This is a genomic window from Planctomonas psychrotolerans, assembly GCF_008642235.1.
GTDB classification, from domain to species: Bacteria; Actinomycetota; Actinomycetes; order Actinomycetales; family Microbacteriaceae; genus Planctomonas; species Planctomonas psychrotolerans.
The window spans coordinates 2,833,380-2,875,940 of the sequence record NZ_SJEV01000001.1 but is presented as its reverse complement, the minus strand read 5'-3'; the positions used below and the strand labels follow the sequence as shown (position 1 = coordinate 2,875,940).

At 69.0% G+C, this 42,561-nt stretch carries 39 protein-coding genes and 1 riboswitch (1 of these 40 cut by a window edge); of the genes, 14 read left to right on the top strand and 25 right to left on the bottom strand.

From position 1 onward, the window contains the following. Positions 1–201: 201 nt before the first annotated feature. The gene (locus EY822_RS13290) at positions 202–1,692 is read right to left on the bottom strand and encodes an anthranilate synthase component I family protein (protein WP_227497291.1); all 1,491 of its coding nucleotides are present in this window, start codon (positions 1,690–1,692) and stop codon (positions 202–204) included. Between the two features lie 55 nt (positions 1,693–1,747). Here EY822_RS13290 and EY822_RS13285 point away from each other — a divergent pair, with 55 nt between their 5' ends. Continuing rightward, positions 1,748–2,554 carry an aminotransferase class IV gene (locus EY822_RS13285; RefSeq protein WP_227497290.1) on the top strand — a complete coding sequence of 269 codons (807 nt, stop codon included), beginning with the start codon at positions 1,748–1,750 and terminating at the stop codon, positions 2,552–2,554. 40 nt (positions 2,555–2,594) lie between these two features. Next, positions 2,595–3,260 carry a DedA family protein gene (locus tag EY822_RS13280; RefSeq protein WP_150308681.1) on the top strand — a complete coding sequence of 222 codons (666 nt, stop codon included), beginning with the start codon at positions 2,595–2,597 and terminating at the stop codon, positions 3,258–3,260. A 127-nt stretch (positions 3,261–3,387) separates the two neighbouring features. On the opposite strand, the gene EY822_RS13275 is transcribed toward EY822_RS13280, so the two are convergent. The 5 genes from EY822_RS13275 to EY822_RS13255 form a co-directional block, all read right to left on the bottom strand. Further along, entirely contained in the window at positions 3,388–4,308 is a 921-nt protein-coding gene (locus EY822_RS13275; RefSeq protein WP_150308680.1) for an ABC transporter substrate-binding protein, read from the bottom strand. Positions 4,309–4,328: 20 nt separating this feature from the next. Beyond that, positions 4,329–5,066 (bottom strand): ABC transporter permease, encoded by a 738-nt coding sequence (locus EY822_RS13270; RefSeq protein WP_150308679.1) that lies wholly within the window; start codon positions 5,064–5,066, stop codon positions 4,329–4,331. Continuing rightward, a complete protein-coding gene (locus tag EY822_RS13265) occupies positions 5,063–5,746 on the bottom strand; it encodes an ABC transporter permease (protein WP_150308678.1) in 684 nt (227 codons plus the stop codon). The genes EY822_RS13270 and EY822_RS13265 overlap by 4 nt, the downstream gene beginning before the upstream one ends. Further along, complete coding sequence (locus EY822_RS13260) at positions 5,743–6,567, bottom strand: ABC transporter ATP-binding protein (protein ID WP_150308677.1); 825 nt, start codon at positions 6,565–6,567, stop codon at positions 5,743–5,745. Before EY822_RS13260 ends, EY822_RS13265 begins: the two co-directional genes overlap by 4 nt. Positions 6,568–6,693: 126 nt before the next feature. Further along, a complete protein-coding gene (locus EY822_RS13255) occupies positions 6,694–7,359 on the bottom strand; it encodes a TetR/AcrR family transcriptional regulator (RefSeq protein WP_227497289.1) in 666 nt (221 codons plus the stop codon). A 151-nt stretch (positions 7,360–7,510) separates the two neighbouring features. Here EY822_RS13255 and EY822_RS13250 point away from each other — a divergent pair, with 151 nt between their 5' ends. Further along, positions 7,511–8,599, top strand: a complete 1,089-nt coding sequence (locus tag EY822_RS13250) for an App1 family protein (protein ID WP_227497288.1) — start codon at positions 7,511–7,513, stop codon at positions 8,597–8,599. A gap of 86 nt (positions 8,600–8,685) precedes the next feature. Further along, positions 8,686–8,814, top strand: a riboswitch (FMN riboswitch). A gap of 77 nt (positions 8,815–8,891) precedes the next feature. Then, entirely contained in the window at positions 8,892–9,578 is a 687-nt protein-coding gene (gene pnuC, locus EY822_RS13245) for a nicotinamide riboside transporter PnuC (protein ID WP_150308674.1), read from the top strand. On the opposite strand, the gene EY822_RS13240 is transcribed toward pnuC, so the two are convergent. Continuing rightward, on the bottom strand, positions 9,575–10,948 hold the full coding sequence (locus EY822_RS13240) for a glucose-6-phosphate dehydrogenase (RefSeq protein ID WP_150308673.1): 1,374 nt from the start codon (positions 10,946–10,948) through the stop codon (positions 9,575–9,577). The two genes, pnuC and EY822_RS13240, sit on opposite strands and share 4 nt — an antisense overlap. A gap of 213 nt (positions 10,949–11,161) precedes the next feature. Between EY822_RS13240 and EY822_RS13235 the strand changes: the two genes are divergently transcribed. Next, a complete protein-coding gene (locus tag EY822_RS13235) occupies positions 11,162–12,292 on the top strand; it encodes a winged helix DNA-binding domain-containing protein (protein ID WP_150308672.1) in 1,131 nt (376 codons plus the stop codon). Then, positions 12,283–13,320, top strand: a complete 1,038-nt coding sequence (locus tag EY822_RS13230; protein ID WP_150308671.1) for an FUSC family protein — start codon at positions 12,283–12,285, stop codon at positions 13,318–13,320. Before EY822_RS13235 ends, EY822_RS13230 begins: the two co-directional genes overlap by 10 nt. A 67-nt stretch (positions 13,321–13,387) precedes the next feature. Here EY822_RS13230 and EY822_RS13225 read toward each other — a convergent pair whose 3' ends face one another. Together EY822_RS13225 and EY822_RS13220 are read right to left on the bottom strand one after the other, a co-directional pair. After that, complete coding sequence (locus EY822_RS13225; RefSeq protein ID WP_150308670.1) at positions 13,388–13,945, bottom strand: YceI family protein; 558 nt, start codon at positions 13,943–13,945, stop codon at positions 13,388–13,390. Positions 13,946–14,095: 150 nt separating this feature from the next. Continuing rightward, positions 14,096–14,572, bottom strand: coding sequence for a hypothetical protein (locus EY822_RS13220; protein ID WP_150308669.1), 477 nt, complete (start codon positions 14,570–14,572; stop codon positions 14,096–14,098). A gap of 29 nt (positions 14,573–14,601) precedes the next feature. On the opposite strand from EY822_RS13220, the gene EY822_RS13215 reads away from it, so the two are divergent. Both EY822_RS13215 and EY822_RS13210 read left to right on the top strand, forming a co-directional pair. Next, positions 14,602–15,579: an NAD(P)H-quinone oxidoreductase gene (locus EY822_RS13215; protein ID WP_150308668.1), complete on the top strand. Its 978-nt coding sequence runs from the start codon at positions 14,602–14,604 to the stop codon at positions 15,577–15,579. Positions 15,580–15,592: 13 nt separating this feature from the next. Next, on the top strand, positions 15,593–16,447 hold the full coding sequence (locus EY822_RS13210; RefSeq protein WP_150308667.1) for a UbiA family prenyltransferase: 855 nt from the start codon (positions 15,593–15,595) through the stop codon (positions 16,445–16,447). Between the two features lie 7 nt (positions 16,448–16,454). On the opposite strand, the gene EY822_RS13205 is transcribed toward EY822_RS13210, so the two are convergent. Continuing rightward, positions 16,455–17,138, bottom strand: a complete 684-nt coding sequence (locus EY822_RS13205; protein WP_150308666.1) for an esterase/lipase family protein — start codon at positions 17,136–17,138, stop codon at positions 16,455–16,457. Next, entirely contained in the window at positions 17,135–17,911 is a 777-nt protein-coding gene (locus EY822_RS13200) for an alpha/beta fold hydrolase (RefSeq protein WP_150308665.1), read from the bottom strand. Before EY822_RS13200 ends, EY822_RS13205 begins: the two co-directional genes overlap by 4 nt. Positions 17,912–18,222: 311 nt before the next feature. On the opposite strand from EY822_RS13200, the gene EY822_RS13195 reads away from it, so the two are divergent. The 3 genes from EY822_RS13195 to EY822_RS13185 are packed head-to-tail and all read left to right on the top strand — an operon-like array spanning position 18,223 to position 20,628. After that, entirely contained in the window at positions 18,223–19,065 is an 843-nt protein-coding gene (locus EY822_RS13195; protein ID WP_227497287.1) for a hypothetical protein, read from the top strand. A 13-nt stretch (positions 19,066–19,078) separates the two neighbouring features. After that, entirely contained in the window at positions 19,079–19,933 is an 855-nt protein-coding gene (locus tag EY822_RS13190; protein WP_227497286.1) for a DUF4397 domain-containing protein, read from the top strand. Beyond that, a complete protein-coding gene (locus EY822_RS13185) occupies positions 19,930–20,628 on the top strand; it encodes a class F sortase (protein WP_150308662.1) in 699 nt (232 codons plus the stop codon). Before EY822_RS13190 ends, EY822_RS13185 begins: the two co-directional genes overlap by 4 nt. A 47-nt stretch (positions 20,629–20,675) precedes the next feature. Here the strand turns inward: EY822_RS13185 and EY822_RS13180 are convergent, their stop codons facing one another. The 3 genes from EY822_RS13180 to EY822_RS13170 form a co-directional block, all read right to left on the bottom strand. Beyond that, on the bottom strand, positions 20,676–23,198 hold the full coding sequence (locus tag EY822_RS13180) for a DEAD/DEAH box helicase (RefSeq protein ID WP_150308954.1): 2,523 nt from the start codon (positions 23,196–23,198) through the stop codon (positions 20,676–20,678). A 488-nt stretch (positions 23,199–23,686) separates the two neighbouring features. Beyond that, on the bottom strand, positions 23,687–24,784 hold the full coding sequence (locus tag EY822_RS13175; protein ID WP_150308661.1) for a Gfo/Idh/MocA family protein: 1,098 nt from the start codon (positions 24,782–24,784) through the stop codon (positions 23,687–23,689). Continuing rightward, complete coding sequence (locus tag EY822_RS13170) at positions 24,769–25,488, bottom strand: ThuA domain-containing protein (RefSeq protein ID WP_150308660.1); 720 nt, start codon at positions 25,486–25,488, stop codon at positions 24,769–24,771. Before EY822_RS13170 ends, EY822_RS13175 begins: the two co-directional genes overlap by 16 nt. A gap of 495 nt (positions 25,489–25,983) precedes the next feature. Between EY822_RS13170 and EY822_RS13165 the strand changes: the two genes are divergently transcribed. Both EY822_RS13165 and EY822_RS13160 read left to right on the top strand, forming a co-directional pair. Further along, positions 25,984–27,081 carry a zinc-binding dehydrogenase gene (locus EY822_RS13165; RefSeq protein WP_150308659.1) on the top strand — a complete coding sequence of 366 codons (1,098 nt, stop codon included), beginning with the start codon at positions 25,984–25,986 and terminating at the stop codon, positions 27,079–27,081. A gap of 26 nt (positions 27,082–27,107) precedes the next feature. Next, positions 27,108–28,868, top strand: a complete 1,761-nt coding sequence (locus EY822_RS13160; protein ID WP_227497340.1) for an IlvD/Edd family dehydratase — start codon at positions 27,108–27,110, stop codon at positions 28,866–28,868. Between the two features lie 543 nt (positions 28,869–29,411). Here EY822_RS13160 and EY822_RS13155 read toward each other — a convergent pair. The 10 genes from EY822_RS13155 to EY822_RS13110 all read right to left on the bottom strand — a co-directional run bounded on the left by EY822_RS13155 (position 29,412) and on the right by EY822_RS13110 (position 39,252). Beyond that, positions 29,412–30,323 (bottom strand): SMP-30/gluconolactonase/LRE family protein, encoded by a 912-nt coding sequence (locus EY822_RS13155; protein WP_150308658.1) that lies wholly within the window; start codon positions 30,321–30,323, stop codon positions 29,412–29,414. After that, positions 30,323–31,162 (bottom strand): SDR family NAD(P)-dependent oxidoreductase, encoded by an 840-nt coding sequence (locus tag EY822_RS13150; RefSeq protein WP_227497285.1) that lies wholly within the window; start codon positions 31,160–31,162, stop codon positions 30,323–30,325. Before EY822_RS13150 ends, EY822_RS13155 begins: the two co-directional genes overlap by 1 nt. After that, positions 31,159–32,133, bottom strand: a complete 975-nt coding sequence (locus tag EY822_RS13145; protein WP_150308657.1) for an aldo/keto reductase — start codon at positions 32,131–32,133, stop codon at positions 31,159–31,161. The genes EY822_RS13150 and EY822_RS13145 overlap by 4 nt, the downstream gene beginning before the upstream one ends. 116 nt (positions 32,134–32,249) lie before the next feature. Further along, positions 32,250–33,296, bottom strand: a complete 1,047-nt coding sequence (locus EY822_RS13140) for an NAD-dependent epimerase/dehydratase family protein (protein ID WP_150308656.1) — start codon at positions 33,294–33,296, stop codon at positions 32,250–32,252. Next, positions 33,293–33,649, bottom strand: coding sequence for a tautomerase family protein (locus EY822_RS13135; protein ID WP_150308655.1), 357 nt, complete (start codon positions 33,647–33,649; stop codon positions 33,293–33,295). The genes EY822_RS13140 and EY822_RS13135 overlap by 4 nt, the downstream gene beginning before the upstream one ends. 103 nt (positions 33,650–33,752) lie before the next feature. Next, positions 33,753–34,427 carry a ThuA domain-containing protein gene (locus tag EY822_RS13130; RefSeq protein ID WP_150308654.1) on the bottom strand — a complete coding sequence of 225 codons (675 nt, stop codon included), beginning with the start codon at positions 34,425–34,427 and terminating at the stop codon, positions 33,753–33,755. A gap of 12 nt (positions 34,428–34,439) precedes the next feature. Next, positions 34,440–35,228, bottom strand: coding sequence for a carbohydrate ABC transporter permease (locus tag EY822_RS13125; protein ID WP_150308653.1), 789 nt, complete (start codon positions 35,226–35,228; stop codon positions 34,440–34,442). After that, positions 35,228–36,166, bottom strand: coding sequence for a carbohydrate ABC transporter permease (locus EY822_RS13120; RefSeq protein ID WP_227497284.1), 939 nt, complete (start codon positions 36,164–36,166; stop codon positions 35,228–35,230). The genes EY822_RS13125 and EY822_RS13120 overlap by 1 nt, the downstream gene beginning before the upstream one ends. 99 nt (positions 36,167–36,265) lie before the next feature. After that, entirely contained in the window at positions 36,266–37,645 is a 1,380-nt protein-coding gene (locus EY822_RS13115) for an ABC transporter substrate-binding protein (RefSeq protein ID WP_227497283.1), read from the bottom strand. Between the two features lie 572 nt (positions 37,646–38,217). Next, positions 38,218–39,252 (bottom strand): LacI family DNA-binding transcriptional regulator, encoded by a 1,035-nt coding sequence (locus EY822_RS13110; protein WP_150308651.1) that lies wholly within the window; start codon positions 39,250–39,252, stop codon positions 38,218–38,220. Between the two features lie 142 nt (positions 39,253–39,394). Here EY822_RS13110 and EY822_RS13105 point away from each other — a divergent pair, with 142 nt between their 5' ends. Continuing rightward, the gene (locus tag EY822_RS13105; protein ID WP_150308650.1) at positions 39,395–41,803 is read left to right on the top strand and encodes a beta-xylosidase/alpha-l-arabinosidase; all 2,409 of its coding nucleotides are present in this window, start codon (positions 39,395–39,397) and stop codon (positions 41,801–41,803) included. Here EY822_RS13105 and EY822_RS13100 read toward each other — a convergent pair. Then, positions 41,800–42,561, bottom strand: partial view of a Gfo/Idh/MocA family protein gene (locus EY822_RS13100; protein WP_150308649.1) — the 3' portion only. Its footprint extends 372 nt past the window's final position; only the last 762 of its 1,134 coding nucleotides appear in the window; the start codon falls outside the window, past its right edge; the stop codon is at positions 41,800–41,802. The genes EY822_RS13105 and EY822_RS13100 overlap by 4 nt on opposite strands.

Genomic DNA, 42,561 nt, shown 5'->3' with positions numbered 1-42,561 from the left:
CGTCCCATCGACAGGCTCAGGGACCGTGGGGTGCGTCCCATCGACAGGCTCAGGGACCATGTGGGGTGCGTCCCTTCGACGGGCTCAGGGACCGCGGGGTGGCGTCCCTTCGACAGGCTCAGGGACCGTGGGGTGCGGCCCTTCGACAGGCTCGGGGACCGTGGGGGGTCCTTCCACGGGTAGGGACCGTGGGGGTGCGGGTCAGCGCAGGGCGGCGAGGAGGGGCGCGGCCTTCAGGTGCATCTCGGCGAGTTCTTCCGCCGGGTCCGACAGGGTGGTGATCCCCCCACCCGCCCCGATCGTGGCGCCGTCGGGCGTGACGACGATGCTGCGGATCACCATGGCGAGCTCCACCGCACCGTCAAGACCGAGATAGCCGAACGCACCGGAGTAGATGCCTCTCGGGCCGCGCTCCAGTTCGGCGAGCAACTCGATCGCCCGGATCTTCGGCGCGCCGGTCATGGACCCCGCGGGGAACAACGCCCGCACGGCGTCCACGCCGGTGATCCCCTCGGCCAACTCGGCTTCCACCGTGCTGACCAACTGGTGAACCTGCGCGTAGCTCTCCACGGTCAGGAGACTCGACACCCGCACCGTGCCGAGACGCGCCACACGGGACAGATCGTTCCGCATCAGGTCTACGATCATCAGGTTCTCGGCGCGCTCCTTCTCACTGGCGGAGAGCTCGGCGCGCAGCGCGGCGTCCTCGGCGGCGTCTCCACCCCTCCGGCGGGTTCCCTTGATCGGACGCGTCGACACGGTGCGGTCCGCATCCACGCGAAGGAACACCTCCGGGGACGCGCTCAGCAGCGCGGTGTCCCCGATACGCAAGAACCCGCCGTGATGCGTCGGGCTCAGGGCACGCAACCGCTCGTAGGCGACCCGCGGGTCGATGCGGCAGGACACGGTGGCGGTATTGGTGAGGCAGAGCTGGTAGGCGTCGCCCCGAGCTATGGCGTCGAGGCAGTGGGCGACCAGCCGAAGGTACGCGTCGTCGTCGTGCCGCCAGACCACCCGAGCCGCGCCAGGCTCACCGGCGTCGACATCGGTGCCGTCCACGCTCAATCTGGCAGCGACGACCATATCCGCATACGCATTCGCAGCGTCGGCAGCTCCTCCAGCGATGCCCGCGCCGGCCGCATTCGCAGCGTCGGCAGCACCGCCGGCGACGGCGGCGCCAACGCCGGCAGCGCCACCGCCAGCATCGCCAGCGTCGGCGCCATCGCCGGCCCCCGCGTGCGCAGACGCCAGGACGGCACCGGCAGCGGCCAGCCATTCCTCTCCCGCCGGCGTGTCGAGGGCGACGAGCCAGGCTGATCCCGCCGCGTCGATGGCCAGCATCCGGTCCACGAATACGAAGGCGCTGTCATGCGTACTGGAACGCGGTCGGCGCGCGGCCGTGCTGTGCCAGAGTTCGTAGCCGAACCAGCCGACCCAGCCCAACCGGAAGGCCATGCCGGGCGGCGCTTCCGACGCGTCGATCGGATGCGCGGCGCACCCGTCGGCGAGCTCGGCGAAGATGTCGCCGTCCTGCCAGTCGGTGCGGGCCTCGGCTGCCGAGGCGAGGTAGCTCCACCCGGATCCGTCCGAGGAGTCGAGCCAGACCGCGTGCGGTGCATCGCCGAACAGCGCCCGGAAGGCCGACGCCGCATCGACGGGCGCGGGAAGGCGGTGCGCGAGGAGTCGGTACACCGTGGCTCCTCCCCCGGGATCGGTCCACCCGCCCGGTGCGAGTTAGCCTATGGCCATGCATTCCACGGCGCCGATTCCGGAGACCCGGTTTCGCTGGGACGTCGCGGCCCGCCGTCTGGTGCCGGAGGCCTCCGCGCCGAGCGAGAGCGGTGATGTCGTCGTCGCGGACTCCTGGCTCGTGATCGACGGGACGGTACGCGCGCTGGCCGTGCACCGCGAGCGGTTCCTGTCCACCGCCGTCCCCGCAGCGGCTTCCCTCGATCCCGCCGGATTCTTCGACGCCGCCGTCCGCGCCCTCCCGCGCACCGGTGACCTGTTCCCCCGCGTGGACCTCCGTTTGCGCGGTACCGAGGCCACCCTGTCGCTCACGCTGCGGCCTGCCCCGGCGTGCACGACGTCGGTCGTGCTCGGAACGCACGACGGCGCGGACCCCCGACGAGTCCCCGCCATCAAAGGCCCCGACCTCGAGGCGCTCGGTCGGCTGCGCTCCGATGCCGCGAGCCGGGGCATCGACGAGGTTGTGCTCGTGGCTGCCGATGGCAGCATCATCGACGGCGCGTACAGTGCCGTCGTATGGTGGCGGGGCGACGCTCTCTGCGTGCCGGATGCCGAACTCGCGCGCGTCGACAGCGTCACCGCACGCACCCTGGTCACCCTCGCAACGGCCCTCGGCATCGATGTGCTGCATGAACGCGCCCGACCGGACAGTCTCGACGGGCACGAGGTGTGGGTGTTGAATGCCCTGCAGGGGATCCGGATCGCCCGCGAGTGGCGGGGCGGGCCGGCTCTCGCCGCCGACCCCGGACGTCTCGCGCTCTGGCGGGAACGACTGACCGCACTTCGCCGCTCTTTGCCAGCCTGAGGCGGCCCGAACTCCCCGCAACCCGCCTACAGTCGAGCATGTGAACGATGCTTTGACGTGGATCCTCGAACTGATCGAGAGCGTCAATCCGATCCTGCGCACCGTCCTCACCGGCGTGGCCATCCTGCTGGAGACCTCGGTGCTCGTCGGGCTCATCTTCCCCGGAGATACCGTCGTGCTTGTCTCGAGCACCGCGGTGAACAGCCCCGTCGAGTACTTCTCGCTCGTCCTGGCCGTGATCGTGGGCGCCCTCTGCGGTGAGAGCATCGGGTTCGCGCTCGGCCGGTTCTTCGGACCGAAGATCCGGGCGTCTCGGCTGGGCGCACGAATCGGGGAACGCAACTGGGTGCGAGCGGAGAACTACCTCGATCGTCGCGGAGGAATCGCGGTCTTCATCTCGCGTTTCCTTCCGGTTCTGCACTCGCTGATCCCGCTCACGGTGGGGATGAGCACCATGAGCTACCGCAAGTTCATGGCGTGGACCGCCCCGGCCTGCCTCATCTGGGCCTTCGCCTACGTCTCGGTGGGATCGGCAGCGGCAGGGAGCTATCGGGAGATGGCCGACCGGCTGCACGGCGCCGGCTACATTTTCGTGGCGATCATCACCGCGTTCGTGCTGGTCGTCCTGCTCGTCAAGAAGCTGCTGCAACGGAGCGAGGAGCGGCACATGACCGCGCTCGAGCGCTCCGACTCCGGCAACCCCTGAGGCGGCGCCGCAACGCGGACGGCGAGCGGAAACCCGGAAGGCCGGCGGCACCGCGGAAGGCGGGCCCGCCTACGCAGACGAGGCTCGGATGCCGCAGCATTCGAGCCCCGTTCGCCGGAGGCGCTGCTTAGTCGATCAGCCCGTTCTCGGTGAGCCAGTCGGTGGCGATCGTGTCGGCTGACTGCTGCTCGTCGACACTTCGGGCGTTGAGCGCCGCGAGGCCCTCCGCCGTCAGGGCCGCGTTCACCTCGTTCAGGATGTCCTCGACCTCACCGGCGACGTCCTCGCTCACGAGCGGAACGACGTTGGACGCCAGGAACAGACCCTCGGGGTCCTCGAGAGTCACAAGATTCTCGGACGCGATGGAGGGGTCCGCGCTGTACACGTTGGCGACGTTCACCGTTCCCTGCACCAGGGCATCAACCGTGGTGTCCCCGGTGGCGGAGAAACCGACGTCCACCCCGTACACCTCGGACAGTCCGGTCGGTCCGTAGGGGCGCTCCTCCAGCTCGGCGTTGCCGCCGAGCGTGAGCTCCACTGGCACGTCGGCGAGATCGCCGATCGACACCAGACCGTGCTCCTCCGCGAATTCACTGGTCACGTTGTACGAGTCCTGGTCGGTCGCCGCGGACTGGTCGAGTACGACCAGGCCGTCCGGCACCGCCTCCACCAGCTCGTCGTACACCTCGTCGGACAGGGTCGCGGTCGTGTCCGGCGAATAGAACTGCAGGAGGTTGCCGGTGTACTCCGGGATCACATCGACTTCGCCGTTGTCGAGGGCGGGCAGGTACGCATCCCGCTGGCCGATCTGGAACTTGCGTTCCACCTCGAGTCCGCCGTTCTCGAGAGCCTGGGCGTAGATCTCGGCGATGATCTCGTTGGAGTAGTACGCCTGGGACGCGACCACGATGGTGCCGCTGTCGGTGCTGGACGCGTTCTCCTCGGCCGGCTCCAAGGGATCACCTGATGCACACCCTGCCAGAGCTATTACGGCTCCGACCGCGACTGCGCTTGTGGCGAGCCGGCCTTTCTTCCGAGCTGTGAACATTTTCTTCCTTTTCCGTTCGGTCAATCTGCGGTGAGCTTTCTCACCACCGCACGTCGCCCGGATGGCGATGCGCGGAGATCAGTGGCGAAGCCCTGGATGACTCCGCGCGGTACCACCGTGCGCTGGGCGAGAGCGAACAGGGCATCGAGAGCGAGCGCCAGGGCGACGATGAGGATGGCGCTGCCGAGCATCTCGTCGTATCGGCGCAGGGGGATGCCCCGGAAGATGTACAGGCCGAGACCACCCAGACCGACGTACGCCGCCAGGGTCACGGTCGCCACCACCTGCAACACAGCGTTGCGGATGCCTCCGATGAGGAGGGGGAGACCGAGCGGCACCTCCACCCGCCACAGGATCTGCCATTCCGTCATCCCGATCGCCCGGGCGGCGTCCACCGTCTTGCGGTCGACAGCCTCGATGCCGGCGTAGGCCCCGGCCAGGATCGAGGGCACCGCGAGCAGAACGAAGGCGACGATCGCAGCGAGCGACGCTCGCGCCGTACCGGCGAGGAGCACGAGCAGCAGGATGAGCCCGAACGACGGCAGGGCACGGGCCGCCCCGGAGATCGAGACGGCGAGACCGCGGCCCCTCCCCGTGTGGCCGATGAGGTACCCGATGGGTATCGCGATCGCCGCGGCGATGCTCACCGACACCACCGTGAACCACACATGTTCGAGCAACCGGACCGGGATGGCATTGTTCCCGGTCAGCCGCTCGGCGGAGAAGAGCCAGGCGATCGCCTCGGCGAACACGTTCATGCGGCAGCCCCGCGAGTCGGATCGGCAACCTTCGGAGTCGCGCGGGAATCAGCGCGGGTCCACGGCATCAGAGCCCGGCCGAGCAGAACGAGGAGGGCGTCGATGAGGAGCGCGACGATCACCGTCATGGCGACACCGGCGAACACCTCGGCGATGATCCTCCGTTGCAGCCCATTGGTGAACAGGTAGCCGAGGCTCTCGACACCGACCAGGATTCCCACGGTCACCAGGCTCACCGTGCTGACAGCGGCGACCCGCAACCCCGCCAGGATGATCGGTCCGGCGAGCGGTAACTCGACCCCCCAGAAACGGCGCCACCCCGAATAACCGATCGCGATCGCGGACTGACGGACGTCGGGATCGACCGCGCCGAGCGCATCCGTCACCGAGCGCGCGAGAATCGCGACGGCGTAGATCGTCAGAGCGATGGTGATGTTCAACTCGCTGAGAAAGCCGATGCCGAGAAGTGGCGGAAGGATCACGAACAACGCCAGCGAGGGAATCGTGTAAAGGAGCCCGATCGCGGTGAGGAGTACGGACCGGGTGAGTCGGAACCGGTACGCGAACCATCCGAGCGGAATGGCGAAGATCAACCCGAGAACGATCGGCGGGACGCTGAGGCGTACGTGCTCGAGGGTGAGACGCCCGATGAGATCGAGATTGTCGAAGATCCAGCTCACGACTCGTCTGCTTCGACCAGGACACCCGCCGCCCGCCCGGAGCTGTCGACGAGGATGTCGTGACCACCACGGTTCTCCAGCCGGAATCGTCGCTTGCCCGAGTCGGCGCCGACGAAGCTCGCGACGAAGTCATCGGCGGGCGAGGCCAGGATGTCCGCGGGACTGCCCGCCTGGGCGATCACGCCGCCCTTGCGGAAGATGACGACCTGGTCGGCGAGGGCGAATGCCTCGTCGATGTCATGGGTCACGAACACGATGGTCTTCCCGAGCTCCCGCTGCAGGCGGCGCAACTCGGCCTGCAGGTCGGCGCGCACGATGGGGTCGACCGCCCCGAAGGGCTCGTCCATGAGCAGGATGTTGGGGTCGGACGCGAGAGCGCGCGCCACCCCCACGCGCTGCTGCTGCCCGCCGGAGAGCTGCCGGGGATAGCGCTCGGCGAGGGCACGATCGAGGCCCACCTTGTCAAGCAGGTCGAGGGCGTCGGCTCGGGCCTTCGCCTTCGGCACTCCGTTCAGCACCGGCACCGTCGCGACGTTGTCGATCACCTTGCGGTGCGGCAGCAACCCGGCGGCCTGGAGCACGTAGCCGATGCTGCGCCGCAGTTTCACCTTGTCGAGGTTCGCCACGTCGACGCCGTCGATAAGGATCTGCCCCTCGGTCGCGTCGATCATCCGGTTGATCATGCGGAGGACCGTGGTCTTGCCGCTACCGGACGACCCGACGAGAACTGTCGTCGTGCGCGCCGGAATCGTGTAGGTGAAGTCGTCGACCGCTGTGGTGCCGTCGGGGTATCGCTTGGTCACAGAGCGGAACTCGATCACAGATGGGCTCATTCCTCGTACCACTGTACGAATCGACACGTGCCGGACGCCTAAAGTAACCGACGAGAACCGGTTTACGCGACACGACGCGGAGAGATCCGGTTATTCCTCAGGCCGCGTGATCGGTCAGGCGGGAACGTTGATCGCCCGAATCAGGTATTCGCGGGTCACCGTCCGGGCTTCGTCGATGAAACGGGGATCGCCCTCGGCACTGGCGACGAACGCCCGGTGCAGCAGCGCCTCGATCATCCCCACCACCACCTCGAGGGCGAACACCACGCTCGCCCGGTCCGCATCCGGCACCGCGTCGGCGAGGTCCGTCGCGAGGATCTCGGCGAGTCGTCCACCGCTCGATTCCTCATCCTCGCCCTGGGTGATGTCGAGGGTGTCGCCGAACCGGATCGCTCGGAAACCGGCCTCGGTGCGGTACATGTCGGCGAAGACGTCGATGATGTCGTCCAGCGTGTCCTGCCAGTGGGAACGGGATCTGAGCTCGTGGCGCTCGGCCAGGGTGCGCACGTATCGCGCGAACAAGCGGGTGCTGAGGGCGTGCAGGAGAGCGATCCGGTCGGGGAAGTACCGGTACACCGTTCCGATGGATGCTCCGGCTCGCTCGGCCACCATGGCCGTGGTGAGACGCTCGAAACCCACCTCGTCGACGACCGCCGCCGCCGCGTCGAGCAGCGTCTCGACCCGCGCGGCGCTCCGCGCCTGCACGGGGGATGTGCGGGCCGGGAGCACAGGCACGGCCGGCGTGTCGGGCTCCGTGGCCTCTCGTTCCTCGACGATCACGTGCGAATCCTCCCTCGCGGTCACCCCGTCGGCATGACCGATCTTGGCTGCCGTCAGCGTACGTGACGCAACTGAACAACACTCGGGTTTCCACGGAGGTGTGAACAGGTCCGCGCCGACCGCGATTGGGGACGTCTGACAGACTGGGTGCGTGGCTGCATCCCGAAACCGTCGTCCGAGTCCCCCGAAGGCGGCGGAGCCGCTGTTGCACCGTGCGGCGCGCATCGAGAACCGCTACCACGACTTTCGCGAGCGGCGAGCGCGGCGGCGCGGCCACCGCGCCACCATCGTCCCGTACACGGGATACGGCTCGACGGCCTGGGTGCGCGTGCTCGGACGGGTGCTGCTCACGGCACCGTCGAAGTCTCAGCGGACCGAGGACCAGAGCGTGCGCGGCTGGCGCAGCTTCACCAGTGTCCCGTCCGCCCACGCCGAGGTCACCGTCGATATCGCCGGAACCCGCACCACGGTCATCGCCGACCGCGGCGGGGTCATCGACACGACCGTGCAGGCGACGCTGACGGCCGGCTGGCAGACCATCTCCCTCAGCACGCATGGCGGTCGCACCGTCGAGGCGCCCATCTTCATCGTCAGCGATGACAGCACGGTGGGCATGGTGTCCGACATCGACGACACGGTGATGGTCACGGCCCTCCCCCGGCCGTTCCTCGCCGCGTGGAACACCTTCGTGCTCGACGAGCACGCGCGCACACCGACGCCCGGCATGGCGGTTCTGTACGAGCGACTGCGGCACGCGAACCCGGATTCGCCGATGGTGTACCTGTCGACGGGGGCCTGGAATGTTGCGCCCACTCTCACGCGGTTCCTCTCCCGCAATCTGTATCCCGCCGGTGCGCTGCTGCTCACCGACTGGGGTCCGACCCACGACCGGTGGTTCCGCAGCGGAAGCGAGCACAAGCGCACCAACCTGCTGCGGCTCGTGGACGACTTCCCGTCGATGAAGTGGCTGCTCGTGGGCGACGACGGTCAGCACGACGAGCAGTTGTACGGCGAGCTGGTCGAGAGCCATCCCGACAACGTGGTGGCCGTGCTCATCCGTCAGCTCTCCATCGGAGAGGCGGTCCTCGCCGGTGGCCGGGCGAAGGCCGAGGCGCATTCGTCGTCGCCCGTGCCCTGGCTGTACGCGCCCGACGGGGCGGGCCTGTCGGAGCAGCTCGACGCGCTCGGCCTCCTGTCGCAGGAGCAGCAGGTCATCCAGCCGGAGGTTCCGCCGGAGTAAGCACGGTCCCGCGGTGACGGCGCCGTCGGCGCTCTCCAGCGGCCGGTGTGCGTTATCCGCGTCCAGCGTGCAGAATGGGCGGGTAACACGTGCTCCGGGGACGGTAAAAATCCGTACCGGCGGTGATAGTCCGCGAACCCGACGGGGAAACCTCTCGGGTTGAACCGGTGGAATTCCGGTACCGACAGTCAAAGTCTGGATGGGAGAAGCACGCGCGATCGCGCGCACCGTTCCGGATGCGCGCTGCACGTCCCCGGTGCCGCCACGCTTCTGGTCGCAAGGGACGAACCGCATGGACTTTCTGCACTGGCTATTCGACGCACAACTGCGCATCGGCGACCAGGTGATCCTCTGGCGCGAGATCGTCGGCAACGTGTTCGGTCTGCTGAGCGCGCTCGGCGGCATGCGTCGCAAGGTGTGGGCGTGGCCGGTCGGGATCGTCGGCAACCTCCTGCTGTTGACCGTGTTCCTCGGGGCGATCTTCGGAACCCCCAACCCGGTCAACCTGCTGGGCCAGGCGGGCCGTCAGATCATGTTCATCGCCGTGTCGGTGTACGGCTGGCGTCGCTGGCGGGAGAGCCGGGCGGACGGCGGCAACGCCGTCGTGCCGCACTGGGCCACCGGTCGGCAGCGCGTGTTCCTCGTGGTGGCCCTCGTCGGCGGAACGGCCGTGCTCACCCCGATCTTCTCCGCGCTGGGATCCTACGAGCCGGTGTGGGCGGATGCGTGGATCTTCATGGGGTCCCTCCTCGCCACCTACGGCATGGCGCGCGGCTGGGTCGAGTTCTGGCTCATCTGGGTGGCGGTCGACGTGGTCGGCGTGCCGCTCCTCTTCAGCGCGGGGTACTACGCCTCGGCCCTGATGTACGTCTTCTACGGCGGATTCACCCTCGTCGGTTTCTTCATCTGGGCCAGGGCCCGCGACCGGGAGAAGCCGCGGATCGAGACGCGCTTCCCCGACCCGACCGTCCGGCCCTAGTCCTCCTGCCAGGATGCCGGGCCGGAGGATCCGGCCGGGTACTCGTCGAGCGCCACCCGGTCATCCCGCCACGCCGCCAGCACGGGTTCGACAATTCGCCAGCACCGCTCGGCGACATCCGCCCGGACGGAGATGGTCGGATCGTTGTCGAAGATCCCGCGCAGCACCTCGCCGTACGCCGTCAGGCGCTCCTCGCGCAGAGTCGCCTGCAGGGGAACCTGCTCGAGGGCGAAGGGGTCGTCGCCGCCGTTCATGGTGAGGTCGAGGGAGACCCCGTTTTGCTTCAGGTCGATCACCAGGCGGTCGGGGCGGGCGTGACCGCTGAGTCCTCGCGGCAGTCCTCGGACGGGCTTGAACGTCACGACGATGTTCTTGCGGTTCTCCGACAAGGCCTTACCCGACCGAAGTACGAAGGGCACGCCCTCCCACCGACGATTGTTCACCGCGAACGTCACTTCGGCGAGCGTCTCGGTGTTCTGCGACGCATCGACACCTTCCTCGTCCGCGTAGGAAGGCACGTCCTCGCCGTCCACCGACGCCGCCGTGTACCGAGCCCGCCGGCTCGACGCGACCGGGTCGCCTCCCGCCACCTCGGTGGCCCGGAGCACCTGCGCCAGCACGGAGCGCAGGTCCTGCTCATCGAGGCTGGCGGGCGCCTCCATCGCGAACAGCGCGAGCACCTGCAACAGGTGACTCTGGATCATGTCCACGAGGGCACCCGCCGAGTCGTAGTAGGCGGCCCTGCCCTCGAGAGCGAGATCCTCGTCGTAGACGATCTCGACGCGTTCGATGTTTTCCGCGTTCCACACCGGCTCGAAGAGTCGATTGGCGAACCGCAGGCCGATCAGATTGAGCACCGTCGACGTGCCGAGGAAGTGATCGATGCGGTGCACGCGTTCCTCGGGAACGAGCTTCTGCAACTGCCGGTTGAGTGCGGCGGCGCTCTCGCTGTCCGACCCGAAGGGTTTCTCCATCGCGAGCACGGTGCCCTCGGGCAGGTCAACCTTCTCGAGCGCCTCGCAGACGGTGATCGTGATCGTCGGCGGCAGGGCGAAATAGAGGATCGGGGTGTGTTCGCACGCCTCGAGGATGCGCACGAGATCGTCGACCTCGGTGGGGTCCGCCTGGATGTACTGGGCCGAGTCGACGATGGCCGTGGCGTCCTCGCCGCGCGCTTCCGCCTCCTCGAAGGCGTCGCTCACGGTCTGTCGCCATTCGTCCGCGCTTCGCTCGCTGCGTCCGGTGCCGATCAGCTGGCGTGGTCCGCCCGCCGATTCGGCGAGGAGGCTGCCGAGGCCGGGGAGGAGAAGCCGTTCGGTCAGGTCACCGCTGGCTCCGAGGACGACGAGGGTGGTGGGTTCGGAAGTCATGTGTCGAGGCTATTCCGGCGTCACGGAGCATGTCGCTCAGGGACCGAGGAGCCGTGCGTCCCTTCGACGGGCTCAGGGACCGAGGGAGCCGAGCGTCCCCTTCGACGGGCTCAGGGACCGCAGAACCCTGCGTCCCTTCGACAGGCTCAGGGACCGGGACCGTCGGGAGCAGGGGCCGGGGTCGATGAGCGCGGGGTCGGGGATACTGGGCTCATGGCGGTACGGGCGTCGCTCCGCGACATCGCGCGATTGCGGGTGCTGAACTCGGGACTCGTTCCTGCCGGAACGGACGCATCGAACGCATCGGCCGGCCCGGTCGAGGTGGCGCAGCGGATGCTGGCCATGCAGGCGCAGGACTACCCGGGCGCCCTGTGGTCGATCGGTGTCCGCAGCCCGCACAGCACCGTGCACGATGTCTCGGCGGCGCTCTCGTCCGGGTCGCTCGTGCGCTCGTGGCCGATGCGGGGCACCCTGCACATCACGCCCGCCGAGGATCTCGCCTGGCTCCTCGGGCTCTGCGCCACGCGTGCCATCTCATCCGCCGCGTCCCGGCGCCGCGACCTCGGCATCACCGACGACATCGTCTCGCGCACGGCCGACGTGCTCGGGGCCGCCCTCTCGGGTGGTGCCCGCCTCCCCCGACCCGACGCCTTCGCGCTGCTCGACGGCGCGGGCATCCCGACCACCGGACAGCGCGGCATCCACCTGCTCGCGCTGCTCTGTCAGCAGCGCGTGCTCTGCCAGGGACCGATGCAGGGCACGCAGCCCACCTTCGTGCTGTTCGACGAGTGGATCCCTCCCCGCCCGGCGCTGAATCGCGACCAGGCCCTGCGCGACCTCGCCGTGCGCTACTTCCGTGGTCACGGGCCCGCGACCCTGCACGACCTCGCCCGCTGGAGCAATCTCGGGCTGACGGATGCGCGACGTGGGGCCGCCGCCGCGGAGCAGCAGCTCGAACGGGTCGATTGCGACGGAGGAGAATATTGGCAGGCCGCCGACTCGCCCGGCCCCTCCTCCGCCGAGGCTCGCGCCGTCGCCCGAGTCACGCACGCTCTTCCCGGATTCGACGAGCACATCATCGGATTCCGTGACCGCAGCGCGGTTCTCGATCCTCGCGAGAATGATCGCATCGTGCCAGGCGGCAACGGCGTTTTCCAGCCGACCATCGTCGACGGCGGTGTGGTCGTCGGGACCTGGCGTCGCACGAGCACCTCCACGGGAACCCGGGTGACTCCCACCGCCTTCGCCCCGGTGACCGCCGCACTCACCCGTCGACTCGGCCGGGCTTTCGCCTCCTACGCGCGCTTCCTCGGGCAACCGGTCAAGATGGAGCCGTGGGCATAGCATCGGCCATTCGGGCGACGACCCGCGTTCCGCTTCTCCAGGCGGTGAAGATGTTCCTCGCGCCCGCGGTCGCCTGGCTGCTGTGCATGGCACTCTTCCCCGGCCAGCCGCCCATCTTCGCCGCCATCGCCGCGTTGCTCGTGGTGCAGCCGAGCGTCAATCAGTCCCTCGGCAAAGCCGTGGAGCGCTGCGCCGGCGTTCTGCTCGGCGTGGTGCTCGCGTTCGTCCTCGGCGTCCTGTTCGGCCACGGCGAGGAGGTCGTGCTCGGTGCGATCGTCGTGTCGGTACTGCTCGGGTGGGCGCTCCGCCTCACGCCGGGCTCGGCGGTGCAGATCCCGATCAGTGCGATGCTCGTGCTCGCGCTGGGCGGCGAGACGGAGGGGTACGCGCTGTACCGCATCCTCGAGACGCTCATCGGTGCGGGTATGGGTCTTCTGGTGAACGCGGTGATCGTTCCCCCGGTGGTTCTGCAGCCCGCCCGGACCACGGTCACCCGACTCGGCACGGACACGGCGGCGATCTTCGACGCCCTCGCCGACGCCATCACCGAGCCGCGCAGCCGCGGAGAACTGGCGGCGCTGCTGAACCGTGCGCGGTCCTTGCACCGCGCACGCGCGGCCGCGGAAGAGGCGGTCGAGCGCGGACGGGACAGTCTCGCCTTCAACCTGCGCCGCAGCCAGCACCGTCGCGTCCTCGAGGACGACGCCGCGATGCTCGATCGTCTGACCGTGCTGGTGACTCGCGCCATCGGCATGACCCGCACCGTGCACGACCACTACGAGCCGGGCCTCAGCAGCGAACCCACGGTACGGGCGATCGCTACCGAGTTGCGACGAGCGGGCCACGATCTGCGGCTCCTTCTCGACGAGTCACCCACGTCAGCGGAGCCGGTCACGGCGGAACTGCCCGCTCTCACCTCGCCCATAACGGTGGCGAAGCCGAACGAGGAGCACTGGATCCTACTCGGCTCACTGCTCGAAGACCTGCGGCGGGTCCGCGAGACGATCATCGGCGCCGACGGCTCCTGACGCGAACGGCCCGGCACCCGGCGCAACGGGTGCGCGAGGGGCCGGGCCGTGACGAAGCCGGTCGGCGTTACGCCGAGAGCACGGCCTGCAGCTCGAGCGTGATGGTCACCTTGTCGCCGAGGAGGAACCCACCGGTCTCGAGGGCGGCGTTGTAGAGCAGCCCGAAGTCTTCACGGTTGATCACGGTGGTCGCGGTGGCGCCGGCCTTGGCGTTGCCGAAGGGGTCGGTCGCGAACCCGCCGAACTCGAAGTCGAAGGTGACGGGCTTGGTGACGCCGCGGACGGTGAGGACGCCGTCCACCTTGAGATCGCCCTTCTCCTCGCGCACGCCGGTGGAGACGAAGTCGATGGTGGGGTACGTCTCCGCGTCGAAGAAGTCGTTGGTGCGGAGGTGCTGGTCGCGGTTCGGCTCGTTGGTGTCGATCGAGGCGACCACGGCCGAGGCGGTGACGGACGACTCCAACGGGTTCCCGGCGGTGATGATGGTCGCGTCGAAGTCCTTAAAGGTGCCCCGCACCTTGCTGATCATGATGTGCCGGATGCTGAAGCCGACTTCGGAGTGGGTCTTGTCGATGGTCCAGGTGCCGGCGACGTAACCGGGAATGTCGAGGGTGGATGCTGCCATGGGGTTCTCCTTCGTGCTGACATGGATGAGGCCGACGGCCTCGGGTCTATGCAAGCGCATAGGAATCCGCTTTATTCCGGCGTCGCGATCTATTTCCGCGAACGCCGGCCCGGTCACCCCGCCGGACGCAGTCGGGTGGTCGCGGGGCGGTCAGCCCGCTGGACGCAGCCAGGTGAGCGAACGCACCTCGGCGGTGGACAGCCGGTACTGGTCGGCGTCCCGGAGTAACCGCTCGTCCAGGTCGCGCGAATCTCCCGCGAGACGCGCGAGGACGTCGATCCCTGCGGGCGTTACGAGCGTGCGGGAGAAGCGAAGGACGAGCACGGTGCCGTCGCCGTTGCTGCCCGACACCCGCCAGGCCGCGGATAGCGGAGCGAGCACGCCGCTCCCCCGCCAGACGAAGTCTCCGGTCGCCTCGCGGAAGGTGTCGGTGCCGAGGATCCGGCGGGACTCGCCCGTCCGCGTGCGGTAGCTGACGCTGTCGTGCAGGCGGAGCGTGCGCCCGGGCAACAGGCGATAGGAGAACGTGGGCGACAACCGCCGACCGCTCCGCCAGAGAGGGAACGTGGTGGCACGAAGGGTCCAGATGCCCGGGAGCAGGGTGGAGAGCTGTGAGGGCCCGAGCATGAGGTCACGATACAGGTAGCGTTGCCGACATGAGGGCATGCGAGTACGCCGGAGCGGGGGACGCATCCGTGCTGCGGCTCGTCGAGGTGGCCGATCCCGAGCCGGGCCCGGGTGACATCGTCATCGACGTGGCGTCCGCGGGACTCAACCGGGCGGACATCGCCCAGCGCGCGGGCTCGTACCCGCCGCCACCCGGCGCCTCGCCTCTCCCCGGCCTCGAGGTCAGCGGCACGGTGGCGATCGTCGGCGCGGACGTGTCGACCTGGGCCGTCGGCGACAGGGTGTGCGCGCTGCTGGCGGGAGGCGGCTACGCCGAACGGGTGGCCGTCGATGCCCGCCACGTGCTGCGGGTTCCCGACGGGATGGCGGTGGCCGATGCGGCGGCGCTGCCGGAGGCGACAGCCACCGTGCACTACAACGTCTTCTCGCGCGGCCGACTCCGGGAGGGCGAGACACTGCTCGTCCACGGCGGATCGAGCGGCATCGGCACGATGGCGATCCAGCTCGCAAAGGCTCGCGGTGCTCGTGTTGCGGTGACCGCGGGCAGTGCGGCGAAACTCGACGCGTGCGCTCGCCTCGGTGCGGACGTGCTCATCGACTACCGGGAGCAGGACTTCGTGGCGGCGCTGCTCGATCAGACGGACGGGCGCGGGGCGGACGTGGTGCTCGACCCCGTCGGCGGTACCTATCTCGCGCGGGACATCCGGGCGCTCGCGCCCGAGGGCCGGATCGTGCTCATCGGCACTCAGGGCGGTGCGGACTCGACCATCCCGCTGGGTGCCCTCATGACGCGTCGCGGCGAAGTGCACGCCACGACGCTGCGATCGCAGTCGGCGCAGGCGAAAGCCGAGATCGTACGTGCGGTACGGGACGAGGTGTGGCCGCTCGTGGTGGACGGCCGGGTGCGACCGGTCATCGACAGCCGGTTCCCCCTCGACCGGGCCGGGGATGCGCAGCGACGGATGGAGTCCTCGGAGCACGTCGGCAAGATCCTGTTGTCGATCTAGTGCGGACGCCACGATGACGGGCTCAGCGGCGCGCGTGCGGGCACTCGCCGCGTCCAGCCATCCCGGGCCGGTGGCCGTGGTCACGGCGCTGGGCATCGTGCTGTCGCTCGCGCTGGACTTCGATGCCGCGCGGGTGACCGCCGTCGCGCTCGCCACGGTGCTCGGCCAACTCTCGGTGGGATTCTCGAACGACTGGCTCGACGCCGGCCGGGACGCCGTCGTGGGCCGCACGGACAAGCCCGTGGCGCGCGGGGAAGTCGCGTCCAGCACCGTGCGGAACGCCGCATTCGTCGCCCTCGCCGCCGCGGCCGTGGTGTCGTTCCTGCTCGGCCCGGCGGCCGGGGTCACCCATCTGGTCGCTCTGGCGGGCGCCTGGGGGTACAACGCGTGGCTCAAGAACACGGCGATATCGGTGCTGCCGTTCATGGTCAGCTTCGGAATCTATCCCCTCTTCGTCACCTTCTCGGCCGCGGATCCGACGTGGGCAGCGCCGTGGGTGATCGCCGTGGGGGCACTCCTCGGTGTGGCCATCCACTTCACCAATGTGCTACCGGATCTCGACGATGACCTGCGTACGGGCATCCGCGGCACCGCTCACCGGCTGGGCACGGTGCCCGCGGGCCTCTCGGCGTTCGGAACTCTGCTCGCGGCTTCGGTGCTGGTGACCTACGGTCCCATGCTCGCCGACGCGCGACCGCCGACGGGCCTGCATATCGCCGGTCTGCTCCTGAACGCCGCGATCGCCGGTGTCGGGATCGTGCTCGTGCTGACCCGGCCGCCCCGCCGGCTGTTGTTCCAGTTGATCGCGGCAAGCGGCCTGCTCACCGTCGTCATGCTCGCGATGTCCGGCACTCGCCTCATCGCCTGAGGAGGGGTCAGCGGCGTGGGGCAGCCTCGACCGCTCGCTCCACGGCCGTCAAGAGTTCCGGTTCGGCCAGGACGCGGAAGTGCCCACCCGTCGGCAGCTTCACGTTGTGCGCGTCCACGAGAGCGCTGCTCTCGGGGATGTGCGGGTCGAACTCGCTGAAGACCGACGTGATCCTCGGGTTGATCTCCTTGCGCTTCGCGAGGGCGAGGAGCGTCTCGTGAGTGGGTACGAAGGCGCGGATGGGACGCGTGAAGAAGAAGCGCGCATAGCGTGAGCCACCGAACGGCGTGTTGATGGCCACCATCGCGGTCACCCGCTCCTCGGGGTCTCCGAAGGCCATGAGGTACTTGCCGATGAGCCCGCCCTTGCTATGGGCCACGATGATCACCCCGCGAAGGTCGGCCTCCTCCACGTAGTGGCGGCAGAGTTTCGCCATGCTCACCACGTCGCCGGTGTTGTACCCGAGCGTCGTCACGACGTGGATCGGATGACCGGCACGGTGCAGACGTTCGATGACCGGGAGCAGGAACTGCCAGCGCTCGTAGATGCCGGGGAGGATGAGCACCGGAGCCTCGACGCCGTTCCGGTAGCGTTCCGGGTCGCGCCGGAAGAGGAAGCCGACCACCTGCCAGTAGCCCACGTAGGCGTAATCGAGGAACCAGCTGACGCCGTTGCGGATGAGACGCCTCATCGTTCGGAGTGCGCAAGGATGAGGCGCGCGAGCTCGTCGGGTGCCGTGTACATGATCACGTGCGCGCCGGGCACCTCCTCCACCCGTCCGTAGGGAGCGAGATCGGCCAGCGTGCGCGCCCACTCGGTGTTCACCACCGGGTCCTTGTCGCCCCGGACGACGAGCACGCGCCCGGTCAGGGATTCCATGCGATCTTCCATCCTGTCGCGCAACAGATGCGGCAGCTGCGCGAGATACCAGGGTGGCCGACAGCGGAGGAGGTAGTCGGAGACAACGATGGCGTTCGCCCGCACTGGTTCGCGGAGCATGTCGAGGCCCAGGCGGAGCGCGGAGCGGAGCAGGGTGCGCTCCCCGCGCATCAGGGTCGGCCCGAGCAGCACGATCCGGTCGCTCACGTGCGGGTGCCGGGCCGCGAGGTCGCTGACGATCTGAGCACCCATCGAGTGACCCACGAGCACCGGGTCGATGATGTCCTCGCGTTCGAGCACGCGCGCGAGCACGTCGGCGTGGTCGCTGATCGACACGTCGCGATTCGGTCGGCGTTGGCTGCCGTAGCCGGGCATGTCGACGAGGTAGACCGCGCCGTGCTCGGCCAACCGCTCGGCGAGGGGGCGGTAGTACCGCATCGAGACGCCGATGCCGTGAACGAGCACGAACACCGGGCCGGACGTGCCGGGCGACCCCACGACCCGGAGGCCGACCGAGAGCCCGTCGACCACCTCGGTGCGGATCGAGGCGGTAAGGCGTGGCTCACGAAGGCCGAATCGGGACATCCCAGTAACTTACCCGCATCCGACGACGGGGCCGTTCGGTGGGGCGCTGGTCCGCCCGGAGGGCGGCATCAGAAAGAATCGCGAGAATACCCATCCGATCGGCGCGCGGCTCCGAACTTCCTGTTCGGAGCCCTTTCCCCCGAGGGCACCCGCGTCGATGGGCCCCCACATCGGCGCCAACGGAGGCAGCAGTGACCGATACGAGCGTTCAGGGCAGCGCCGACGATGAGCGTGGCACGGAAACGGATACAGGCACGGGCACTCACGGACGTGTCGACGACGATGGCAGATGGCTGCGGATCGCCGCAGGCGTGGGAGCACTCGCGCTGGCCGTGTCGGCGGCAGTGGCCCTGACGAACGGCCTCATCCCGGGTTTCTCCGCGACGGCGGACGAACCGATCGACCGGGCCGAGGCATGGGTGCAGGCGAACGTTCCGAATGACCGACGAATTCTGGCGGAGGAGGCTGTGGCGGAGCGTCTCATCGACGACGGACACCCGCCAGCGGGTGTGGTCTCCGTGGATGCGTCCGACCCGGCCGACGCCGCCATTCCCGCCGACGCCTGGCAGGACTGGGACTACATCGTCGCGACCGACGCCCTGCTCTCCCTCTCGGAAGCGAATGCCGCGGTCGATGCGGCCCTCACCCATTCCCGGGTGCTCGCGGCTTTCGGCACGGAGAACGGCCGCGTCGAGGTACGCCGCACGGAACGCGACGGGATAGCCGACGCCACCGTCCGCGCCGAGCGTGCGACCGACGCCCGCGGACGCGCGGGCGAACAACTCGCCATGAACCGCCGACTCGATGTGTCCGGCGCCGCCGAGGCGGACCTCTCCGCGGGCCGGGTCGACGACCGGATCCTCCTCGCTCTCGGGCAGAAGCTCGCGACCGATTCGCTCACCGTGGCGGACTTCCCGGTGATCGCCGGAGAGGAGCAGGGCATTCGCCGTCAGGTGCTGGTGACCGTCGTGAACGGCCGGTACCTCACCGACGACCGCGAACTGCGCAACGACACCGTCGCCTGGTTCACAGACCTCCCCGGCCCCGTGGCACCGGAGAACGTCGCACCGGCGGGCGAAGGAGTGTTGATTACTTATGCGGCAGAAGCGCCGTCCGATCTGCTCCCTACCCCCGATCCCTCCCCCACTCGATAACAGGAGTAACGCAATGACCCGTAGCCGACACGCCCTTCGCACCGCCGGTGCGGTTCTCCTCGCCAGCGGCATGGGATTCGCCCTGCTCGGGGCGGGGGCGGCCACCGCGGCGCCCGCCGCGCCCACCGACTCGGACTCCGGATGGGCGCGCGTCGCACATCTGTCTCCGGACACCGCCCTGGTGGACGTGCAACTCACCGCCCTCGCGGGTGGACAGGTGATCTTCGAGCTCGCGGGCGTGGGTTACGGCGCCGTCTCGGAGTACCAGCAGCTGCCGGCGGGCACCTACGTCGTGTCCATGGTGCCGAACGGCGCACCCGAGGGCACGCCCCCGGTGATCAGCGAGTCCATCGACGTGCAAGCCGATCGGCCGATGACCGTCGCTGCCCTGGGCACCAACGCCGAACTCGAAACTCGGGTGTACCGCGACGACCTCACGCTCCCCGCACCCGGAGAGGCGCGCATCCGGGTCGTACAGGCATCGACCACGGCGGACAGCGTCGACATCCGCACCCGCAGCGGAGTCGCCGTCGCCGAGGGAGCCGCCTTCGCGTCGGCGACCGACTACGCGAATGTGCCGGCCGGTCCGGTGGAGCTGCAGCTGTCGGCGGGTGGGCGGAGCAGCACCGCCACCCTGACGCTCCCGGAGGCCACGGTGCACACGCTCTTCGTGCTCGACAACGCCGATGGCGGCCTCACCGTGACTCCGGTGTTCGACAGCGCTGCCGTCGGCGCCGTGCCCAAGGGCGGCGTGCAGACGGGCGGCGGCGGAATGCGTAGCGATCGTCCGCTGGTCGGCGAAGACGCGGTCGTCGGTATGCTCTCCGGTGCGGCGACGCTCGGGGATTCGGCTCGGTTCGGACGGTGAGTACTGGCCCGCGCAATCGGCGGTTCGGCGGGCACGCCCGTCGAACCGCCGTCGCGGGTGCCCTGATCGCCTCCCTCAGCCTGAGCGCGTGCGCCGCTGCTCCGGGAGCGACTGCCGGATCGGATCCCGGTCTCGAACCGGCGGATTCATCCTCGTCCTCGTCCTCGTCGGCGGTTCCTCGCGGTGCGGTATCGGGGTTCCAGGACCCGCTCGCCGCCGCCGGCGTCGATCCGGCCTCCGACGCGACCGCCGTCCGCATCGACATACCCGTGATCGGTGTGGATGCACCGCTCGAACTCCTGTCGCTCGACGCCGATGGTGCCCTCGAGCCGCCCGGAGAATGGCAGTCGGCCGGATGGTACCGCGACGGGGTGGTGCCGGGCGCGGTGGGGCCAGCGGTGATCGCCGGACACGTCGACTCGAACGCGGGCCCCGCGGTGTTCTTCCGCTTGGACGAGCTGGCCGCGGGGGACGAGATCCGGGTGCGATTGAGCGACGGTAGCGTCGAGACATTCGCCGTGGACCGCATCACCACAGCGCCAAAGGACGGCTTCCCGACCGATGCCGTCTACGGGCCGACTCCGGACGCTCAGTTGCGCCTCATCACCTGCGATGGCGAGTTCGATTCGGCGACCGGGCACTACGTGGACAACCTCATCGTCTTCGCGACCCGCACGACGCCCGCGGCCGGCTGACGCGGCCCGTCGTGGCGACTCGGTGCCGGTCGGCGGTCGCCGGTCGGCTAGAGCCGGTCGACGCCGACGATGCGAACGACCGCCTCGCCGCGCTCGTTCGACTCCGCGAGATCGATCTCCGCGCGAATCGCCCAGTCGTGGTCGCCCGCCGGGTCGTCGAGCACCTGACGCACCCGCCAGACGGACGGGTGCTCCTCGATCTGCACGAGCGCCGCGCTCCGCGCGTCCCCGCCGGTGAGGATCTCGTCGTGGTCGGCGTAGTAGCCGTCGAGCGCATCCGCCCACGTGTCGGCGTCGAAGCCGTCAGCGGCGTCCAGTTCACCGAGCTCGTCGTACTTCTCGAGTGCGGCCAGCTGCACCCGCCGGAAGAGCTCGTTCCGCACGAGGATGCGGAACGCGCGCCCGTTGGTGGTGAGCAGCTGCGGCGCGGGCGGCACGATGGCCCCCTCGGCGTCGCGGGTGGGGTTGGGATTCGACAGCTCCTCCCACTCGTCGAGCAGGCTGGAGTCGACCTGCCGCACCAGTTCGCCCAGCCACTCGATGATGTCGAGGAGCTCCTCGGTCTTGGCCTCGGTAGGGATCGACGATCGCGCGGCGCGATACGCGTCGGAGAGGTAGCGGAGCACCACGCCCTCGGACCGGGCGAGCTTGTAGAACCCGGTGTACTCGCCGAACGTCATCGCACGCTCGTACATGTCGCGCACCACCGACTTCGGGTGCAGCGCGAAGTCACCGATCCACGGTTGAGACGCGGAGTAGGTCTCGAACGCCTCGCCGAGCAACTCGGCCAGAGGCTGCGGGTGGGTGACCTCCTCGAGCAGTTCCATCCGCTGGTCGTACTCGATGCCCTCCGACTTCATGGCCGCGACGGCCTCGCCACGCGCGAGGAACTGCTGTGCGGAGAGCACGGGCCTCGGGTCGTCGAGGGTCGCCTCCAGCACCGACACCATGTCGAGCGCGTAGCTCGGCGAGTCCATGTCGAGCAGGTCGAACACGGCGAGGGCGAACGGCGAGAGCGGCTGGTTGAGCGCGAAGTTCGGCTGCAGGTCGACCGTGAGACGGATGCGCGCTCCGCCGGTTACCGGATCGGGGATCTGCTCGACCACCTCGGCGGTCCGTAGCGTGCGGTAGATGGCGAGGGCCTGGCGGGCGAGGGCGAGTTGCCGTGCGCGGGGCTCGTGATTGCGCTCGAGAAGGTCGCGCATGTCGGCGAACGCGTCTCCACCGCGCGCGATCACGTTGAGGATCATGGCGTGGGTCACCTGCATGTTCGAGCGGAGCGTCTCCGGATCCGCGTCGACGAGCTTGCGGAAGCTCGGCTCGCCCCAGGAGATGAACCCCTCGGGTGCCTTCTTGCGCACGATCTTGCGCCGCTTCTTGGGGTCGTCCCCGGCCTTGCTGATCGCTTTCAGGTTCTCCGTCTCGTGGTCGGGCGCCTGGACCACCACGGTGCCCGCAGTGTCGTAGCCGGCCCGGCCGGCGCGACCGGCGATCTGGTGGAACTCCCGGGCGTTGAGCTGGCGCATGCGCACGCCGTCGTACTTGGTGAGCGCCGTGAACAGTACAGTGCGGATGGGCACGTTGATTCCGACGCCGAGGGTGTCGGTGCCGCAGATGACGCGGAGGAGGCCCTTCTGCGCCAGCTGCTCCACCAACCGCCGGTACTTCGGCAGCATCCCGGCGTGGTGCACGCCGATCCCCGAGCGCACGAGGCGCGACAGCGTGCGCCCGAAACTGGTGGTGAAGCGGAATCCGCCGATCAGTTCGGCGATCGCATCCCGCTGCTCGCGACTCACAACCTTGATGCTCGTCATCGCCTGCGCGCGTTCGAGCGCCGCCAGCTGCGAGAAATGCACGATGTACACCGGCGCCTGATCGGTGTTCAGCAGGTCCTCGACCGTCTCGTGCACGGGCGTGGTGGCGTAGTAGTAGTGCAGCGGTACCGGACGGTGCACGCCCGACACGATCGCCGTGTCCCTGCCGGTGCGATCGCTGAGGTCGTCGGCGAGGGACGTCACGTCGCCGAGCGTGGCCGACATCAGCACGAACTGGGCGTTCGGCATGGTCAGGAGCGGCACCTGCCACGCCCATCCGCGATCCGGGTCGCCGTAGAAGTGGAACTCGTCCATGACGACGAGGTCCACCGGGGTGGCCGATCCGTGCCGCAGGGACAGGTTCGCCAGGATCTCGGCGGTGCAGCAGATGATCGGCGCGTCGGCGTTCACCGACGAGTCACCGGTGACCATGCCCACGTTGGCGGCGCCGAACACGTCGACCAGGGCGAAGAACTTCTCCGACACCAGAGCTTTGATGGGGGCGGTGTAGAAGCTGCGCTTGCCGTCGGCGAGAGCGGCGAAGTGGGCGGCCACCGCGACGAGCGACTTGCCGGTGCCGGTCGGGGTGCTCAGGATGACGTTCGATCCCGACACGATCTCGATGATCGCCTCGTCCTGTGCGGGATAGAGTCCGATCCCGTTGTCGCCCGTCCAGCCGAGGAACGCCTCGTACACCGCGTCGCTCTCGTACGGCGTCGGCAGCCGCTGGAGCAGGTCGGTCCGGGTCTCCGGCATCGGGTCGACGCTCGGCGAGAAACTCGGGGTGGTTGTCGTCATGGTGCTTCGATCCTGACAGACGCCGCGCGGAACGTCCGCACTCCGCTGCCGCCGGGGTACCTGCTCGGCATCGGAATGGCCACGCCGTCGGTGTGCGCGGCGTCCCTTCGACGGGCTCAGGGACCGTGCGGGGGTTGCGGTCGCTGAGCTTCTCGAAGCGACGTGAGAGACCGTTTGGGTGTTGCGGTCGCTGAGCTTGTCGAAGCGACGTGAGTACCGTGTGGATGTTGCGGTCGCTGAGCGGGCGGCGTCCCTTCGACGGGCTCAGGGACCGTGTGGGCGGCGTCCCTTCGACAGGCTCAGGGACCGTGTGGGCGGTGTCCCTTCGACGGGCTCAGGGACCGTGTGAGCGGTGTCCCTTCGACGGGCTCAGGGACCCTATGGGCGCCGGACGCGGAAGCGGCCGCCCGGGTACCGGACGGCCGCTCGTCGCTAGTGCGCTTCGCTCACCAGTCGGCGGGGGCGGTGCCGAACGGCACCATACCCGGCCGATCCACTGTGCTCTCGAGCTCCTTCACCGTGTGCTCGCGGGCCGTCTCGAGCACCGCATCCATGATCTCGAGCACGTGGAACGCCAGCTCCGCCGATGCGCGGTGCGGACGGTCGGTCTCGATGGCGCGGGCCATGTCGGCCAGGCCGTAGCCACGACCCGCCTCCTCGTATCCGGCGGATGTCGGCACCTCGCGCCATTCGCGCTCGGCACTCGTCCACACCTCCACGGGGTCGGAGAAACGGTTCGGGTCGGGCACGGCAATGGTGCCCTCCGTGCCGTAGATCTCGATGCGCGGGAGCCGCGCCGACCACACGTCGAAGCTCAGCAGCAGCGTGGAGGCGACGCCGGATTCGTGCTCGAGCAGCGCGGTCACGTGAGTGTCGACCTCGACCGTGAGGGGGGTGCCGGCGAGCGGGCCGGTGGCCACGCTGCGCTCGCGGGCGGAGCGTCCTGCGGCACCGGACACGCGCACGACCGGACCGAGGAGGCTCACCAGAGTGCTCAGGTAGTACGGGCCCATGTCGAACAGCGGCCCACCACCCGGCGTGTAGTAGAACTGCGGGTTCGGGTGCCACAGTTCGTGGCCGGCCGACGTCCAGAACGCCGATGCGGCCACAGGCGTTCCGATGGTTCCCTCGTCGAGCACCTGGCGGGCCGTCTGCACGCCCGTGCCCAGCACCGTGTCCGGAGCGGAGCCGACACGGAGTCCACGTTCCTTCGCGAGCTCGAGCACGGGGCGGGCCTCGTCGGGCGTGAGCGCCAGCGGCTTCTCGCCGTAGACGTGCTTACCGGCCTCGAGCGCGCGCAACGCGATTTCTGCATGCGCGGCGGGAATGGTGAGGTTCAGCACCACGTCGATGTCGTCGGAGGCGATGAGCTCATCGACGGAACGCGATACGACGCCCTGTTCTGCGGCCACCTCCGCGGCCCGTGCCTCATTGAGGTCGGCCACGGCCACGAGCTGCAGGCCGGGCAGGCTGGGCAGTTCGGCGAAGTACTGCTCGCTGATCTTGCCGACGCCGACGATTCCTACTCTCAGCGGGCTGCCCACAGGAGTCCCCTCTCGATGATGGTGCGGACGTTCTCGTCCTCGAGCACTTCCACGCGGTGACCGGGCGTGGAGACGAAGATCCTGCCCTTGCCCCACTGCCGCGTCCAGAGCGCCGGCGAGGTGACGGGGCGCGTCCACGGGTCCCAGGCGCGCACGGCCTGGGTCGTTGTGGCGAGCACGTCGATGTAGTCGTCGTGCAGTACCCAGTACTGCTCGGTGGTGAGTTCGAAGTCCGAGATGCCCTGCGTGATCGGGTGCGTGGCGGCGGCCTCGGTCATCTCGATCGTGTGCGGCATGTAGTTGTCGGACTGCTCGCCGGTCCGCTCCTCCGGTGCCTTGCCGGGGTGCGAGGCGAACTGGCCACCGATCAGCTGGAGGTAGTCCGAATTGTTGCGGTAGGAATCCGCGATGCCCCCGTGCCAGCCAGCGAGTCCGGTGCCGGCCTCGACCGCGGCGCGCAACCCCTCGAACTGGTCCTTCTCGATGGTGGACATCGTGTTCGTCTGAACGATCAGGTCGACCGTGGCCATGTAGTCCGCATCCGCATACACGGCCGGAGACTCCTCGACCCGAACGGTGAACCCGTTCTCCTCGAGGAAGGGGATGAACATCTCGGTCGTCTCGACAGGCTGATGCCCGTCCCACCCTCCTCGGACGACGAGTGCGATGCGTGCAGCGGGAGGCTCGGAGGATCCGGCGGTCATAACAACCTTTCTGGTGGCGTCTGAGGCGGGAAACTCCGCCTGACACGACGATGGGATGAGTGTCGCCACGCAAGCGGGTGTCGATCGAGGCACGCCCCACGTCACTCGCCGACGCGCATGGCGACGTACGTGGAGCCGCTATCGCAGCACCGCGCGTACTCACGGTACGCCCGGGACGACCGCACCGGCAAGTTTCACGGGCTGATCGGAAATCTTCCGCCGGCGGGAGGGCTTGCCCGCCGCGAGACAGCCACTCCTCCGCGAAGAGACCCGAATCCCCCGAGGAAACGATTTCCAAGGGTGCACCGCGCGGGTTCGCGCGCGCCGAACGTCACTAGCGACGGCACGTCTGGCAGGCTTGACAGGTCGTGTGCTCCGTTCCTACGCTGAGCGAGCGATGTAAACGTTGCGCTGGTTTCTCGAAAAGTTTCTGACATTGGAGTCCGACGTGGTCACACACCGTTCGCCCGCGCATGGTCACCAGGCATTCCGCTGATGCGAGCCGCAGTATTCCGCGAACCGCGTGCACCCCTGTCGATCGAATCGATCGACCTCGAAGACCCGCGAGACGGTGAGATCACCGTACGGATCGAGGCCGCCGGTGTCTGTCACAGCGACTTCCACTACATGACCGGCGATATTCCCTGTCCCCTGCCGATCGTGCTCGGTCACGAGGGAGCAGGCATCGTCGAAGCGGTCGGTCCGCGTTCCTCGGGCCGCATCGCGGTGGGCGACCGGGTCGCGCTGCTCTGGCGGCCGCGATGCGGTGCGTGCACCGCGTGCGTGACGGGCAATCCCGTGCTCTGCTCCTTCGGACGCGTGCAGGCCACGACGGGAGGTCTGCTCGACGGCACTTCGCGGATGAGTTCGAACGGCGAGAAAGTGCATCACTTCCTCGGAGCGTCGTGTTTCGCGGAGCGCGTCGTGGTCTCCGAGACCTCGGTGGTGACCGTGCCCGACGGGGTGCCGGCCGAAATCGCGGCCATCGCCGGGTGCGCCGTGATCACCGGGGTCGGTGCGGCGATGAACGCGGTGTCGGATGCCGCCGGGCGTCCGCTGGTCGTGTTCGGTGCGGGCGGGGTCGGCCTGTCGAGCGTGATGGGGGCGAAGCTCATCGGCGCGTCGCCGATCGTCGTCGTGGACGTCGATGACACCCGCCTGGCCCTGGCGCAACGGGTGGGCGCCACGCACATCGTCAACGCGCGGTCCGGGGACGTGACGGAGCGCGTGCTCGACATCCTGCCCACCGGAGCGCCGTGGGTCATCGAGGCGATCGGCCGGAGCGACACGCTCGCTCAGGCGTTCGCCTGCGTCGGGCCGGCCGGCACCCTCGTCGCCGTGGGGCTCGGTCGCGGTGACAGCACCTTCCCGGTGCCCGTCAACGAGTTGGTGCAGCGCCAGAAACGCATCATCGGCTCGCTCTACGGATCGAGCAACCCCCTCGTCGACCTCCCCCGCATCTTCGAGCTCTACCTCGCCGGGCGCCTGCCGCTCGATGATCTGATCGGTGAGCGCATGCCGCTGGACGCGGTCAACGAGGCGTACGCCGGGCTCGCCGGCGGCGCCGTCGGCCGAACCATCCTGATCCCCTGACCCCGATGGAGGGAAACGACGTGAGCATGTCCGGAGAGAACGATGTGGTGATGCCCGGCGACAACGGGGAAAAGTCGCGGTACCGGAGCGCCGAATGGTACGGCGGCAGTGATCGCAACGCGTACCTGCACCGGGCGTGGATGCGTCGCGGCCTTCCGGCGAATGCGTTCGACGGTCGCCCGCACATCGCCATCGCGAACACCGCATCCGACCTGTCGCCGTGCAACTCCCACTTCACCGAGGTGATGGAGAGCGTGAAGCAGGGCGTGTACGAGGCCGGGGGCATCCCGGTGAATTTGCCCGTGCTGTCGCTCGGCGAGACGGTGGTGAAGCCCACCGCGATGCTGTGGCGCAACATGGCGGCCATGAGCATGGAGGAGATGTTCCGCGCGAACCCGATCGACGGCGTGGTGCTGCTCGGAGCGTGCGACAAGACCATCCCGGCTCTCCTGATGGCCGCCGCTTCCGTGGACCTGCCGGCCCTGGTCGTGCCCGGAGGACCGATGCTGAACGGGTCGTTCCGCGGACAGGTGCTCGGCTGCGGTACCGACGTCTGGCGCCTCAGTGAGGAGGTGCGGGCCGGCAAGCTGCCGGAGGACACCTTCCTGCGCTCGGAGTCCTCGATGATCCGCAGTCGCGGTCACTGCAACACGATGGGCACCGCATCCACCATGAGTCTCCTCGCCGAGGCGCTCGGGATGGTGCTCCCCGGCCTCGCCGGAACGCCCGCGCCCGACAGCCGGCTCCTCGAGTCGGCGCACGAATCGGGTCGCCTGGCGGTCGAGATGGTGAAGCAGGACCGGCGCATCAGCACGATCATCACGCGCGAGTCGTTCACCAACGCGATCGTCACGCTCGCGGCCATCGGAGGGTCGACCAACGCCGTCGTGCACCTCCTCGCTATCGCCGGGCGCCTGGGCATCGAGCTCAGCGTGGACGACTTCGATCGCATCGGCGGCGGGGTCCCCCTGCTCGTGAACCTTCAGCCCGCGGGTAAGTACCTCATGGAGGACTTCTTCCGCGCCGGTGGTCTGCACGCGGTACTCGGACAGGTGCGGGACCTGCTGCAGCCCGAGGCCATCACGGTCACCGGTCGCACGCTCGTCGACGAGCTCGCATCCGACGAGATCTGGGATGCCGACGTCATCTCGTCGCGCACCGTGCCGCTGCAGGATGACGCGGGCATCGCCGTGCTGCACGGCAACCTCGCACCGCTCGGTGCGCTCGTGAAGCCCGCGGCGGCGACTCCCGAGTTGCTCACGCATCGGGGCCGCGCGGTCGTGTTCGAGTCCATCGAAGACCTGCACGCGCGCATCGACGATCCGGACCTCGACGTCGACGCGGACTCGGTGCTGGTGCTCCGGGGCTGCGGACCGCGCGGATATCCCGGAATGCCGGAGGTGGCGAACATGCCGCTGCCCGAGAAGCTGCTGAAGCAGGGCGTGCGCGACATGGTGCGCGTGTGCGACGGGCGCATGAGCGGCACCGCCTACGGCACCGTCGTGCTGCACGTGGCACCCGAAGCCGCGGCGGGAGGCTTGCTCGGCCTGGTGCAGAACGGCGACTACATCGCGCTCGACGTGCCCGGGCGACGCATCGACCTCGATGTGCCGGAGGACGAACTCGCTCGGCGGCGCGTATCCGCGGCGACTCAGGCGGGTTTCGCTGCGCCGACCCGAGGATGGGAGCGGTTGTACGTCGATCACGTGATGCAGGCGGACACCGGGGTCGATCTGGACTTCCTCACCGGGGGTAGCGGCAGCACCGTCGGGCGCGAGTCGCACTGACCGCGGTCGCGGTCGCTGCGACCGTCAAGCGACGCTACGGAACGCGTCGGGTCACGGTCGCTGAGCTCGTCGAAGCGACGTTACGGGAGGTGCTGGTTCCGTCCCTTCGACAAGCTCAGGGAGCGTGGTGGTGCGTCCGCCACGCCGGCTCGGGACGTGCGCGCGGGTGCTGCGGCTCCGCGCGCACGGCAGGCCACCCGCGCGTGACCACAGCATGCGCGCTGGCGACGGACCGCGGCGCGTTGCGTCCCTTCGACAGGCTCAGGGACCGCGGAGGTACGTCCGCGACGCCGGTGCGGGACGTGCGCGCGGCTCCACGCGCACGGCGTGCCCGCGCGCGACCACAGCAGGCGCGCTGGCGACGGACCGCGGCGCGTTGCGTCCCTTCGACAGGCTCAGGGACCGTGTGGGGATTACAGCCGCTGAGCTTGTCGAAGCGACGCTAGGGAACGTGTGGGGAGGTTACGGTCGCTGAGCTTGTCGAAGCGACGTAAAGGGTCGTGCACGGTGCGTCCCTTTGACAGGCTCAGGGACCGTGCGGGCTCAGCCGGCGAAGGGGTGCGGGGCCGCTCCGGGCACGGCGACGTCGTGTCGGAAGACCGAGCCGGCCTGCGGCTGCTCGCCCGGCGCGAGATCCACACGGGACGTCGTGATGAACAGCGAGCGGAGATCCGGTCCTCCGAACGCGCACGCGGTCACGCGCGACGCCGGTACGGACACCACGTCGGTGAGACGCCCAGCGGAGTCGTATCTCCGCACGGCGCCACCCTCCCAGAGGGCGATCCAGATGCCGCCCTCGTCGTCGATGGCCATGCCGTCGGGTGCACCGGCGTCCGGCTCGATGGTCGCGAACGGGTGCCGGTTCGAGAACGCACCCGTGTCGCCGTCGACGTCGAACACGTCCACCCGGCCGGTGGCGGTGTCGTTGTAGAAGACACGACGCCCGTCCGCGCTCCACTGCAATCCGTTGGAAATGGTGACGCCCTCGAGCACCACGTCGACCGACAGGTCCGTATTGAGGCGGTAGAGGGTGCCCGCACCAGGAGTCGCGTCATAGGCCATCGTGCCGCAGTAGAACCTGCCCTGCGGATCGCATCCGCCGTCGTTCATGCGAATAGACGGATCGGTGAAAACGGGTGGCAACGCCTCGATCGTCCCCAGCGTGTCGTCGGCCAGTGCGAAGCCGTTCTCGAGCGCCAGGACGAAGCCACCTCGGGCCCGGGGACGGAGCGCGGCGGCGACGGTACCCACTCGGTGTCGCGCCGACGAGGGCGGCTCACCCGCCGACGGATCGAAGGCGGGCAACTCATCCGCGGCACCGACGTCGACCACCGTGCCGTCGAGCATGTCGACGAGCAGCAGTCGGCCGGATCGTGCGTCCCACACCGGTCCCTCGCCGTGCGTGGCGAGAACATCGGTGATGCGCACGGCGGCGGACCGGACGGCAGCGGACATCACATCCACCCGCCGTCCACGATCCAGCGCTGACCGGTGCACGACCGCGAGTCCTCGGCGGCGAGCCAGAGCACCATGCGCGCCACGTCCTCGGGGTAGAGCTTCTGCGGCAGGCACTGGTTGCGCGCGATCGACTCCTCCGCCTCCGGGGTGACCCAGTTGTCGAGTTGACGCTGCGTCATGATCCACCCCGGGATGACGCAATTCACCCGGATGCGGTCGGGACCGAGCTCGCGTGCGAGGGTGCGGGTGAGGCCCTCGATGCCCGCCTTCGCGGTGATGTAACCGGGCAGATCGAGCAGGTCGATGTGCGCGCTGATCGAGCCGAGGTTGATCACCGATCCGCGGCCGGCGGCCCGCATCATGGGCGCCACCGCCTGCGTGGCGAAGAAGTGATGACGCACGTTCACGGCCATCTGCGCATCCCACAGCTCCAGGCCGACCTCGTCCACGCGATGCCGCGTGTCGTTCGCCGCGTTGTTCACGAGGATGGTGATGGCACCGAGTGCGCTCGCGCTCGTCGCGATCGCCGCCTGAAGCGCCGGGATGTCGCGCACGTCGCACGGTGCGAACAGCGGCGAGGGATGTCCCGCGCGGGTGATCTCGTCGGCCAGCGCGTGCCCGGCATCGGCGTCGATGTCGACGAACGCCACGCGCACGCCCTGGGCAGCGAACTGCCGCACGAACTCGGCTCCGAGTCCGCTGGCGCCGCCGCTCACGAACGCGACCTGACCGTCGAGGCTCGGGTAGCGGGCGAAGGCCGATGCGGACTGCGCCGCGGTCGCCGCGTCTACCCCCGCCGCGTCCATCCCGGCCGTGTCGATCGCCGCGTCGGTCACGAGGCGTCCAGCCACAGGTCCCGCGCCGGCACGAGCGCGTCCAGTTCCGCCCACACCTCGTCGGGCACGTGCTGCTCGAGCAGCGCCGTGGTCTGATTGATGCGCCGGGGGGACGACATCCCCACCACCGTGGAGTGGATGCGCGGGTCGCGCACCGAGAACTGGAGCGCCGCCGCCGCGAGCGGCACGCCGTGCCGGTCGCACACCGCCTGCATCGCGCGGGCGGCGTCGGCGACGTCATCGCTCCCCTGCCCGTACGCGTACCGCGGCTGCGCCTCCGGACCCTTGACGAGCATCCCGCCACCGTAGGGCGCCGCGTTCAGCACGCCCATCCCCCGCGCGTGCGCCTCGTCGTACAGAGTGTCGGCCGAGCGGTCGAGCAGCGTGAAGCGGTTGTGATTGAGCAGGACATCGAAGTGGCCGGTGGCGACGTACTGCCGCATCACGCTCACGGTGCCGCCCGCGACGCCGATGTAGTCGACCAGGCCCTGGTCGCGTAACTCGAGGAGAGCTTCGACCGGACCGCCCGGCGCCATGCCCTGCTCGAAGGAGATGCGTTCGGGGTCGTGCAGGTGCAGCAGCTGGATGCGGTCGACGCCCAACCGTTCGAGACTCTCCTCGAACGACGCGCGCACCCGCGCGCCCGAGAAGTCGGACGAGCCCTGCGCGGGGTCGACCTTCGTCGCGAGCACGTACCCGTCGCGGAGGCCGCCGGCTCGAGCAAGCGCGAGACCGATACGGCGCTCGCTCTCCCCGTTCGCGCCGTAGCCGTTCGACGTGTCGAGGAACGAGTACGGCCCGGCGAGCGCGGCCAGCACCGTCTCGACCGCGGTCTCTTCGTCGACGCCGGAACCGTACAGCTGCGGCATGTCGCCGAGCGGACTGGTGCCGATGCACACCGATGTCACGTCGAGTTCGGTTGAGCCGAGCCTGCGCCGCGCTCCAGCGGGCTGGGCGGATGCGTTCGTCATGGAATCTCCTTGTACATCCGCGGCGGTTCCGCTGGGCCGGATGCGGGTTGGGGTCGGATGAGGGGATGACCGCGCCGGACGTCGCCGGCCGGCGCGGCCATCCTACGAGGGCCCGGTCAGGCGTCGGGCGCCACCGCGGCGAACGCGTCGCGCGCGCCGTGGTAGCCGGTGACCAGCCGGTCGAAGACCGCGTCGGTCGACGGGTCCGCCGCGGTCTGGTCGGGATGCGTCTCCCGCCACTGCAGCATGCGCAGCACGGCCCTCGAGAACGTCAGCTTCGGCGCGAAGCCCGGCACGAAGCGCCGGATCTTCGAGTTGTCGAAGACCGCACTGTGGGCGAGGTCGCCCACGATCAGCTCGCTCCAGAACCAGTCGGGAGCGGCGACGGAGAGCATCTCCGACGGCACGTGCACCAGCCGGGGCTCCACACCGAGCGCGTCCGCGAACAACGTGTAGATCTGATCCCACGTGTACACGTCGTCCGACGTGATGTGGAACGCCTCACCGAACGTCCGCGAGTTGCCGAGCAGTCCCACGAGTCCCTGAGCCAGGTCCTCCGCGTGCGTCAGCGTCCAGAGCGAGGTACCGTCACCGTGCACGACGACCTCTTCACCGCGGGCGATCCGATCGACCACGGTCCAGCCGCCCGGCAGCGGCGGATTCGCGTCGTCATAGGTGTGCGACGGCCGCACGATGGTCACCGGGAAGCCCTCCTCCGCGAAGGCGGCGAAGAGCACGCGCTCCGCCTCGAGCTTCTTGCGGGAGTACGCCGTGAAGCGATTGTGCAGCTGCGTGGACTCGACGATCGGCCACTGCTGCACCGGCTTGCCGTACAGCGACGCGGTGCTGATGTGCACGTAGTGGGCGGTGCGGTCGCGGAACAGCCGCACCATGCGCGCGGCGTCGTCCGCGTCGTAGGAGAGGAAGTTGACGACGCAGTCGAAGGTCTCCTCGCCGAGTGCGCCGAGGAGGCTGTCGTCGTCCGTGACGTCCCCGGTGAGCCAGGTGACCGACTCGGGCAGGTCGCGTCCGGCCGCGTTGTTCCCGCGGTTGAGTACGTACACCTGCATGCCTGCGTCCACCGACAGGCGGACGCAGGACGCGCTGATCGTGCCGGTGCCGCCGATGTAGAGCACCCTCAGGGGCGCGATGTCGAGGTTCATTTGCCGGCGTACCAATCCTCGAAGCCATTCTCGGCCACGGCGATCAGGATGTCCTCCGAGCGGATGCCGAGGGCACCGAGGCGGGACACGATCGCCTCGAACAGCGCGCGCTTCGTCTTCACGCTGTACATGTGCACCATCGTGATGTGGATGAGCACCAGGTTCTGGCGGTCCACTCCGTTGTAGGTGGGGTCGAATTTCAGCTCACCCGCGGCGTGCGGGCGGAAGACGTGGAACAGGTCGTCGGGCGTGATGCCGAGGGCGTCCACCTGCGCCTGCTGGATCTCGGCGCTGATCTCGGCGTGCGAGCGCTCGTAGAGCTCCGCCGCGAGATCTATCTGGATGAGGGGCATCGGTACTCCTTCGTCGGTGCCGTGCGAACACGGCGACCCTGTGTACGGTGCCCGCAGACGGGCGCCTGCAGGCGGGGTGGATCGGGGAAAGCGAGAAACGGAACTATGCCGGAAGAGGTGCTCCCGGGGTGGCCTGCATTGCCCACCGAACGCAGTCGTGCAGCAGGTGCAGATGGCTGGCGGAATCGAATGACTCCGGACCGTGCCCGAACAGATCGACCACGATGCGGGCGTCGCCCGAGACCTTCGTCCACACCAGCGGATGGGTGCGTTCCTCGAGTTCGTGATCGACGAGCACGGTTCGGTCGCCGCTCAGCTCGAGGTCGGTGTAGAGCTCGTCGTACAGCTCGACCGACGAGATCGCAGTGATGCCCGCATCCGGTCGCACCGGCACACGGGCGGCACCGATGGGCGGGTGACCCGAGCGATCCTGCACCCAGCGGGCGCCGAGGAGCTCGGGCCATCCGGGCACGTGGGCGAATCCGGTGATCCCCAGGTGCATCGCGAGGATCGCACCGCCGCGGCCGACGAACCCGTCGAGCGATGCGCGGCACCGCTCCACGAGCGCGGCGTCCGGCGTTCCCGACGGTCCCGGCGTGTTCACGACCAGCAGGTCGACTCCGGTGAGGTCGGTCAGTCGCTCCTCGACGTCGTAGGCGACCTCGACGTCATAGCCCCAGCCGCCCAGTGCCGACTCGAGCCGCGCCGAGGTGGCAGCGAAGGGATGCCACGGGTCGGTGTATCCCTTCCCGCCCGACAGGATCAGTGCGGTCGTCACGCCCGGCCGTCCCTACTTGATCGCACCGGCGGCGAGTCCGCGTTCGAACAGGCGCTGGAGGAGCAGGTAGGCGATCACGATCGGCAGGGCGGTGACCACGGCGGCGGCCAGCACCTTGGTCTGGTCGTTGTTGAACTGGCCGATGAAGAACGTCGGCAGGAGGGTGATGGTCTGCGTGTCGGGGCTCTGCAGGAAGACGAGCGGCAGCAGGAAGTTGTTCCAGGCGCCGATGAAGGTGAGCACGATGATCGCCGCGGCGATCGGTCGCGTCAGCGGCAGCACGATGTGCCAGAACGCCCGGAGCGTGTTCGCGCCGTCGATCCGTGCCGCCTCGATCAGTCCGTCGGGGATGCCGTTCATGAACGACCGGGTGAGCAGCACCGTGAAGGGGATCTGCAGGGCTGCCAGCGGCAGGATGACCGACCAGTAGGTGTTGTAGAGGCCCAGTTGCAGGGTGGTGGAGAACAGGGGGGTGAGCAGGATGACCTCCGGCAGCGTGAGCGCCGCGAGGATGAGCCAGAAGTACACCTCCTTGCCGCGGATGTGCAGCTTGGAGAAGGCGAATGCCGCCAGCATGGTGCACGCGTACACGAGCAGGATCGTGGCGATCGAGATGAGCGCGCTGTTGCGGAAGAACAGCGGCAGCTCGGGACGCGACAGTACGGCCTCGTAGTTGCCCCAGCCGATGCCGGCCAGCGATCCCTGCACCATGACCACGAGGGGGAACAGGAACGGCAGCACCATGAGGGTGACGAGCACCTGCAGCACGATCTTCGCGGAGCGGCTTCGTGTCTCGAACATCAGCTTTCCTTCCGCTGGCTGCGCACGTTCACCGTGATGGCGAAGGCGAGAGCCAGGACGAGCAGAATGATGGACAGCGCGGCGCCGTATCCCACGTTGGCGAGCGGAATACTCTGCCGGTAGATGTAGGTGCCGAGGAACTCGGTGGAGTAATTCGGACCCCCGAGCGTGATCAGGTACGGGATGTCGAAGGTCTTCAACGCTCCGATGATGCTCAGCATCAGGATCGCGATGGTGGTTCCGCGCACCGAGGGGAGCACGATGCTCCAGAGCGTGCGGAGGTTGCCGGCCCCGTCGATCCGGGCCGCCTCGAGCACCTCGGGCTCGACCTGGCCCATGGCCGCGAAGTAGAGGATGAAGGTGAGACCGGTCCAGTGCCACACCGTGATGAGCATCAGGGTGGGCAGCGCGGTCGCCGAGTCGGCGAGCCACGGGTGGGCGAGGAAGTCGAGCCCCACTGCTTCGAGCACCTGGTTGAGCTGGCCGTTCGCGCCGAAGATCTGGCGGAACGAGGGTGCCATGATCGAGGGCGCGAGCACCACCGGCACGAAGATGATGACCTTGTAGACCACCTTGAGCCGCACGTTGGAGTGCAGGATCGCGGCGAACAGGATGCCGAGAGCCGTCTGCACCGCGAAGGTGATGACGAAGAACACCGCGGTGTTGCGGATCGCCTGCCAGAAGATCGGATCCCGGAACAGCTGCGCGTAGTTGTCGGCTCCCACCGACCGCTGCACCGGGCTGCTGCCGTCCCACTCCAGGGTGGAGATGTAGCCGGTGTACCCGACGCTGTAATAGATGATGCCGACGCACAGCACCATGGCCGGCAGGATCCAGAGGTACCCCGATGGCATCAATCGGCGTCGCTTCGATGTCGACTCCGACCGGGAGCCGGCCTCGACCTCCCGCCGTTTGCTCGGCAGGGTGGGGGCGTTCATGACCACGTTGTCTTCCATTTCCACGAGGGGGATGGCGGTGAGGGGGGGCGGGCCCGGCCCTTCGGCGGAGCCCGCCCCGACTCGGGGTGAGGTGAGCGACTACTCGAAGGTCACGCCGGACGCCTCGGCCGAAGCCTGCAGCGTTTCGACGGCCTCCTCGGGGGTCACGTCGCCTGCGGCGAGCGTCGTCGCGGCAACACCGATGGCGTCGGCCAGGTCGGAGTTCGGCAGCAGGCGGTTGTCGGTGACCGTGGCGGCACGCTCGATGAGCTCTTCGAGCTTCGGCTGCTGGATCTCCGGGGCGACCAGCTCGATCCCCTCGAACTCCGGCGAGATCTCGACCGCCGACGGGATGTCGTTCAGCGCGTTCGCCACGATCTGCTGGCCCTCGAGGCTGGTACCGAGCCAGGTGGCGAAGGTCGTCGCGGCGTTGCGGTCGGGCGACTTCGCGTTCACGGCGAGTCCGTAGTTGGCGTCACCGAACATGGCACCCGGCGTTCCCCCCGCTTCGGCGGCGGGGAACGGAATCGGCACCATGGTGAAGGGCTCCGCGGGGGCTACGCCCGCCGCCTCGATCGCGGCGACCATGTTGGCCGGGCGGGTGAACTGCATGTACCAGGTGCCCATCATCACCATCGCGTACTCCTGCGACATGAACGCGTTGTTCGCGTCGGGGTACTGCTGAATACCGAGCGCTCCCTCCTGCATGATCCCGTCGTCGAACATGCGCTGCCAGGTGGCGAAGGCCGTCACCAGGTCGGGATCCGTCCACTCCGCCTCACCGATCGTGGCCTTGGTGAAAAGTCCGGGGTTGATGGTGTCGGCGATGGCCTGGATCGTGTCCTGGTCGAACGCGGTCTGCGACGCGCCCTGCACGAAGCATCCGACGTCGTTGGCGCGGAACTGCTCGCACACCTCGACCCACTCGTCCATGGTGGTGGGCGGCGTGAGTCCGTACTGGTCGAAGAGTCCCTGGTTGATCCATACCGGCCCGGCGAAGGTGGAACCGGTGGGAATCGCGCGCAGGTTGCCGTCTTCGTCGCTGAGCCCGGCAACGCCGATCGGAGCCAGCTGGTCGCTCCAGTCGCTGCCGAGGGACTCCTCCACCGATGCGGTGAGGTCGGTGGCGTAGGTGCTGAACTGCACGAACTGGGCGCCCGGGGCCACGTTGAAGAGGTCGGGGCCGACGTTGGAGGCGAGAGCCGGACGAAGCGCGGCCTCGTAGCCGTCGATGGTGAGCTGCCGGAAGTTCACCGTGATGTCGGGGTACTCCTCGTTGAACGCCGAGATGTACTCGGTCGCCACGTTCTGCTCGGGGGTCCACCCCCACCAGTCGACGGTGCCCGAGTCTGCCGCGCCGCCGTCTCCGGCGTCGGCGGAGGGTGCGCAGCCGGCGAGGGTGGCCGCTGCGAGGCCGGTCGCGGCGATGACCGCGAGGGAGCGCAGTGTTGTTCTGGCTCGTGTGTGGGACGTGAACATCGTCTCTCCTACTGTGTGCGGGGCACGGCTCCGTGCCTCGGGATCTCGTGGTGCGTGCTGTCCGCGCATCGATGCGCGGGCGTGGGTGCAGGAATGCCGGTCGAGCGATGGGTGCGGGCAGGCCGAAGGAGGGTGCGACAGGTGCGTCGACATCCGGCGGGGTACGGGAACCTCGTGGGCTCCTCGGGCGGCGAACCCGTAACTGTTTCGACCGACTGGCCGCGGTCGCGGTCAGGAAAAGCGGGAACGTGGATAAGTAAACATTGCGGCTTGGAACGTGTCAAGTTTCAGCAAGATAACCGAAAGGTTTCGAACCGGCGGCGCGAGTCGACCCGATACGGCGTGCCGAGTCGACCGCGGTTCACCACGGGCCGAGCCGGCGCCCCTCCGGCACGGTGCGCACGCGATGGTCCCGTACCGGAATGGGGCCGGCGATCCCCCGGGAACGGCTTCGCGACGGGCAGCCCGGAGCGGAGCGACCGCCTCGGAATAAGCGGGCTCCCGGCTAGCGGCTACTCGCGGAACGACGGAGTCGCAACCCGCGTGCCAACGCTGGGGCTGCAGGGCGAGTGCTACAGCGCGGGCGGAGCCGCGGTGCTTCCGCGCACCACCAGTGTGGTCGCAAGATCCAGACGGAGGTTGTCGACCTGGCGCTCGGAGCGCAGGCGGATCACCAGCCGGGTCGCTTCCTCCGCCATCTCGTTCAGAGGCTGGCGCACCGTGGTGAGCGGCGGGCCCGACCACTGGGCGATCTTCAGGTCGTCGTAACCGACCACCGACAGGTCGTCGGGGATGGACAGGCCGACCTCGCGGGCCGCCTCGTACACTCCGAGCGCCTGCAGGTCGCTGCCGGCGAAGATCGCGGTGGGACGATCGGGCCGGGACAGCAGTTCCCTCCCCCGCTCGAGCCCGTCCTCGTGGTGGAACTGCCCGGTGAGCACGTTCGCGACCGGAACGGATATCCCCGCGGCGTCGAGGGCGGCACGAAAGCCCGACAGCCGGGCTGTGGAGCACAGCATGTCATCGGGGCCCGTGATCATCGCCATTCGCGTGTGACCGAGCTCGAGGAGATGCCGCGTGGCCTGGTATCCGCCCGACCAGTTCGCCGACCCGATCGAGGGCACGTCCGGCGCCGGGTCCCCCGAGGGGTCCAGCACGACGAAGGGGATGTTGCGCGTGCGCAACTGGTGCTTATGGTCGGTCGACAGGTCGGAGAAGATCAGGATGACGCCCACGGGCTGACGGCGCATGACGCCGTCGATCCAGTCGGGGCTCGGCGAATGACGGTCGCCGCTCAGGGTCAGAATCACGCTCATGCCGTTGTCACGGGCCACCCGCTCCACGCCGGCGATGATCTCGATGGCCCACGCGCTGTCGATCTGCTGGAAGACGAGTTCGATCAGCGGGGCGACGGCCTGGCTCGAATTGCGCCGGTGGTACCCGTGGTCCCGAAGCAGGTCCTCCACCCGGGCACGCGTCTCATCCGACACGCCCGCGCGCCCGTTCAGCACCTTCGACACCGTTGAGATCGAAACGGATGCGTCGGCGGCGACCCGCGAAAGCGTCGCGCGACTGACATTCGGCCGTGCGACAGTTTCCGTGGTCATGGTGGCAGTCTACCGGCGTGCGCGGGCGCTCCGCGATAAGTTTCGCGGCTTGACGCGAACGCGCGGTCCTTCCTAGACTCGGCGACACGGGCAACCTTTCGTTGTTTCGTGCGCAATTTTCCCGTTACGAGAGCAGACAACGATGTCGATTGAGACCTCACCTCCGACCACTTCGACCGACTGGCGCGCAGCCGGGGACAGTGCCGAGGATCGGGTAACCGCCCTTATCGCCGAGATGACCCTCCGCGAGAAGCTGGGCCAGCTCTATGGCGTGTGGGTCGGCGCGGCGAACGACGGAGGCGGGGTAGCGCCGCACCAGAACGACATGGACGACGACATCGATCTCGACGCGATTCTGCCGTTCGGGCTCGGCCAGCTCACGCGCCCCTTCGGGTCCGCACCCGTGGACCCCGCGGTGGGACTCGTCTCGCTCGCCCGGAGCCAGAGCAGGATCGCGGCCAGCAATCGGTTCGGCATCCCGGCTGTCGCGCACGAGGAGTGCCTCGCCGGATTCACCGCGTGGGGTGCCACCGCCTATCCGGTGCCGCTCTCGTGGGGCGCGACCTTCCACCCCGAGCTCGTGCGCGAGATGGCCGCACGCATCGGGACCAGCATGCGGTCGGTCGGGGTGCACCAGGGCCTCGCGCCCGTGCTCGACGTCGTGCGCGACGCGCGCTGGGGGCGGGTCGAGGAGACGGTCGGCGAGGATCCCACCCTCGTCGGCACCATCGCCACCGCCTACGTGTCCGGACTCGAGTCGACGGGCATCGTGGCCACCCTCAAACACTTCATCGGCTATTCCGCCTCGCGGGCGGGTCGCAATCTCGCGCCGATCTCGATGGGTCCGCGCGAGTTCGCCGATGTGATGGTGCCGCCGTTCGAGATGGCCGTGCGCTCGAGCGGGGTGCGCTCGGTGATGCACTCCTACACCGACCTCGACGGGGTGCCCTCCGCTGCCGATGAGACGCTCCTCACCGGGCTGCTGCGCGACACCTGGGGTTTCGAGGGCACCGTTGTCGCCGACTACTTCGGCATCGCGTTCCTGAAGACGCTCCACCGAGTAGCCGAGAACTGGGGTTCCGCCGCGGCCCAGGCTCTCCGCGCCGGGGTCGACGTGGAGTTGCCCACCGTGAAGACCTTCGCCGACCCGCTCGTGGCCGAAGTGGAGTCCGGTCGCCTCGACGTCGCATTCGTGGACCGCGCAGTGCGGCGGGTGCTGCTGCAGAAGGCGCAACTGGGCCTTCTCGACGACGACTGGTCGCCCCTGCCCGAGGGCTGGAACGCCGAGGACCTCGACGACATCGAGGCCGTGCGCGGCCGTGTCGACCTGGATCCGGCTCCGGATCGCGACCTGGCCCGGCGCATCGCGGAGGAGGCGGTGGTGCTGCTCAGCAACCGCGGCGGCCTTCCCGTTCCGCCGTCCGAGGTGCGGCGCATCGCCGTCCTCGGCCCGAACGCCCACGACGCCCTCAACCTGCTCGGTTGCTACTCGTTCCCCGGTCATGTCGGCACGCTGCATCCCGAGCTGCCGATCGGCATCGAGATCCGCACGGTGCTCGAGGCGATCCGTGCCGAGTACCCGGATGCCGAGGTGTCGTTCGTGCAGGGCGTATCGGTGGACGGACACGACGTCTCCGGCATCGCCGAGGCCGTCGCCGCAGCGGAAGAGGCAGACCTCGCGGTGGTCGTGCTCGGTGACCGGCCGGGCCTCTTCGGGCGGGGCACATCGGGCGAGGGATGCGACGCCTCCTCCCTCGAGCTCCCGGGTCGCCAGTGGGAACTGCTCGACGCGGTCCTCGACTCCGGCACGCCCACCGTGGTGACCCTGGTGGCCGGTCGCCCGTACGTGCTGCACGATGCGCCCGAGCGTGCGGCTGGCATCCTCCAGACGTTCTTCCCGGGTGAGGAGGGCGGCGGCGCGATCGCCGGTGTGCTGAGCGGCCGCGTCAACCCGTCCGGGCGCCTCCCCGTGAGCATCCCGGCGTTGGCCGGCGGCCAGCCCACCACGTATCTCGCGTCACCGCTGGGTCGGAAGAGCGGGGTGTCCAACATCGACCCCACCGCGCGGTTCGCTTTCGGTCACGGCCTCGGCTACACCACGTTCGCGTGGACGGAAGCCTCGATCGGATCCGCGGAGATCGACACCGCGTCGGCCACCACCGTCACCGTCACCGTCACCAATGAGGGCGACCGTGCGGGCGCCGACGTCGTGCAGCTCTACCTGCACGACCCGGTGGCCAGCGTCGTGCGCCCCGAGAACCGGTTGGTCGGCTATTCCCGGGTCGAGCTCGAGCCCGGTGACAGCCAGCGCGTGGAGTTCTCGGTGCATGCCGATCTCTCCGCGTTCACCGGACGCTCGGGTACCCGCATCGTGGAGCCCGGCGCGCTGGAACTGCGGCTGGGTCGCTCCAGCGACGCGATCGCTCACGTGCTGGAACTGCGGCTGACCGGCGACGAACGCGTCGTCGACCACACCCGGGTCCTGGTGGCATCCTCGTCGGCGGCGGCGGTCGACAGGGCCGTCGCTCGCAACGGAGGTTCGGAGGGCTAGAGCGGCGGCGCGGGCGCCTCGTGCGGCCAGGGCGCGCCCGACCCCTCCATGCTCGAATAGAACGGCGATCGCTCATCGATGTCACCGGCCCGCACGCGCGCGCCCGTGAACGCCGAGGCGTAGGTGGCCGCGATCAGCTCGAGGGTGGAGCGGGCGGACGACGAGTCGACCGGGAGGGGCCCGCCGGATCGCACCGCGGCGACCATCGCCGCGAACTGAGCCGCGTGTCCCGAGGGGACACCGTGTGGTCCGTCGACGAGCGCGGCCCGCACCAGATCCTCGGAACCGGGCGCGGGGGTGACCCGCCAGTCGGCGTCCGTGTAGCCGTAGAGGTGGTCGAGCTCCACCGTGGCGTGCTCGAAGTCCAGCCGAAGGGCACTCGTCTCCCGAGGCGACAGCACGCTGTTCACCACGCTGATCAGCGCTCCCCCCGAGAGCGTGACGATGGCGTGCGAGACATCCTCGGCCTGCACGGTGCGCGCACGGCGGGCGGCGACGGCGACGACCTCGTCCCACGGCCCGACCAGCGACAGCAGCGTATCGACCTGGTGGATGCCGAGACCGAGCGTGGGCCCGCCGCCCTCGTTGGCCCATTCACCCCGCCACGGCACGTCGTAGTAGGCATCCGGGCGGTACCAGAACGTGTTGCAGACGCCGGTCAGAAGTCGGCCGAACGCCCCGGAGCGCACGATCTCCCGGAGCCACACCGCGCGTCCCCCGAAGCGATGCTGCGACACCGTCGCGAAGTACGGACCACC

Excerpts from the sequence above, each read along its gene's own strand:
- EY822_RS13125 (WP_150308653.1), bottom strand. The coding sequence starts at position 35,228 with ATGTTCGAGACACGAAGCCGCTCCGCGAAGATCGTGCTGCAGGTGCTC.
- EY822_RS13285 (WP_227497290.1), top strand. The coding sequence starts at position 1,748 with ATGCATTCCACGGCGCCGATTCCGGAGACCCGGTTTCGCTGGGACGTC.
- pnuC (WP_150308674.1), top strand. The coding sequence starts at position 8,892 with ATGGACTTTCTGCACTGGCTATTCGACGCACAACTGCGCATCGGCGAC.
- EY822_RS13275 (WP_150308680.1), bottom strand. The coding sequence starts at position 4,308 with ATGTTCACAGCTCGGAAGAAAGGCCGGCTCGCCACAAGCGCAGTCGCG.
- EY822_RS13200 (WP_150308665.1), bottom strand. The coding sequence starts at position 17,911 with ATGTCCCGATTCGGCCTTCGTGAGCCACGCCTTACCGCCTCGATCCGC.
- EY822_RS13235 (WP_150308672.1), top strand. The coding sequence starts at position 11,162 with ATGGCGGTACGGGCGTCGCTCCGCGACATCGCGCGATTGCGGGTGCTG.
- EY822_RS13155 (WP_150308658.1), bottom strand. The coding sequence starts at position 30,323 with ATGTCCGCTGCCGTCCGGTCCGCCGCCGTGCGCATCACCGATGTTCTC.
- EY822_RS13190 (WP_227497286.1), top strand. The coding sequence starts at position 19,079 with ATGACCCGTAGCCGACACGCCCTTCGCACCGCCGGTGCGGTTCTCCTC.
- EY822_RS13115 (WP_227497283.1), bottom strand. The coding sequence starts at position 37,645 with ATGTTCACGTCCCACACACGAGCCAGAACAACACTGCGCTCCCTCGCG.
- EY822_RS13240 (WP_150308673.1), bottom strand. The coding sequence starts at position 10,948 with ATGACTTCCGAACCCACCACCCTCGTCGTCCTCGGAGCCAGCGGTGAC.
- EY822_RS13120 (WP_227497284.1), bottom strand. The coding sequence starts at position 36,166 with ATGAACGCCCCCACCCTGCCGAGCAAACGGCGGGAGGTCGAGGCCGGC.
- EY822_RS13140 (WP_150308656.1), bottom strand. The coding sequence starts at position 33,296 with ATGAACCTCGACATCGCGCCCCTGAGGGTGCTCTACATCGGCGGCACC.
- EY822_RS13205 (WP_150308666.1), bottom strand. The coding sequence starts at position 17,138 with ATGAGGCGTCTCATCCGCAACGGCGTCAGCTGGTTCCTCGATTACGCC.
- EY822_RS13105 (WP_150308650.1), top strand. The coding sequence starts at position 39,395 with ATGTCGATTGAGACCTCACCTCCGACCACTTCGACCGACTGGCGCGCA.
- EY822_RS13160 (WP_227497340.1), top strand. The coding sequence starts at position 27,108 with ATGTCCGGAGAGAACGATGTGGTGATGCCCGGCGACAACGGGGAAAAG.
- EY822_RS13270 (WP_150308679.1), bottom strand. The coding sequence starts at position 5,066 with ATGAACGTGTTCGCCGAGGCGATCGCCTGGCTCTTCTCCGCCGAGCGG.
- EY822_RS13135 (WP_150308655.1), bottom strand. The coding sequence starts at position 33,649 with ATGCCCCTCATCCAGATAGATCTCGCGGCGGAGCTCTACGAGCGCTCG.
- EY822_RS13210 (WP_150308667.1), top strand. The coding sequence starts at position 15,593 with ATGACGGGCTCAGCGGCGCGCGTGCGGGCACTCGCCGCGTCCAGCCAT.
- EY822_RS13145 (WP_150308657.1), bottom strand. The coding sequence starts at position 32,133 with ATGACGAACGCATCCGCCCAGCCCGCTGGAGCGCGGCGCAGGCTCGGC.
- EY822_RS13180 (WP_150308954.1), bottom strand. The coding sequence starts at position 23,198 with ATGCCGGAGACCCGGACCGACCTGCTCCAGCGGCTGCCGACGCCGTAC.
- EY822_RS13170 (WP_150308660.1), bottom strand. The coding sequence starts at position 25,488 with ATGACCGCCGGATCCTCCGAGCCTCCCGCTGCACGCATCGCACTCGTC.
- EY822_RS13220 (WP_150308669.1), bottom strand. The coding sequence starts at position 14,572 with ATGCTCGGGCCCTCACAGCTCTCCACCCTGCTCCCGGGCATCTGGACC.
- EY822_RS13215 (WP_150308668.1), top strand. The coding sequence starts at position 14,602 with ATGAGGGCATGCGAGTACGCCGGAGCGGGGGACGCATCCGTGCTGCGG.
- EY822_RS13165 (WP_150308659.1), top strand. The coding sequence starts at position 25,984 with ATGCGAGCCGCAGTATTCCGCGAACCGCGTGCACCCCTGTCGATCGAA.
- EY822_RS13225 (WP_150308670.1), bottom strand. The coding sequence starts at position 13,945 with ATGGCAGCATCCACCCTCGACATTCCCGGTTACGTCGCCGGCACCTGG.
- EY822_RS13110 (WP_150308651.1), bottom strand. The coding sequence starts at position 39,252 with ATGACCACGGAAACTGTCGCACGGCCGAATGTCAGTCGCGCGACGCTT.